The sequence below is a fragment of the Corynebacterium tapiri genome (assembly GCF_006334925.1).
Taxonomy (GTDB): domain Bacteria; phylum Actinomycetota; class Actinomycetes; order Mycobacteriales; family Mycobacteriaceae; genus Corynebacterium; species Corynebacterium tapiri.
Map to the genome: position 1 here is coordinate 1 of NZ_VDHJ01000014.1, position 43,537 is coordinate 43,537.

31 protein-coding genes are annotated in these 43,537 nt (G+C 63.0%); 10 read left to right on the forward strand and 21 right to left on the reverse strand.

Annotated features, from left to right (window positions below):
- Nucleotides 1-375 precede the first annotated feature (375 nt).
- The 14 genes from FHE74_RS09455 to glf all read right to left on the reverse strand — a co-directional run bounded on the left by FHE74_RS09455 (nt 376) and on the right by glf (nt 21,964).
- Nucleotides 376-1,929 carry an acyl-CoA carboxylase subunit beta gene (locus FHE74_RS09455; RefSeq protein ID WP_246049272.1) on the reverse strand — a complete coding sequence of 518 codons (1,554 nt, stop codon included), beginning with the start codon at nt 1,927-1,929 and terminating at the stop codon, nt 376-378.
- Between the two features lie 7 nt (nt 1,930-1,936).
- On the reverse strand, nt 1,937-6,718 hold the full coding sequence (gene pks13 / locus FHE74_RS09460; protein ID WP_139466271.1) for a polyketide synthase Pks13: 4,782 nt from the start codon (nt 6,716-6,718) through the stop codon (nt 1,937-1,939).
- A gap of 63 nt (nt 6,719-6,781) precedes the next feature.
- Nucleotides 6,782-8,626, reverse strand: coding sequence for a FadD32-like long-chain-fatty-acid--AMP ligase (locus FHE74_RS09465; protein ID WP_139466272.1), 1,845 nt, complete (start codon nt 8,624-8,626; stop codon nt 6,782-6,784).
- Nucleotides 8,627-8,741: 115 nt separating this feature from the next.
- The gene (locus FHE74_RS09470) at nt 8,742-9,674 is read right to left on the reverse strand and encodes a cutinase family protein (protein ID WP_139466273.1); all 933 of its coding nucleotides are present in this window, start codon (nt 9,672-9,674) and stop codon (nt 8,742-8,744) included.
- 104 nt (nt 9,675-9,778) lie between these two features.
- Nucleotides 9,779-10,279 carry a hypothetical protein gene (locus FHE74_RS09475; RefSeq protein ID WP_180339736.1) on the reverse strand — a complete coding sequence of 167 codons (501 nt, stop codon included), beginning with the start codon at nt 10,277-10,279 and terminating at the stop codon, nt 9,779-9,781.
- Nucleotides 10,280-12,226, reverse strand: coding sequence for an alpha/beta hydrolase-fold protein (locus tag FHE74_RS09480; protein ID WP_139466274.1), 1,947 nt, complete (start codon nt 12,224-12,226; stop codon nt 10,280-10,282). It abuts the gene before it with no gap.
- A gap of 392 nt (nt 12,227-12,618) precedes the next feature.
- A complete protein-coding gene (locus tag FHE74_RS09485; protein WP_139466275.1) occupies nt 12,619-13,644 on the reverse strand; it encodes an alpha/beta hydrolase in 1,026 nt (341 codons plus the stop codon).
- Between the two features lie 177 nt (nt 13,645-13,821).
- Entirely contained in the window at nt 13,822-15,609 is a 1,788-nt protein-coding gene (locus FHE74_RS09490) for an arabinofuranosyltransferase AftB family protein (protein WP_246049273.1), read from the reverse strand.
- 22 nt (nt 15,610-15,631) lie between these two features.
- The gene (locus FHE74_RS09495; protein ID WP_139466276.1) at nt 15,632-16,630 is read right to left on the reverse strand and encodes a decaprenyl-phosphate phosphoribosyltransferase; all 999 of its coding nucleotides are present in this window, start codon (nt 16,628-16,630) and stop codon (nt 15,632-15,634) included.
- Complete coding sequence (locus FHE74_RS09500) at nt 16,627-17,163, reverse strand: phosphatase PAP2 family protein (RefSeq protein ID WP_139466277.1); 537 nt, start codon at nt 17,161-17,163, stop codon at nt 16,627-16,629. The genes FHE74_RS09495 and FHE74_RS09500 overlap by 4 nt, the downstream gene beginning before the upstream one ends.
- Nucleotides 17,153-19,111, reverse strand: coding sequence for a glycosyltransferase (locus tag FHE74_RS09505; protein ID WP_281279425.1), 1,959 nt, complete (start codon nt 19,109-19,111; stop codon nt 17,153-17,155). Before FHE74_RS09505 ends, FHE74_RS09500 begins: the two co-directional genes overlap by 11 nt.
- Nucleotides 19,112-19,283: 172 nt before the next feature.
- Nucleotides 19,284-19,913 (reverse strand): three-helix bundle dimerization domain-containing protein, encoded by a 630-nt coding sequence (locus tag FHE74_RS10685; protein WP_180339737.1) that lies wholly within the window; start codon nt 19,911-19,913, stop codon nt 19,284-19,286.
- A gap of 340 nt (nt 19,914-20,253) precedes the next feature.
- Nucleotides 20,254-20,766, reverse strand: coding sequence for a phosphatase PAP2 family protein (locus tag FHE74_RS09515; RefSeq protein WP_139466279.1), 513 nt, complete (start codon nt 20,764-20,766; stop codon nt 20,254-20,256).
- Nucleotides 20,767-20,776: 10 nt separating this feature from the next.
- The gene (glf, locus tag FHE74_RS09520) at nt 20,777-21,964 is read right to left on the reverse strand and encodes a UDP-galactopyranose mutase (protein WP_139466280.1); all 1,188 of its coding nucleotides are present in this window, start codon (nt 21,962-21,964) and stop codon (nt 20,777-20,779) included.
- Between the two features lie 452 nt (nt 21,965-22,416).
- Here glf and FHE74_RS09525 point away from each other — a divergent pair, with 452 nt between their 5' ends.
- Nucleotides 22,417-24,537, forward strand: a complete 2,121-nt coding sequence (locus FHE74_RS09525) for an N-acetylmuramoyl-L-alanine amidase (protein WP_246049274.1) — start codon at nt 22,417-22,419, stop codon at nt 24,535-24,537.
- A gap of 34 nt (nt 24,538-24,571) precedes the next feature.
- Here the strand turns inward: FHE74_RS09525 and FHE74_RS09530 are convergent, their stop codons facing one another.
- The 5 genes from FHE74_RS09530 to FHE74_RS09550 form a co-directional block, all read right to left on the reverse strand.
- Nucleotides 24,572-25,396, reverse strand: a complete 825-nt coding sequence (locus FHE74_RS09530) for a Cof-type HAD-IIB family hydrolase (protein WP_246049275.1) — start codon at nt 25,394-25,396, stop codon at nt 24,572-24,574.
- Nucleotides 25,393-26,226, reverse strand: a complete 834-nt coding sequence (locus tag FHE74_RS09535; protein WP_139466282.1) for a lysophospholipid acyltransferase family protein — start codon at nt 26,224-26,226, stop codon at nt 25,393-25,395. The genes FHE74_RS09530 and FHE74_RS09535 overlap by 4 nt, the downstream gene beginning before the upstream one ends.
- A gap of 11 nt (nt 26,227-26,237) precedes the next feature.
- Entirely contained in the window at nt 26,238-27,497 is a 1,260-nt protein-coding gene (serS, locus tag FHE74_RS09540) for a serine--tRNA ligase (protein WP_139466283.1), read from the reverse strand.
- Nucleotides 27,498-27,564: 67 nt separating this feature from the next.
- Entirely contained in the window at nt 27,565-29,991 is a 2,427-nt protein-coding gene (locus FHE74_RS09545) for a DUF262 domain-containing protein (protein ID WP_139466284.1), read from the reverse strand.
- 183 nt (nt 29,992-30,174) lie between these two features.
- Nucleotides 30,175-31,296, reverse strand: coding sequence for an ROK family protein (locus FHE74_RS09550; protein ID WP_180339738.1), 1,122 nt, complete (start codon nt 31,294-31,296; stop codon nt 30,175-30,177).
- Nucleotides 31,297-31,446: 150 nt separating this feature from the next.
- Here FHE74_RS09550 and FHE74_RS09555 point away from each other — a divergent pair, with 150 nt between their 5' ends.
- Genes FHE74_RS09555 through FHE74_RS09570 form a run of 4 tightly spaced genes read left to right on the forward strand, consistent with a single transcriptional unit; the run spans nt 31,447 to nt 36,199 of the window.
- Nucleotides 31,447-32,718 carry an ABC transporter substrate-binding protein gene (locus FHE74_RS09555; protein ID WP_139466286.1) on the forward strand — a complete coding sequence of 424 codons (1,272 nt, stop codon included), beginning with the start codon at nt 31,447-31,449 and terminating at the stop codon, nt 32,716-32,718.
- A gap of 16 nt (nt 32,719-32,734) precedes the next feature.
- Nucleotides 32,735-33,631, forward strand: a complete 897-nt coding sequence (locus FHE74_RS09560) for a carbohydrate ABC transporter permease (RefSeq protein ID WP_139466287.1) — start codon at nt 32,735-32,737, stop codon at nt 33,629-33,631.
- Nucleotides 33,628-34,500: a carbohydrate ABC transporter permease gene (locus FHE74_RS09565; protein ID WP_139466288.1), complete on the forward strand. Its 873-nt coding sequence runs from the start codon at nt 33,628-33,630 to the stop codon at nt 34,498-34,500. Before FHE74_RS09560 ends, FHE74_RS09565 begins: the two co-directional genes overlap by 4 nt.
- Nucleotides 34,501-34,519: 19 nt before the next feature.
- Nucleotides 34,520-36,199, forward strand: coding sequence for a glycoside hydrolase family 13 protein (locus FHE74_RS09570; RefSeq protein WP_139466289.1), 1,680 nt, complete (start codon nt 34,520-34,522; stop codon nt 36,197-36,199).
- Nucleotides 36,200-36,265: 66 nt separating this feature from the next.
- On the opposite strand, the gene FHE74_RS09575 is transcribed toward FHE74_RS09570, so the two are convergent.
- On the reverse strand, nt 36,266-37,411 hold the full coding sequence (locus tag FHE74_RS09575) for an ABC transporter ATP-binding protein (RefSeq protein ID WP_139466290.1): 1,146 nt from the start codon (nt 37,409-37,411) through the stop codon (nt 36,266-36,268).
- A 277-nt stretch (nt 37,412-37,688) separates the two neighbouring features.
- Between FHE74_RS09575 and FHE74_RS09580 the strand changes: the two genes are divergently transcribed.
- Together FHE74_RS09580 and FHE74_RS09585 are read left to right on the forward strand one after the other, a co-directional pair.
- Nucleotides 37,689-38,729: a septum formation family protein gene (locus FHE74_RS09580; protein WP_139466291.1), complete on the forward strand. Its 1,041-nt coding sequence runs from the start codon at nt 37,689-37,691 to the stop codon at nt 38,727-38,729.
- Nucleotides 38,729-39,079, forward strand: coding sequence for a metallopeptidase family protein (locus tag FHE74_RS09585; protein ID WP_139466292.1), 351 nt, complete (start codon nt 38,729-38,731; stop codon nt 39,077-39,079). Before FHE74_RS09580 ends, FHE74_RS09585 begins: the two co-directional genes overlap by 1 nt.
- Here the strand turns inward: FHE74_RS09585 and pheA are convergent, their stop codons facing one another.
- Entirely contained in the window at nt 39,080-40,018 is a 939-nt protein-coding gene (gene pheA, locus FHE74_RS09590; protein ID WP_139466293.1) for a prephenate dehydratase, read from the reverse strand. It abuts the gene before it with no gap.
- Nucleotides 40,019-40,057: 39 nt separating this feature from the next.
- Here pheA and FHE74_RS09595 point away from each other — a divergent pair, with 39 nt between their 5' ends.
- The 3 genes from FHE74_RS09595 (at nt 40,058) to FHE74_RS09605 (ending at nt 43,353) form a co-directional block, all read left to right on the forward strand.
- Nucleotides 40,058-41,203 (forward strand): amidase, encoded by a 1,146-nt coding sequence (locus tag FHE74_RS09595; RefSeq protein ID WP_342773748.1) that lies wholly within the window; start codon nt 40,058-40,060, stop codon nt 41,201-41,203.
- Nucleotides 41,200-41,919 carry a CPBP family intramembrane glutamic endopeptidase gene (locus FHE74_RS09600; RefSeq protein WP_139466294.1) on the forward strand — a complete coding sequence of 240 codons (720 nt, stop codon included), beginning with the start codon at nt 41,200-41,202 and terminating at the stop codon, nt 41,917-41,919. Before FHE74_RS09595 ends, FHE74_RS09600 begins: the two co-directional genes overlap by 4 nt.
- Before the next feature lie 174 nt (nt 41,920-42,093).
- On the forward strand, nt 42,094-43,353 hold the full coding sequence (locus FHE74_RS09605; protein ID WP_246049276.1) for an LCP family protein: 1,260 nt from the start codon (nt 42,094-42,096) through the stop codon (nt 43,351-43,353).
- Nucleotides 43,354-43,537: the final 184 nt, after the last annotated feature.

The following is a 43,537-nucleotide window of genomic DNA, read 5'->3' on the forward strand; positions in this document are numbered from 1 at the left end:
CCGGTTGCTGCTGGGCCTGCTGAGCAGGTGGGTATCAATCTTGTGGGGGTGCAGTGACTCCAAACAGGTTGACATCCACCGTCACGTAGACATTTGCACAATCGCCCCCCCAGGACGTCGCCAGGCCCACCCTCCCCAGCACCGCACACAAAGACCGCCGCCCCACAGAACCACATGGTTCCCGGGGCGGCGGCCTTTCTTCGAGAGCGTCTACCTACTTGGTGAAGAGGCTGCTCACGGAGTTAAAAAGCATGTAGATGTAGTTGGCCAGCTCGAGGGAGAGGTCTACGGCAGAGCTCAGCATCAGATAAAGTGCCTTTCACTGTTTTCTGGTCAGGGATCCAGAGGGGATATCGTCAAGCGGCGGCTGGACTGTTACATCGGCATGATGTTGTGCTTTTTATCCAGGTCGTAGGCCTGCTTGGTGCGTAGCTGGCGCAGCGCATGGCGCAGCATGAGGCGCGATTGGCTGGGCTCGATCATGGCGTCGAGGTAACCGCGCTCGGCAGCCACGTACGGCGAGGTCATGTTCTCGTCGTAGAAGTCCATGAAGATCTTCTTCATGTACTCGCGCTGCATCGGGTCCTCGATGGCAGCGAGCTGCTTGCCCTGGATCATCACGGCGGCGGCCGCCGCGCCCATCACGGCGATCTGGGCCGTAGGCCAGGCGAAGTTGAGGTCGCCGGCCAGGTTCTTCGAGCCCATGACGGCATAAGCACCGCCATAAGCCTTACGCACGATCAGCGTCACCTTGGGAACGGTGGCCTCCACGCCGGCGTAGGCGAGCTTGGCGCCGCGGTGGATCAGGCCGACCTTCTCCTGCTCCACACCCGGCATGTAACCGGGCGTATCCACGACGTAGACGAGCGGGATGTTGTAGGCGTCGCAGATGCGAATAAATCGCGCGGCCTTATCAGCTGCGTCGGCATCGATGCAGCCTGCCAAGTGCAGCGGGTTGTTGGCGACGAACCCGACTGCGCGACCGTCGATACGCCCGAAGGCGGTGACAATGTTCGGGGCGAAGTTGGGCTGCAGCTCCAACAGATCCTCGTCGTCGCCTAGCAGCGGCAGCAGGTCGAGCATGTCGTAACCTGCGTTGGTGTCGTCCGGCATGAACGAGTCCAGCTCGAGGTCCTGAGCGACCTCGGTGTCGTCGGGGGCGTCCATCACGGTCGGGTCGTCGTAGCAGCTCAGCGGGAGGTAGCTCAGCAGGTCGCGCACGAAGTCGAAGGCGTCCTCCTCCGAATCCACCACGGCCTGCACGTTGCCGTTGAGTTCCTGCTGGCGGGCACCACCGAGCTCGGCAGAGGAGACGTCCTCACCCGTGACCTCGCGGATGACCGCAGGGCCGGTGACGTACATCTCGGCTTCCTTGTCCACGGCGATAAGAAAGTCCGTGGTCACCGGGGCGTAGACGGCGCCGCCGGCGGACTTGCCCATCATGATGGAGATCTGCGGGCTGCGGCCAGACAGCGGCATCTGGCGGCGAGAAATCTCCGAGTACATGGCCAACGAGGTCACGGCATCCTGGATGCGGGCACCGCCGGAGTCCTGGATTCCGATAACGGGACAGCCGATGCGGATAGCCATCTCCATGATCTCCACGACCTTCTTGCCAAAGGTCACACCCACCGAACCGCCGTAGACGGTCTTGTCGTGGGCGTAGATGCACACCGGGCGCCCGTCGATGCGGGCGTATCCGGTGACCACGCCATCGGAGTAGACAGCGTCCTTTTCGCCCGGGGTCTTGCCGAGCGCTCCGACCTCGGTGAACGAGTCTTCGTCGACAAGCGCGGCGATGCGCTGACGCGGCGTGCTGCGGCCAGCCTCATCACGCTTGGCGCGGGCACGCTCAGAGCCGGGGTCCTGGGCCTTTTCCAGGCGCGAACGCAGATCGGCTAGTTTGTCGGCCGTTGACGTCGTAGTCACGGATGACCTACTTCCCTTCGATGCGCTGCACGATGTGCTTTGCCACGATGCCAATGGCAGGCTCATCAGGCACGGCGAGGTGATCGCCAGGCAGCTGAACAATTTCCAGGTCATTCACGATAGCGCCCCACCCACCGTCTGGGTCAATGTGAGCGTAGGCCGGCTCGAGCTCGATGGCTCCGTCGTGCATGCGCTCCGAGCGGAACAACACAACGGGGACGTCAACATCAGCCCAGCGGGCGAAGTCCACCTTGGCCAGGATCTGGTTGTCCACAAAGCTGGCTCGCTGGTGCTCAAGGATGCCAGCACTCAGGCCGTGCTCGGACGCGTCGGTGGTGGCCAGGAACTGCTCAAGCATCGCCAGCACCGCCTCTTCACCGGCAGTCTCCAGCAACTCGTAGGGCACCGGGAAGTCCAGGCCGTAGGTGCGCTGCGCGAAGTTGGCGTAGCGCTCCCAGCGTTTCTTGGTCTCCTCCAGGGTGTCCGGCACGGGCTCGGAAGGCTGGGTGGTGTCCAGCAGAGCGATGAACTCCACCTTCACGTCCGTGTCCTTCAGCTGCTTAGCCACCTCGTAGGCCAGCGCGCCGCCGAAGGACCAGCCGGCCAGTACGACGGGGAAGCCCTTGGCGTAGGTGCGGATGTCCTCCAGGTAGCCCGCAACGCGCTCCTCCAGCGGGCCCTCGACGCGCTCCATGCCGTAGACCGGCACGCTCTCTGGCAGACGACGAGTCAGCGGCTGGTACACCACGTTGGTACCGCCAGCGGGGTGGAAGACGAACACGGCCGGCTGCGTCGATCCCTCCGGGCGCTCGCGCAGGATGCGCACGTTGCCGTCGACGGGGGTCTCCAGGCCCTCGCGCACCAGGTCAGCCAGCGGCTCCAGGGTCTGTGCCTCGCGAACCTGCGCGGCGGTGACCTCCACGCCCGAGCGCTCCTGGAGGCGCTGCGCGATTGCCTCGGCCTGTTCCTGATTGATCTCCGGCAGCTCGCTGGTCACACCCGCCGCCGCAGATCCCAGCACCTTCGCCCAGGTGCCAAAGACCATGCGCTCGGAGGCATCACGCGGGGCAACGCCCACGCCCTGGCCTGGAGTTTGCTGCTTCTCGACGCTCTTTTCTTCCACCTCGACCGCAGCCGCGGTGTCGTCTCCAGAGCGCTGGGCGACAGCCTGCTCGACCATGCGCACCACGTCGGCAACGGAGGCGTCGCGAAGCGCCTGCACCTGCAACGGCGGGATCTGGAAGTCGTTTTCCACGCGGTTCTTGATGCGCATACCCATCAGGGAGTCCAGGCCCAAGTCGATCAGCGGGAGCTCTCCGGGCAGGTCGTCCACGTCATAGCCCATCGACTCGGAGACGATGGAGCGCAGACGGTCCTCCACGCTTTCGCCGGAGTTGGGATCCCAGCGAATGGCGTCGACCTCCTCGACTGCTTCCTCAGTGATGATCTCGGCCGGTGGCTCCACCGAACCCGCCGGGGGCTGCGGGGTTCCCAGTTCCAGGGCGGTGGCGAAACCTTCGGCTACCAGCTCGGTGGAATCGCCGTCGACGCGGTACACGGACACGTTCAGCCCGGCCAGGCCGCGCTCCACGATCGTGGTCACCTCGCCGGTGGGGGCGAGTGTGGCGTGATCGCGGGTGGCCACTAGCTGTGCACCTGCCTCGACTGCCTCGACTGCGGTCTCCATGATGGCGATGGCACTCGGCGCCTGGTCAGCCTGGGCACTGAACGCAATGCGGCCACCGGGCAGCGTAGTGCGCACACCCGGAAGCGTGCCGCCACCGCTGGCAGCAGGGCGGGCGTTGGTCCAATGACGCACCTGCTTGAACGACGTGCGAGGAGCAGCCACCTTGGCGCCATCTCCGTACAGCGCGGCGAAGTCGATGGGCTGGCCAGCCACATACAGCTTGGCCAGCAGGTCGCGCAGGCTCGCTGCCTCGTCCACCTTGCGCTTGAGAGCGTAGAGCAGCTGAGTGTTGGGCTTGCCCGCGGCAAACGCGGTGTTCATCATGCCCATGATGCCCACCGGGTTCGGGGCGATCTCCACCAACGTGCTGTGGCCGGCGGCCAGGACCTGGGAGATCGCATCCTCGAACCAGACCGGCTGGCGGGTCATGCGCAGGAAGTATTCGTCGTTGTGCACAAGCGAGCCGGCCGGGTAGACCTCGTTGCGGTCCACAGAGCTAAACAGCGGAATACGCAGCGGCATGGCGGTGATGCCGGCCATCTCAGCGGCCAGGTCACCCAGGATGGGATCGAGCGCACTGGTGTGGCCCGAGCCGCGCACGGCCAGCTTGCGGGCAAACTTGTCCTGGGATTCCAGCTCGGCGACCAGCGCGTCCACGCTGCCCACCGGCCCGCCGACCGTGGTCATGCCAGGTCCGGCGTACACGGCAGGCTCGACGTCCTTAAGCTCCGGGTGCGCGGCGTTGAACTCGGCCAGCGCCTCGCGGGTCAGCTCGACGACAGCCATCGCGCCTTCATCCGGAGTGCCCGCGATCATCTCCTCACCCTCGCCCATGAGTCGGGCGCGGTGGCAGGCGATCGTCATAGCGTCACGGTCACTGATGCCACCGGCGGCGTAGGCAGCCGCGATCTCACCCATGGACATGCCAACCACACCTGCGGGGGTGGCGCCCAGGGACTCCAGCAGATCGGTCAGTGCGATCTGGATGGCCGTGATGGCAACCTGGGCGGTCTCGGTGTTGTAGGTCTGTTCGTCGTCACGCACGATGTCCAGGACCGACCAGCCACCCTCGAACTGGACGTACTCGTCCAGTTCCGTCATGCGCAACCCGAAGAATGGCGACATCTCCATGAGTGCCTTGGCCATCTTGCGGTGCTGCGAGCCGAAGCCGGAGTAGACGAAGACGGGGCCGAGCTCACTCGGGGAATCGGCGGAATCGATGCCTACGGAGACAACGCCCTCGGCGACCTTGAGCAGGCGCTTGGTCGCCTCCTCCATCGTGGTGGCCTGGACGACCGCGCGGGAGCGCCCGTGATTGCGCCGAGCCAGCGAACGGGCCAACGCGGGAAGGTCCTTATCCTGCAGCGTCGCCGTGAATTCGGCCAGGTCAGCGGCCGCCTTCTTACGCCGGGAAGGCAGCATGCCCGAGACAGGCAGGATCACACCGGAGTCGTCGTCCAGCGCGGCGGCAACGCGCCCGTAGTCGTCGTAATCGGCAGGGTCGAAGCTGGAGACCACCACGTGTGCGTTCGTTCCACCGAAGCCGAAACCGGAGACGCCAGCGACCTTGCGACCGGAGTACTCCGGCCACTCGCGGGGATCCTCAATGACCTCGAGGCGGGCCGCATCGAAGTCGATGTAACGGTTTGGCCCGGAGTAGTTGGGGCTGGGCGGAAGCGTGTCGTGGTTGATCGCCTCGACCACCTTGATCAGCGCGGCAGCACCCGCAGCCGATTCCGAATGGCCAATGGCGGACTTGGCCGAGCCCAGCAGCGTCGGCGAGGCGGCCTCACGCCCGGTTCCCAGGACTGCTCCCAGGGCGTTGGCCTCGATGGGATCACCCAGGATGGTGCCCGTGCCATGGGCTTCCACGTAGTCCACCTCGGTGGGATCGACCCCGGCGTCGGCATATGCCCGGCGCAGCACGTCCACCTGTGCCTCCGGGTTCGGAGCAGTCAGGCCGTTGGAGTGTCCGTCAGAGTTCACGGCCGAGCCCTTGATTACGGCGAGGATGGTGTCCCCGTCCGCCAGGGCGTCGTCGACACGCTTGAGCACCACCGCACCGGCGGCATCGGCGCGCACGAATCCGTCCGCGTCATCAGAGAACGCGTGGATGGCCCCGGACGGGCTGATCACGCCGAGCTCGGCAAACGCCGTGGAAACCCACGGTGCCGCGATGATGTTCACGCCGCCGGCCACTGCCACGTCGCAGTCCCCCTCGCGCAGCGCACGTACGGCCTGGTGAACGGCCACCAGCGAGGACGAGCACGCGGTATCCACGTTGACGGACGGTCCGCGGAAGTCGAAGGCATAGGAGATGCGGTTGGGGATGACGGCGCTGGACGTACCGGTCAGCGCGTACGGGTGAGCCTCGTTCGCATCGGAGGTCACCAGCATGCCGTAGTCGTTATTCGAGGAACCGATGAACACACCCACCGGCTGGCCTCGCAGGGAGCTGGCCGGGATGTGCGCGTCCTCCAGCGCATGCCAGGTCTCTTCGAGCATGATGCGCTGCTGCGGATCCATGTTCTCGGCCTCTAGCGGGGAGAGGCCAAAGAATTCGTTGTCAAAGGAGGAGATGTCCTCCAAGTAGCCGCCCTGCATGTTGAGGGTGGCGATCTTCTCACTCATCGTCGGGTCCGCGGCGTACTCGCTCCAGCGCCCCAGCGGCAGTTCACCGGTAACGCTACGGCCCTCGAGCAGGAGCTGCCAATACTCATCCACGGTCCTCGCGGAGGGGAAGCGACCGGAACGTCCGACGATGGCGATGTCGCGCTGCCCCGGGGCGTCGCTACGCGCAGAAGACATGCGCGGCGCCTGCTGTGGAGCGGCCACTGGTGCGGCGAGGAGATGGCGGGCGAGGGCGCTAATCGACGGATGTTCGTAGGCCACCGTCGGATCAACACGTCGCCCCAGCAGCTGCTCGAGCTCACCGGACAGGACCACCGCGTCGCGCGAGGAAAGTCCCAGTCGCTCCAGAGGAGCGGTCTCAGAGACCTCGGCCACCGGCTGCTCTGTTGTCTTCGCTACCCAGTTGGTGATCCAGGCGCGTAGCTCAGGCTCGCTGAGCGGGGCAGGCGCGGCGTTGTGCCGATCGGTCATTACGGTAGAGCTCCTTGAAGTAGTGAGAATCGTTAGTATTTATCGCTCCAGGCCAGCCAGGCGTTAGCTCTCGGAGAGATACGCCTTCTGGTTAACCCGGCGCGCAATTTTGCCTGACGAGGATCGGGCGATGCTCATCGGGGCCTGGACTCGGATGTCGTGGGTGTTCACGCCGTGTACGCGGTTGACCGCGGCGCGAATGTCCTCGATCGCCTCTTGGTCGCCCGACGGATCTGCGCTGTCGGCGCGCTCCAGGAGGATGACCAGCTTTTCCACGTCCTCCCCCGGCACCGCGAAGGCGGCAACGGAGTCGGCGCGTACGTGCTCGCTGGCCTCCTGGACGGTGGCCTCGATGTCCTGCGGGTAGTGGTTGCGGCCGGCGATCACAATCAGGTCCTTCAAACGACCAGTGATGTAGAGCTCGCCATCGATGATGGAGCCCAAATCGCCGGTGGCCAGCCAGCCCTCATCCGGAGCGCCGGCAGCGCGGGTTCCGTCTGCCAGGCGCTCGCCCAGGGTCTGGTTGAAGGTCTTCGCCGTATCCTCCGGGCGATCCAGGTATCCAGCCGCGATGTTCTGACCATGCGCCCAGATCTCACCGACCACACCGTCGACGACCTCGGCCTTGGTTTCCGGGTCGACGATGGTCAGCGCCTGCGGGCGAACGACCTGGCCATTGGCGATGTACGGCACGGCGTTGTCCGCGCCGGCAGCGACCTCGGTAGCCCGGCCCGCCTCCAGCTCTGCCCGGTCGAAGTGCTTGATCAGCGGACGGTTGGGGGTCTGCGGGGTGGTCACCATCAGCGAGGCCTCTGCCAACCCGTAGGAGGGGCGCAGCACCGAGGTGTCCAAGCCGGCGGCTCCGAAGACCTCCGAGAAGTTCTTCACCGCGGATTCCGAGACGGGCTCGGAGCCGATGATGATGCCCGCGACGTTAGAGAAGTCCTGGTCCTCGGTCGGGGCGCCGTAGCGCACAGCCAGCTCCAGGGCGAAGTTGGGAACCACACCGTAAGTGTCCACATCGCCGCCCTTGCGGGCAGCGAGCTGGTTGGTCCAGCGGCTGGGGTGTTGGATGAAGTCGCGCGGTGTCATCATCTCCATGGGCAGGCCGAGGATGGTGACAAACGAGGCCAGAATGATGCCCATGTCATGATGCAGGGGCAGCCAGGTGACCAAGCGCAGCGGGGTCTTCAGCTGGTTGGCAACAAAGATTTGCAGCACGTTGGTCACGATCGACCGGTTGGTTAGGCGCACACCAGCCGGGGTGCGGGTGGAACCGGAGGTGTACTGCAGGAACGCGGTGGTATCCACCGGCATGGTGGAGCTTTGCGCTAGCTCCTGCTGAACCTGCGGATCGGTGGCGGGGTTGACGTAGCTTGCCGCCAGCGTGTCCGGCAGTGCGTCCACGGACACGATGCGCGGGCGCTCGGTGGCGGGCTTCTCGGCGAAGTGACGACGCACGGCAGCGGCCGAGGAGCGGTTGGTGAGCACGATCTGCGCCTGGGAGTCTCCGAGCACTGCCTTCAGGTGCTCGCCGTGTCCGGGCTCGTTGGGGTCGTAGAGCGGGACGGGGACCATACCTGCGTAGAGGGCTCCCAGGAAGGAGAAGATGTACTCCGGGCTGTTACCCGCCAGGATGGCCACGCGACCACCTCGGGATCCCACTTGCTGCAGCCGAGCAGCCACGGCCTTGATCCGGGTATTGACCTGGGTGCGATTGAAGGTCCGGGCCTCGCCCGCGCTGTCGGCGGAGTAATCCCAGAACGTCATGCAGGGGCGCTCGCCGCCGCCTGCAGCCACGTCGGCCTGATACATCAGCTCGGACAGGCCCGCCAGGGTCAGCTGCGGCGGGAGCTGGATGTCACCGGTCTCGGTGAAGAATTGGCGCAGTGCGCTATTGAGATCCATCTATCAACCTTTCGTCGTGGTGTCCGAACACTTTTTGTCGGAAAAATTATTTTCCAGGGGATAATAACTTAGTCACTCGGACCCTCGTGAGCGTTACACCCCAGGCACCACATGGTTATCCGTGGTTATTGATCAAGTTGTGCGCCCAGTCAACAACCCACTGGTTGGTTGTTGTGCCAGGAATGACGTTCTGGTTGCTGGCGTACTGCGCATGAATGCCGTTAGCCGCGATGAGCTCCTGCGCGCGCTCGATTCCGTTGCCCGCGTCCAGTGGGGCGTCACACACCGCGTCCCCGGGCGAGCAAATCTCTTGAACGCGATCATTCAGCGAGCCGAACCCGCCGTCTCGCGGGCCACGCATCGTGGCGCCCGGGGTCACAAACTGCACCAGGGCGTTGACCGGCTGCAATGCGATCTCGGCACCAATGCCGGCGACGTCGACGCCGGGGTTCATGCCCACACCGTTTTGGCGGCGCCCGTCGGCAATCAAAGCCACTCCGCGCACTTTGTCCTCCGGGATCGCACCGTGACCGTTACCGATCTCGTTGGCAATATCACCCAGCAGGACCGCGCCCTGCGAGAAGCCTGCCAGAATAAAGTCGGTCGACGGGCACGTCTCATGAATGAACTTCAGCTCCGCGTTCACCTTGGCCGTTCCCTCGTCGCGCGATTCGTCGTAGCTCAACTCGTGGTTGGCGTTGATGTTCTTGAACTGCGCGGTGTACGGGAGGGTCCACACTCGGACGTCATTGATGTCGTACGAGTTCTGCAGCGGCTGGCTAATGGAGAGCATGAAGGAGAGCGGGTTCGCCTGAGGATTGAACGGGTCATCGTTCGCGCTCGACTCCCAGGTACCCGGCGCGGAGATGAACTCCACCGCAGGGCACCAATCAGGCTCGGCGGGCGCGGGAGGCTCCCCCGGCGCACGCTGGCCATCCATGGCTCCCTGCAGGGGGTTGTCCTGGGATGTCCGCATCCACTGGGCTACTCCGGTGCCGATGACCGCGAGCACGACGATGGCGACGATTGCCACCAGGGCCTTTTTCATGAACTCTCCTTGATAATTGAAAGCGCATATGACGATACCCGGTGGCATCCTCTCCGCCATCTACGCGAAGTACCACCGGGCTGTCTAGAACCTGTGAAGTTCCCCTATGCGCAATAAGCCTTTCGAGCCGAATCCTCGATGATCCGAGTCAGCTCCTCCGGGCTCTTGTCCGAGCGGCCCTGCTGAATGAGCTGACCGGCCACAGCGCCCGAGGTCGCCGAGGCAACCGGGTCGTTCGAGCACACCGTGGCGGCGGTACCCAGGAGCTGGCTTTCCACGCCGTCAACCTTGACGCCGGAGTCCTTGATCGCCTTCAGGTAGTCCTTCTCCTTCGGGCTCAGCTCGGGTTCCGCCGCGGGGATCTCGGAGACCTCCTGTGCGGACTGATCACGGCCTACCCCGCCCGACTTCTTCGACTCGGACTTCGGCGCCGACTCCGTGGACGAGGCCGCAGACTCAGAGGAACGCTCGAGAGGGGCAACGCTTGACGACGTCGCGCTGGCAACCTCGTCGCTCGTTACCGTCGATCCCCCGCAGGCCGAAAGCCCGAGAGCGGCGGTGAGCACGAGTGCTCCGGTGATGCGTCGTACAGCTCGGGCAGCCATCTAGCGCTTCTCCTCCCGAACCTGTCCGTTAATCTGCTCGATCACACCGTGCTGGAACTCGATGCGCTTTCCACCGGCCGGGATGTCCTTCATGTCCGAGGTCGGCCAGCCGAACTCGCCCTGCTCGTACTTCTTCTTGCCCCATGCCTCGAAGAGGTCGCCGTAGTAGATCACATGCGCACCGGTGGCCTCGGAGAAGTAGATGTTGCCGTGGTCGAACTGCTGGAATACACCACCGGGGATCTCAATGGCGTTGGCCGTCGGGAAGCCCAGGCCGGATTCGACGCCGCCGATCTCGGCGTACTTGTCGGCGATCGCGCCATTGACGAATGCGGTCTTGTTGTCCGGACGCTTGATCACCTGACCGCCCTGGAACTGCTGAACCTGGCCCCTAGCGACGTCCTTAACCTCGCCCGTCGGGTAGCCGAGCCAGCCCTTCTCGAAGCCTTGCTTGCCCCACTCCTCGAACAGGGGCCCCGGGATGGCGTGCGCCTTCGTCTCCGGGGTCCAGTAGATGGAGCCGTGCTCGAAGTGCACGTAACGGCCGTTGCCGTCCGGAGTCTTCTGCTCACCGCTCTTGGGGAAGCCGAGCCAGCTCGACGGGCCACCAATTCCGGCATAGCGAGCGTTGATGTCGCCGAACAGGGCGTGTGCGTTGGTCTCCGGGGACCAGTAAGCGGTGCCGCCAGTGAAGTCCTGCGCCTTGCCGCGCTGGTCAGCCACGTCGTACTCGTTGGTGATGCAGTTGCCGATGACTCCGCTCTGGGTTGCCTCGGCGATCATGCCGATGGTCGAGCACTCTAGGCCGCGGTCCTCCTTGGACAGGCCCAGGCTGTCAGCCATCATCGGCCAGGCCTCAGACAACTCGAACTGCCAGTACTCCCAGGAGTGAACACCAGACGGACGGAACTTCACAGTCGGGTTCAGGCCGGCTGCGCGCGCCTCGTCGACGAACGTCTGGGTGGTCAGGCGGGAGATGACCTCCAGCCCAATACCAGCGGCATTGGCGGGCTGCTTGGCCACGGACTCGGCCACACCAAAGTCATCGCGTCCGGATCCGGCAGAGACGTAGATGCCCATGTTCTTCAGGCCTTCCAGTCCCAGCTTCGGGTCGTGGTCGATCCAGTCCTGGGAGCCGAAGGGACCCCACATCTTGGTGGCGTCGTAGTTGCCGGCATCGCGCATAGCTGCAGCGATGGCGGCCGGCATGCCGGTCGAGGTGGTGTCCAGGTAACCGGAGAACGAACCCACAAAGTTGAACAGGTGCGGGTTGCGCTCCGCCAGGTTCATAGCCGAGGTGCCGCCCATGGACAGGCCAACCACGGCACGCTTGCCGTTGGACTTGAACTCCTTGTCCAGGATCGGGACGAGCTCCTTGGTCAGGAAGGACTCCCACTTGTAGTGCTTACCGTTGTCCGGCTGCTGCCAGTCGGAGTAGAACGAGGACTCTCCACCTACCGGCAGGATGACGTTAACGTTGCGGGTAGCAAACTGCTGCTCGATGTTGGTCTCAATGGTCCAGCCATTTTCGTCGTCACGCGCGCGCAGTCCGTCCAGAGCCCACACCTCAGGGAACTTCTTGTTGGGCTGGGAGCGCCAGTCGCGGGCCAGCAACATCTGCACCTCGATGGGCTCGCCCGGCATAGCTGCGGAATTAATGAAGATCGCGATGTGGCGATCGGACAGCCACTCCACGCGGTCGATGCTCACGCCAGCCGGCAGGCCCTCAACCTTCGGGTGGGTAGTCTCCAGCGGGGTGCGAACCGGCGGATCGCTCGGAGCCACGCCATCCGACAGGCTCGATCCGGAACTCAGACCGCCTAGCCCCTGTGCAGTAGCCACCTGCGGAACAATCGACGCACCCAGCGCCATCGCGGTGGGAACGGCCAGCAGGCCGAGGCGGAAACGGCGGCTCATAAACCGCGGGGAACGAGTGTTCTCGCGCATGGTGTTCAGCAATCCTTCGTGGTGAGTGTCCAACGTTGCGTCGGTGGTTTCTACGGTTTTCTAGTCGTTAGCGGCCAGCCCCGCCCCCTGCACACAGCAGCGTCGAGGTTGGGGTGCCTAGGGTTGCGGATCGGTGTGCCGGCAGTTCCCCGCTGCCGGCATTCCTCTCCGAGGGCCCACTGTTCTGGTATTCAAAAATGATCAGCCAGAGTGACAGTGCGCGCCGCTCCGCCTGGTTGGATCAAGTTTAAGTAGAGCTTGATAGTTTTCTGGGACGCGACTCGCCGAAAGTTCGTCCAGCGTGACATCGCCCAGGATACAAAAAGCGCCGCAACCTGGAAACACTGTGACGTGTTCGGTGCGGCGCTCAGACCTCCCAAGAGAGCCGGGTTTTACCAGGCGCCCATGGTGTCCAGGATCAGCGGCTTGGTCTTGACCAGCTGGTGGTTCCACTGGTTCCAGTTGTGGATACCGGCCATCGGGTAGTCGGTGCTCACGTTGATGCCCTGAGCGCGGGCCTTTGCCTCCCACGCGCGAGTGGACAGGTTGGACAGGATCTCCAGCGCAGAACCGATGAACTGATCGTTCACTGCGACGCCGGCGTCCTCCGGTGCCGGCAGACCGGACGCAGCGGAGATGTAAACCGGGTTGCCACCCAGGCCACCCATGTTCAGGAACGGGTCGTTCTCGAAACGACGCGGGCTAAGCATGGAGCCATACATGGCATTGATGTTGAACCCACCGGCATCCAGGAGCGCGACGCGCAGAATGGTCTGCGCACCCGGCAGGGTGGTGGTCAGGTAACCGGAGTAAGACAGCGACTGGCGGAACTGACCCGGGTGCTGGGCAGCCAGGTTCAGAGCGGCCGTGCCACCCATGGACAGACCAGCAATGGCGTTGTTGTTTCGTGCCACCCCGAAGTTCTGCTCCAGGTAAACCGGGAGCTCCTGAGTCAGGAAGGTCTCCCACTGGTAAGTGACCGGGTCGTGCAGGTTGTAGGTTGCCGGGCCATCCCAGTCAGCATAGAAAGAAGCGGCGCCGCCCACCGGCATCACCAGCGTGATGTTGGAATCAGCGAACACACTCGCAGCATTGACGTCGCGGATCCAGGCGTTGCCCTCGTTGGTGGCACGCAGGCCATCGAGGAGGTAAAGGCCAGCGTTGCCGTCGCGTGCGGCGGGCTGAATCTGGACAGTGATGTTGTGCCCGGTGGCCTCAGACCACACGTCGCAACGCTGAACCCAGAAGTTAGCTGGGTCCCAATCACAGGTACCTGTGGCGTCAGGGCGCAGCCAGTCGCGGTTGGCAGCGTGCGCGGCGCTCGGCGTGGCGACCATCAGGCCAGCGACCATGAGCAGGGAAGCCAGGAAGGCGAGGGCTACACGCGGGGCGTTAGCCAACTTCGGCAGTGAAGTCATGCGGCTCCTTGGAGTGAGGGGTGGGCTCTTGATACATGCCGTGTATCGGGGCTGGAAGCCACGGCGTTAACAGCGATCGTTACCTAGGCGTGACTTTTCTAGGCCGCAGTCTAGCCCAAACCTGCCCAGAGGGATAGTTGAAACTGAACTCGAACTGATTTTAACCTGAGCTTTCCCTTAAGGAGTGGCAGGAATCTCCAGCGTACGCCCGTCCCCCAGGGCGAAGCGGATGTTCTCTACAAAGCGATCCCACGTCAGTGGCGCCCGGTAACTATCCACTAGTGCCTGGACTTCCGGCGTCTTCAACGCCAGCCGATCTCGCTCCACCTGTTCCGCATCGACCCACGGGGGAAGCTCGTCCAGCGCGGCGTCCGTATCGGCCGCCTGCCAGTGCATGGGTAGTTCCTTGTCGTGCCCGATGCGGCCGTGTTCAAGCCGGGGTTGGCGCGCGGCTAATGGCGTGGACAAGCCGACCGTGTCCAGTACCCGCACATCCAAAGGCGCATTCATGCCGGTCAAACCAAGGTTGATGAAGTAGGCGGTCGGGGCATGGTCGTTCTCCCCAGGCATCCGATCTACCGGAGCCCACGCCAGCTCCTTTTTGGGGTCAATGTATTGGAACATCCAGGCGGCGTCGTTACGCATCATCAAGTCCACGCCCTCGGTCCAATGTCCGGCCAAGTCATACGGCGTAAAGTCGCTGGCTACAAGCGGGGCATCCCCGGGCGCGCGTTCGGTGGCCCAGGTCCAAAATTCGCGCTCATCCACCACGCCGAGCTCCGCGACCTCAAAGCCATCGGCGGACGTGTGCTCAGTACCCCCGTGCATAGTCACCCCAGCCCACACGGCCAGAGCTGCCACCGCACCGCTGGTGAGAAGGCCCGCCGGGTTCTTGTCTTTGTGCTTCTCGACGCCCGGGACAACCCACAGCGGCAGCAACACCGCAAAGAGCGGAAGGAGCGCCATGCGTCCGTGCATAAAGTCGCCGCCTACCCGCACGACGTAAAGCAGATGAAGAAGTCCCGCCACAATCACCAGCCCGGCTGCCACCGGAGCCGAGCGCAGCCCGGTCCACCGGATGTCCTCGCGCAGCACAATGCCCGTGGCGATCACCAGCGCGAAGGCCAGCGCGATCCACAACTGGTAAGGCTGCGTGAGGTCCAGGACGTATTCCCAGCCGGTACCCCAGCGTGCCCCGCTGGCAGACTTAGCCACCGCCGTGTGCGGGGTGAGCAGGCCGTAGTAGCCCATGCGGAAGATCTGGTAGGCACCGGGGACGAGCGCCCCCACCCCGATGAGCGCTGCTCGCTTGCCCCAGGACCGCGCGGTGATTACCACCAAGAGTCCGCTCAGCGCGCCATAGAGCACCAGCTCGGGGCGCACCAGCCAGCTCAATCCTGCCCAGAAGGCCAGCAGGTACGTCCATTTCTCGCTGCCGCCGCGCGCCCAGAGCACGAGCAGCCCAAAAAGTACTGCGAGCCAGAACAGGCATAGGCCCCACTCCAGCCCGGAGGTGGCAAAGTCGCGGGCGGGCGGGAGCGCGAAGTAGATGAGCGCGCCTGCGGGCAGAAACATCGTGGAGCGCGCCCGTGGGTACAAGCCATATGCCGCGAAGCACGCAATGAGGGCTCCAAGAATGGTGAGAGCGAGCGCCAGGTAGAGCGCGATGATCTCGAGCCGGGCGTCCGTAAACCAGGATCCAACAAGTATGAGGTACTGCCACAGAGTGGAGGTGTTGGTCTCCACACGCTCGCCGGCGTTAAACACCGGTCCGTTTCCGGCGGCGAGATTGCGGACGGTGCGCAAAACGATCAGCCCGTCGTCGCTCATCCAGCGGCGCATCCAACCGCCGATGGCGGCGATGAGCACGACGGCACACGTACTCACCGCAAGGCTAACCCGCCCCAGATTCGGGGCGGGTTCGTGTGACTCTGGCTCGGTGAGCCGGCCAGTGGCTGTGGTCAAGAGAGTGTTCCGCCTCTGCGTTTTAAGTCAGGGCCGGAACAATGTAGACAGCCATGACGATGCAGGCCAGCCACAGCACAGCGAGTGCTTGCAGGATGCGGTCGCTCAGGGCGATCTCGTCGGGTGCTCCACCCTCACCGCGGTCGACGTCGGCGGCAAAGCGCAGGATGGCGATGATGAACGGCACCATCGAGATCTGGTACCACAGGGCAGCCATGCCATGGACGGACTCGGACAGCTCGAAGCCCCAGAGCGTGTAGCTCATCACCACGGCGGTGGCGGCGAGTGTCCACACAAAACGCAGGTAGGTTGGGGTGTAGCCCTGCAGGGACTTGCGGATCTTGGCACCCGTGCGCTCGGCGAGCAGCAGCTCGGCGTAACGCTTACCGGCCGCCATGAACAGGGAGCCGAATGCGGCCACCAGCAGGAACCACTGCGACAGGATGATGCCCGCGGCCACGCCACCGGCCATGGCTCGCAGCATGAATCCGGAGGAGACCAGCGCGATGTCGATCACCGGGATGTGCTTCCAGCCGAAGCAGTAGCCCAGCTGCAGGACGATGTACACGGCCACCACGACCGCCAGCCCAGCACCCTCACTAGCCAGCAGTGCCAGCCCGATGGCCAGCACGATCAGTGCCACCGCCATGGCGTAGGCCAGCTTGATCGGCAGCATGCCCGAGGCGATCGGGCGGAAACGCTTGGTGGGGTGCTCGCGGTCAGAGTCCACATCCTTGGCATCGTTGACCAGGTAGATCGACGATGCGGCCAGGCAGAAGCAGATGAAGGCTAGAAGGACGTCGAGAAGCGTGCGTGCAGTGAAGGCCTGAAATCCTGCGGCAAGCGGTGCCGCCACGACCAGGACGTTCTTCACCCACTGCTTCGGGCGCAGAGCCTTGATCATGGCGTCCGGCAAGTTCTTCGGGGGCTGGCGCTTGCGCGTGTTATCCAGGCCCTCGGTATGCGGTTCCGAATGGAAGATTCCAGGAGTGGACTCCGCGGGATAGGACTGCTGGCTCACCGAGTCTTCCTTTCGATGTCGAATGCGGCGCGGGTAGTCAGGGCACCAATTGCGGCGCCGACCAACGTATCGGTCGGGTAATGCACTCCGAGAACCATACGCGAGATCATCATTACTGGGATACCGAGCAAGGGCGCACTCGACCCGGTCACGTGGCTCAGACCCACCATGGTGGCGGTCGTGGACGTGGCGTGAGAGGACGGGAAAGACAAGGTCGACGGGGTGGACACGCCCACCTTGATGCGCGGATCCGTGGGCCGCTGGCGACGGACTATGCGCTTGATCACCACGCTGGCGGCGTGCGAGCAAAACGCCGCCGAACCCACGGCCGCCCACTGGCGCCGACGCTTGCGGTCGAAGGCGAAACCGGCCGCCGACAGCGCTAGCCAACCGGCAGCGTGCTCACCCACATGGGACAGCGTGCGCGCCCCGGAGGTGATTCCGGGGACGTTGAGGGCCACGTCCTGAATCTTGACCAGGAGGTCAGACTCCACGGCCTCGAGCTTCTCGACGGAGGCAGGCTTATTGGGCATCGAAAATCTTCTTCCATTCCTGGCGGGACGTCAGCTCGGGCATTGCGGCGCGGTAGCTGGCCTTGAGGTCTTCGAAGCGCTCGATGACCTCGCTCTGCAGCTGGTGAGTTTCCTTAATGAGCTCACGCGCGAGCTCGCGATCGCGCTTGCGGAAGGCCACGCCCGTGCCACCGGCAGTGGACACCGTTGCCGAATCCAGGCGGGACAGCGTAAACCAACGGGCCTCTTCCGCAGTGAGGTTGAGCTGCGGGGCGTTGTGGTGCGCCGGGTCCTCCTTGGACACCAGGTGCTTGACGCCCTTTAGCAGCCACGGGACCTTCTTGATCTTGGCCAATCGCCCGCCGAAGTTCTTGGTGGGCACGCCCGGCGCGCCGGTCGCGGCGGGCAGCTCACTGGCGGAAGGCAGCACGACGGCATCCGAGTAGTTACGGCGAATGGCCTGGATGCGCGGCAGTGCGGTGTCCAGGTCGGCGAAGAGCTTGTCGGGGCCGGCCAGGAAGTCCTTGAGTGCCTCGATCTGGATCGCCAGCGTGGAGTACTCCATGCACGCAATGTGCTTGAACAGGGACTTGCGCATTGAGCCGATGATGCCCTTGGCATCGCCCTCGTGGTGCAGAGCGGCCACGATTAGGCGGTTGCGGGTGTGGAAGTACGCCTGCCAATCAATGGCGTCGTCCTTATCCGCCCATGCCATGTGCCAGATGGCGGCACCGGGCCAGGTGACCGTCGGGAAGCCCGCGGCCTTGGCACGCAGCGAGTACTCGGTGTCATCCCACTTGATAAACAGCGGCAACGGCTGCCCCATGGTCTCTGCCACCACGCGCGGGAAGAGGCACATCCACCAGCCATTGAAGTCCACGTCGATGCGACGATGCAGCTTGCTGGAATCGTAGAAGTTCGGGTCCCGGCGGTCATTGTCGTTGCCCAGGAATCCCAGGGGGTACTTGGCAAAGTCGTGGTCGTAGACGGCGTTATTGGCCTTGGTCCACATGAAGTCGTGGCCGCCGACGCGCTCTCCGGTGGTACGCAGCTGGGAGCGCTCCTGCAGGTTCAGCATCTGCCCGCCCACCAGAATCGGGGAGGCCGCGTAACGCGCAGCCTGGACCGCACGCAGGATCGAGTCGGGCTCGATTGCGATGTCGTCATCCATGTAGAGGATGAAGGGTGAGTTGGTCTCGGTATCTGCCAACGCCTCGTACATGATGCGGGAGTACCCGCCGGATCCGCCGAGGTTGCCCTGGCGGTACTCATGGAAGCGCTCGCCGAGCGCGGCAACGGCCTCCTCGTAGCCGGGCTCATCTGCCGGGTGTTGATTGCCCTGATCCGGCATGATCACCGAGTCAATGATCGCGTCGATCTGCGGATCCTCCGTCAGCGCCTGTAGGGCGGTGACAGCATCGGCCGGGCGGTTGAAGGTGGGAATCCCCACCGTCACGCGCTTCTCGCTCGCCGGAATCTGCGTTCCGTTGGGCAGCGTTTGCGGACCCGGGGCGTGCGGGGCGCACCAGGCGGCCTCGGTGATGGTGGCTTCGCTCTCTGCGGTGAGGTCGAACCAGTACCAGCCGCCATCCTCGAAGTTGTTGAGCGGCAGGGTGAAGGTGACGGTGTCATCCACGACCAGCTCTGTGGCCACCGCTACGCGGGTGCCGTCGGCCTTCGAGCGGTAGATGGATACCGCCGCGGTACCGGCGACATGCATGCGCAGGATGACCTCGGTCAGCTGCGACCAGCGACGCCAGTAGGAAGCCGGGAACGCATTGAAGTACGTCTCAAACGAGGCCTCAGCGCCTCCGGGGATGGTGAACGCGAAGCGGTCGTTCCAGGCCAGGCGCTCCTTGTTCTGCCCGCTCTCCACGAGGTAAAGCATGCGCACATCGTGCGGTTCGCCCTGGCGGGGCATGAGAATGCGTTGAAGCACCTCGTGAGTGCTGGGGGTGGCGTTGGTCAACGTTGTCCTTTCGCCGTTTCGTTTCGTATCAGGTCAACACAGTAGCGGTCAGGGTGGGCATTGGTGCGTTACGACGTGCATAAAGCCCGCCAATCCACATGCTCCTGCCAGCTAAAAGCTGGCTGAGAGTAATGGTTTGGCGGGCTTAAAAAGCAAGCTCGTGGGCGTGCCCTTAGGCTGCGGCGATCTGCGGCGCGACGATGCCCAGCTCGGCCAGCAGCTCCTCCACGCGGGCCTGCAGGTCGTCTGCCAGAGCGTCGATCTCGGCGCCGGACTTGTTCTCGGTGGACGCGATGTTCCACACCACTTCACGGCGTCCGCCCATGTCGTGTGCCTCGGCCTCATCCAGGTAGACGGTAACGTCGGCGGAGTTGAGGGCACGGCGCTCGCGGTTCTCTTCAAAGGTCAGCGGCAGGCTGCGACGGCGAGCAACGGACTCCAGCTTGATGTCCGAGGCCACGTTCTCATCGGTGGCCGCAACGGTCACCAGCGCGGAGGTGCCGGCAACTGCGCGGGTCATGGCGGCTGCGAGCTCGGCCATGATGCGGTTGCTGCGGTTAACAAAGACGATGCGGCGGGCGCGGTGCAGGGTGTGCACGGAGCCGTCGAGAAGCATCTCCTCCAGACGCTCGGAAGCATCGCGCTCCACCAGGACGGGCACGAGGTCAAGCATCTCGGCCTTGCCCAGGTGCTCCTCGATCACGGTGTCGAGCACGGCGTCTACCTGCTCGGCGTGCAGGGCGTAGTCGTAGCGGTTGTGAATGTCCTCGCGGACGGTGGCCAGAATCTGGTTGATGGTCATGGAATTCTCCTTCTGCTCGCCTCGAGCGTTGTAGTCGCGAGGCGTTCAAAGTTTGTGGGGATCTAACAGGTGGAAATGTTTGTGGCGGAATGCCCGTCTGTGTTTGTGCGATTGGTCATCGGCGGTCACTCCCCTTTCTTGTGTCAGATCTGCTAGCGGCCTCAAGCAATTAACGGACGTTAATGTTGCGGCTCGCTGTAGTTCATATTCCGTTAACCTAATGGGGCAGACGCAACCCTGTCAACTACCCCACCTGGGAAAACCTCGAAAATTACCTAGGCTCCAGCCAAAACCCCCGGTCACAGTACTGGAGCTTGCACGAAAATTAATTCGCCTCTAGTTAACCTTGCGTTAACTTTCGCCCGCGATGCGTTGTCCTTAGGACCAACGCAATGCTTGCTCCGATGCCGACACCCACCAGAATGTCGCTCAGCCAGTGCACCCCGAGATACAACCGGGATGCCCCCACCGCCACAGCCCACAGCAGGACGAGGACGCGCAGTCCATGCGCCGGCACATGAGAAGCCACCACCACCGCCAGCGCCATTGCCGCCGCCGCATGACCGGATGGCATGGCCCCGCTGGTGTGCACCACGAGCTGTTCTGCCACATCGGGCCGCGCACGGTCGATGATCGGTTTGAGCAGATGGACCACGGCGTTGGTCACAATCACCGCAATGGCCGCCTCATCTACCCACGCCACCCGCGCACCCCGAATTCGGCAAACCACCGCAAGAGCGACAGTTGCCAGTGCCAGATAAAGCGGCCGGAATACCTCGCTAAAAAGAATCACCGCCTGGTTCATCGATGGCAGGCGGTGAGCCACCATCCATTCCCAGACGGCGTAATCCATGAAAGCGAGCTTAGTGCCCGCGCTCCTGCTCGAGGGCCGCCCCCTCGTTCCAGAACGGCGCCAGAGAGTTGTCAAACAGCGTCAACGCCGCAGCGATCGCCATGTGCATATCCAGGTACTGGTACGTGCCCAGGCGACCACCAAAGAGAACGCGGTTGTTCTTCGCCTCCTCGGCGGCGCGGCGTCGATAAGCCTCCAGCATCGTGCGATCCTCGGGCGTATTGATCGGGTAGTACGGCTCGTCGCCTTCCTCGGCGAAGCGGGAGTACTCCTTCATGATGACGGTCTTGTCCGTCGGGTACTCACGCTCTGGGTGGAAGTGGCGGAACTCGTGGATGCGCGTGTAGTCCACGTCGGCGTCGTTGTAGTTCATCACCGGGGTGCCCTGGAAGTCACCGGTGTTGAGGACCTCGGTGTCAAAGTCAAGGGTGCGCCAACCGAGCTTGCCCTCGGCGTAGTCGAAGTAGCGATCCAGCGGACCCGTGTACACCACCGGCGCCTCGGGCGACTCGGCGCGCAGCTCGTCGCGTACCTCGAACCAGTCGGTATCCAGGCGCACCTCGATGTTCTCGTGGGAGGCCATGTTCTCCAGCCAGGCTGCATACCCGTCGACCGGCAGACCCTCGTAGGTGTCGTTGAAGTAGCGGTTATTAAAGGTGTAGCGCACCGGCAAGCGCGTGATGTTGCCCGCCGGCAGGTTCTTCGGGTCCGTCTGCCATTGCTTGGCGGTGTAGTGCTTGATGAAGGCCTCGTACAGCGGCTCGCCGATCAGCGCGATCGCCTTCTCCTCGAGGTTCTTCGCCTCCTTCGGGTCTCGGCCACCCTTCTGCGACTCGATGAGCTCGCGCGCCTCATCCGGCGAGTAGTAGCGCCCAAAGAACTGGTTGATCAGGCCCAAGCCCATCGGGAACTGGTAAGCGGTGCCGTCGTGCATGGCAAACACGCGGTGCTGGTAGTCGGTGAACGAGGTGAATCGGTTCACGTAGTCCCACACGCGCTTGTTCGACGTGTGGAACAGGTGCGCGCCGTACTTATGGATCTCAATTCCCGTCTCCGGCTCCGCTTCCGAGTATGCGTTTCCGCCGAGGTGGTTTCGCTTCTCGACGATCACCACCCGCTTGCCCAGCTCATTCGCCGCGCGCTCCGCAATGGTCAATCCGAACAGGCCCGAGCCGACAACAAAGAGGTCATAAGTCATGCTGCGAAGCGTATCGCTTCCTTGCGCCGCCAGTGTTGGCGCCTCGCCGGTAAGTGCTCGGGCGCTTGGCACCGGCGCACGGGTGTGCTGCGCGGGTACCGCCCGGCCGCACGAGCCACTGGCGCTCGCCCGCCGCAAAGCTCTATCCCCCGCTGCAATGCTCTATCCCCCCGCCGCAAAGCTCTAAAGGAATCGGACCAAAGGACGCGGATTTTCACCCTAAAGCTCTAAAGGGCGCGTGGTTTGAGCCTATTCCTTTAGAGGTTTGGCAGAACGCATCGTCGAAAAGCGTTGCGACGCCCCACCCGCCACGTCGTTATGTCAAAACCAAAACATGTGAAACTTTGGTGAACAGGGTTACCTTTTGTCACGAAAATGCACTACGATCGCTGCAGTACCAATATCACCACCAGGCTCACCCCCGTGAAACCTGATTGACGAGGAGTTTTATCGTGCAGCAACGACGCCGCATCGCCCCCCGCGCTGCGCTGAGCCCATGGGCGGCCCACCCCATCGTGGCAACGCTGACCGTGGCAGCCGTCGGCACGGCAGCTGTCTTCGGCGGCAATAGCATCTATCAGACCCAGGCGGCGGGTGGCGGCCCTATCCCGGTCGACCAGCAGACGCTGGCTTTCGACGGTGGCGAAAACGTCGTGGTGGATGATGCAGCTATCGCTTCTCAGGGCGGTACTCCGGGCCCGAAGACCGTGAAGGAATTCACCAGCGCGAGCGAGTTCAGTATGTTCGCGCTGACCTGGCCCGAAGGCAAGGAATTCGCTTCCTATGTACGCGCTCAGAACGATGACGGATCGTGGGGCCCTTGGTATGCCGCGGCTCCCATGGAGGAGACTCCGCAGAACGGAACCATGGGCACGGACCTGATCTACGTCGAGCCCACCAAGGCCGTCCAGGTTTCAGTGGCAGGCGTCGACCTTGGCCTGCCTGAGGCAGATGCCACCCCGGCCGATACGGCATCGCTGACCAACGTCCCGGAGGACGCCCCGCGTGCCGGTGCCGGTATTGATCCGGCGTCCCAGCCCCAGCCCAAGTCCGAAGAGCCCAAGCAGGAGGAGCCGAAGGCCGAGGCACCAAAGTCCGACGAGCTCGCCCCGATCCCCAGCAACTACGGAGAGATCAAGCCCGTTGCCGACAGCGAGCCGATCAGCGCTGACCAGATCGATGTCGTACTCATTGACGGCAACACCCAGGAAAACGGTGTTGACCATGTCGCGGATACCTCGTCCACCACGGGCATGCCCGACGTCATTTCGCGCGCGCAGTGGGGCGCTGACGAGAGCCTGCGCTTCTCTAACCCGACCATCAACGACGTCACTGCCGTGACCGTGCACCACACGGCCGGGTCCAACAACTACACCGAGGCTCAGGCACCGGGCATTGTGCGTGGCATCCAGACCTATCACGGGCGCAACCTGGGTTGGACGGATATCGGCTACAACGCGCTGGTGGATAAGTACGGCAACATCTACGAGGGCCGTGCCGGCGGACTTGACCGCGGTGTCGAGGGCGCCCACGTCGGTGGCTTCAACATGAACACCTGGGGTGTATCCGTCTTGGGCAATTACGAGAAGGCCCAGCCTACCCAGGCTTCCATTGATGCCCTTGGCGAGCTGGCCGGATGGAAGGCCGCCATCTCTGGGTTCGATCCCACCGGTTACGGCCAGCACTATGCGGAGTTCGGCTTCGGTGGCTCGAAGTTCGCCCAGGGCCAGGGCGCAACCTTCCCGAACATCAATGCCCACCGCGACTTCCACTACAACACCTGCCCGGGTGAGTACCTCTACGCCCAGATGGACACCATTCGTTCCAAGGCCAAGCAGAAGTACAACGCGGTCAGCGGCAAGACGCAGCCTCAGACGTCGACAAGCACTCAGAGCAGCCCGAGCGCAACGAAAACCACGACTCCCAGTGCCTCGACAAGCACTACGCCGACCACCCAGCCGGCGAGCACGACGCAGTCGACGAAGGAGCCGGTGAAGCAGCAGACGTCCTCGACGTCTGAGCTGCTCAAGCAGCTGCAGAGTGGCAACGCTTCGGCAATTATGGCGGCCGTGGGCACGCTGGCTGCGGTCATCCTGTCTGCGCTGAGCAAGTCTGGCGTGCTTAACAGCGCTGTCCGCAACGCTGGCGACGTGGAGATCGTAGAGGGTCTGGCCGTGTCGAAGCTGCCGCCGATCATCGACGGGATTGTGAAGCTCTCGGGCGATTCCAACATCGAGCGTAAGTGGCAGGCTGTCTCGAACACGTATGGCGACGTCCTGGGCCAGCCCACCGGCGGCACTGCCCACACCGGCGTGGGCGGACCGGATCTGGCCACCGCATTCGCTCTGTTCGATAACGGCATCATCGTCGATGACTCCGAGGCCGGCACCCACGCCCTGTGGGGTGAGATCGCGGATGCTTGGGCCGGCCAGGGCTACGACCTCGGCCCGCTGGGACTGCCCACGAGCGAGGAAGTGTCCATCGGTAATGGTCAGGTCCGCGCGACCTTCGAGGGTGGCTCGATTACCTACGATTCGACCACCAACAAGGTCAACATCTCGCTGGACCAGTAAAAAGACCAGGTAGAGCTAAGACCGGAGCGCGGCCCTAGAACCAGCGCTCCAGAACGTCGGCTACTCCGCCCTCATCGTTAGTGGCGGTCACGTAGTCGGCGTTTTCTGTCACTCGGGGATCCGCATTGCCCATGGCAACCCCCAGGCGGGCAGCTCGCAGCATCTCGATGTCATTGGGCATATCGCCAAAGGCCACGACCTGCGAAATGTCCACACCATGAAGGCGACACAGTGCCTGGACACCGAGCGCTTTGGTCACCCCGGGAGCTGCCAGTTCAAGCAGGCCCGCGTTGATGGAATAGGTGAGGTGGAGGGAATCGGCGTCGATAAGCGGAGCCAGAGCCTCGTACATCTCCGGAGCCGTCATGTCGACGTTGCGCAGAATCATCTTCACCGCGGGCTCCGCCACGACCTCAGCAGCGCCGAGCACCTCAAAGCCCTGTTCTTCCCAGGTATGGAAGTAGTCGGGAGCAACGTAGAAGCCATCGAGGCGTTCGCAGGCCAGGGACACTCCCCCACGATCCGTGAACAGATCGTTGGCCACTTCAAACGCATGCGCCATCGCTGCTGGCTGGAGCTGGTGGGCCTCCAGCACGGTGTCATCGGCGGAGTCGTACAAGACCGCGCCATTAGAGGTCACGCACACCGGTTGAACGGGCAGCTGATCCAGCACCATCTGGATCCACCGAAACGGTCGACCGGTAGCAAGGGCCACTTCGCAACCCTCGTCCACCGCGCGCTCGATGCTCTGCGCCAGCCGGGGAATAACGCGCTCGGCCGAGTTAATCAGGGTGCCGTCCACATCAGAGGCAATCAGCCGCGGACGCCATCCGCTCGTGAGCTCGTCCAACGTGGTCACTTCTGCGCCTCTCGCTTGGCAGCCTTGCGCTCGCGATCCTGGCGGTCCATCTCGTTGGCCTCCTCCAAGGTTGGAGCTCCTCCCCCCAGTGCGGCGGGGCGCCATGGCTCTTGGCCGGGGAAGGGACCGTGCTCATCCTCGTATGCGGAACGTGCTTTGACCAGGAGTTCTTGCATCGCATCCTTGAGGCGCTGCGTGGCTTCCTCCGGGGTTCCCGAGGTATCCACCGGCTCGCCCACCTGGATGTGCACCGGCACGCGCGGGCGAAGCGCGAGCTTGCCACCCTTGGTCCACACGCGCTGGCCACCCCATGTGACCAGCGGAATCAGCGGCACGCCCGCTTCCGTGGCTATCCGCACGGCACCGGTCTTGAAGTCTTTCAATTCAAAGCTGCGCGAGATCGTGGCCTCGGGAAAGATACCCACGAGTTCCCCGGCGTTCAGGTGGGAGATGGCATCGCTTATCGACGACTTTCCGGCCGACCGGTCCACACTCACGTGCTTCATTGCCCGCATCAACGCGCCAACAACCGGGACCTCAAAGACTTCCTTTTTGGCCATGAAGCGCACGAGGCGCTTGCCCCGCAGGTAGGCAGGCACACCAGCGAAGATGAAGTCGTAGTAGTTGGTGTGATTCGACGCGATCAGGGCCGGTCCCTCTGCTGGGATGTGCTCCGCCCCGACGACCGTCATGTCGATACCCTGCAGCCGAAGTATGCGCCGCAACACGGGAATGATGAGGCTGCCGTAGGGACGCTCCCCTGCCTCCACCGGGTGTTCAGGAATCGCAGTGAAGTCCTGCGGGACGCGGAATTGCCCTTCTCGACGCATATGTTCAGCCTTTAGTTCTCGGGGGTCAGAATGTCCTTGCCCACGAATGGACGCAGGGCCTCAGGGACCACTACGCTGCCGTCGGCCTGCTGGTTGTTTTCCAGGAGAGCGACCAGCCAGCGGGTGGTCGCCAGCGTGCCGTTCAGCGTCGCTACCGACTGGGGCTTACCGTCCTGGCCGCGGAAACGCGTGTTCAGGCGGCGCCCCTGGTAGGTCGTGCAATTCGAGGTCGAGGTGAGCTCGCGGTATGCCTGCTGGGAGGGAACCCACGCCTCGGTGTCGAACTTGCGCGCGGCGGACGAACCGAGGTCGCCACCAGCAACGTCGATGATGCGGTAGGGCACCTCGATGGCGGAGAGCATGTCGCGCTCCATCTCCAGCAGTGCACGGTGCTGCTCCTCGGCCTCGGCCGGGTCGCAGTAAACGAACATCTCCACCTTGTCGAACTGGTGGACACGAATAATGCCACGCGTGTCCTTGCCGTAGGAGCCCGCTTCTCGACGGAAGCAGCTCGACCAGCCGGCATACTTCACCGGACCGTTGCTCAGGTCGATAATTTCGTCCTTGTGGTAACCAGCGAGGGCCACCTCAGAGGTGCCCACCAGGTACAGATCATCGCGCTCGAGGTAGTAAATCTCCTCCGCGTGATCTCCCAAGAAGCCGGTGCCAGCCATGATCTCCGGGCGCACCAGCACCGGCGGGATCATGAGCTTGAAGCCGTGCTCGCGCGCCTTCTGCGCGGCCAGCGTGAGCAGGCCGAGCTGTAGGAAGGCACCGTCACCGGTGAGGTAGTAGAACCGGGCGCCGCCGACCTTCGCGCCGCGAGCCATGTCGATCAGACCCAGCGACTCGCCCAGGTCGAGGTGGTCCTTGACCTCGAAGTCGAACTCCGGAACGGTGCCAATTTCCTCGAGAACGATGAAGTCGTCCTCTCCGCCAGCGGGAGCGCCCTCAACAATGTTGTCGATGCGCAGCTGGAGGGCATTGACCTGCTCTTCAGCTTGCTTCTGAGCCTCTTCGGCCGCCTTGACGCGCGCCTTGAGCTCGTTCGATCCCTCCAGAAGGGCCGGTCGCTCCTCGGGAGAAGCCTGGCCGATCTTCTTGCCAAAGGCCTTCTGCTCAGCGCGCAGGGTATCGGCAGCTTGGATAGCGTCGCGTCGAGAAGCATCGGCTTCCAGGAGCTTGTCGACGAGCGCCGGGTCCGCACCTCGCGTGACCTGCGATGCGCGAACGACGTCGGGGTTGTCGCGGAGGAATTTAAGATCAATCACGAGGCCAATCCTAACCCGGAGGGTGCGCGGGCGGGGCAATACCGTATGGGCGCTGGGTCGGTAACGCCTACGCCCGCTCGAGGGCAGCCAGAAGTTTTCCAATAGTTCCGTCGAGGAGCTTCTGGTGCCACAGCATCGGCCCAAACATGGTTTCGCTCTGCCGGAGCAGGGCAAGGCATCCAAGTGCTTGATCGTTCGAGATCTCGGAAGCCTGGCGGGAAGCCAAGAACGACGCTAGGTCTTGGCCGTCGAGCACTGCCAGAGGGTTGTCAACGGGGAACGTGGATACCGCTTCTACTAGTTCTGCGCGGATCTCTGTTGTTTCATCCAGCTGCAGATCCGACCCCTCAACTTCTTCCACCAGCGGAATAAGCGCAAGCAAGGAGGCGAAAGGGGATTCCGGCTCTGAGTCATTCTGCTCAGGAGCATCCGCGGTTTTTTCAGACCGCAAGTAGAAGAGAACGTCATCGGGGTCATAACCCGCAGCACTGCAGACTTTGCGCAGGGTGGTGAGCTTTTGATCCGTGCTGTTATGCAAGAACACGGCCAGCGCAGGATCGATCGTTTTCCATCCCTTTCCAGCAGTTCCTGACTTTTCCACGTCATTAGTAGATAGGTTGCCGGTAGAGGAGGCAGCCGTCAGAACTCCCTCGCGGTTGAACTCCAGCAGTGCTCTGAGCACCACAACCGTCACGTCCTGCCAAGTACGTACCGGGGTCTTAGTGCCTTCAACTTCGACGGCAGCAACCTTTCGGTTGGTAAAGACGTTGTCCTCCCCCATCGGCTCGAACTTAAGAGCTTCCTTCACCGGTTCGAACGACGTCTCGGGGTAGGCCCAGACTTCCAAAGCGCGTGTGGCCAGCGCGTCCGTCCTCTCCTCCAACTGCTTCAAACCCCAGGAATTCTGGGTCTTGACGTAGGAGTTCAAGGTGTAAGGCGAGTCCTTAAAGCCAGCCTTTATGGTGAGCTTGTGTTCAAAGGACTGGTTGGAGTACTCAGAGTTGTAGCCGGTCACCGTGAGGTTTCCAACACGGTTGCGCCATACCTTGTGGATGTCCTCTGCGCCCTCTCCCAGATCTGAACGCCACTGCTTGGTTAGCGTCTGCGGCATGATGTGCTCCACCGAAAGATTGCCGTTTGCCAAGTTTTGAGCAATCCCCGCAATATCCTTGGAGTCCGCTGATTCCAGGGACTCGAACATGTAAGCACGGTAGTTTGTGCGCATCCTGTAGGTGTCACGGGTCTTGAAGGCTTCCGCAAACTCATCATCGGAGGGCAAGCGGCCACTGTGCCCCCGGTCATGCAGCATGTAGGCCAAGATGTTCGAGTAGTCCTCATTATGTTTCCGTAGCTTGCGCAGCTCGCCATACGCGTTGGCAAAAATCTTATTCAAGGCGTTGGAGGGCACACTGACAACCGCTCGACGGAAGATGTAGGTTTCCACGATCCGAATCACTCGAGTGAAGTCCTCTGGGGAGATCACTCCACTCTTCAGGTCGCGATAGACCAACCAGAGGAAGGGCCGAGTGACATCACCAAGCAACAAGTTTGCCCGACGAAGCTGCTGATCAACCTGTTTGTAACCGGTGGAAGCGGAATCAAGCTCCTTCATCAGGATGGAGAACCTGTGCAAGTCCTTCGCCACTTCCACGGAGCTCAGATTGGTCCGCTTGAGAAAGGCCTTGAACTCCTCAAAAACGTTGGACTCCTTGGGCGTTTTCGCGGTTTGGGCTACGAGATACCAGCGGATGAAGCCATCCGTCCAGAACGCGACGTTCTTTTCCATCTCGTTCCAGTATTTCTCGTAGACCTCAGTCTGGGTGTGCTGTGGAAGCCCCATGAGGATGAGGTTGCGGATCTTGTCGGACTCTTTGAGGGCCAAGCCAGTAGAATTGAGGGATTCGAAGATCCGCTGCGGATCGTCATTGCGCTCCAATTCGAGTTGCATAACTTCGAGATTGCACATTCCTTTGTTCCACAGGGTTTCCGCATCGTACTGAGTCTCACGGAGACGCTTTCGAAAATAACGGTAGTTCGCTGTCACACTGGACTTTTCATTGAAAAATTCCTCAGGGCCGAAGAGCTTCTGATAGGAATCCTGGTCGTCCTTGACAGGCTTGAGCTTGAACTTGAAGTCCTCACCATCACGCACCTGCAAAAAGCTTTGCATTAACCTCTGGCCAAATTTCGGGTCCTTAACCTCGATGTCACCAGCCTCGCTAGCGTGAATAAGAGCAAGTAGAAAAAGGCTGAAAGTGGTAAGGCGCTGCTGCCCATCAATCACTACCCAAGTGAAGGAGTCCTCAGCGTTTCCGACGATAGAACCGAAGAAATGCTTATCTTCTCCGCCTTTGCGTACGCATTCTTCGACATCTTCGAACAGCCGCTCACACTGCTTCGCCGTCCAGTCGTAGTTGCGCTGATACACCGGGATCACCAGATACCTTTGCGCAGCATCAAACGGAGTCAGGATGCTAACAACGTGGCCTTTCATGGTTTACTTTTGGTTCCTTCCGCCAATCATGATGACATGATATTCCCAGTCTTTTCCGAGCCTTCTTAAAGCATATTATCTAGCTGGGCAAGAGTCAGAAGTACGGGTTCGAAGACTTTCGCCGCTAGTTAGAGCTTCGGTTAGAAGTTCCCAACCCCCGATCATTGCCCCGCCAGCTGCCGCCTAACCCAGGAAATACAACGGGTTCTCTCTGACATGGCGCATTCCAGCTGCCACCGCACCTTTTGCCACGATGTCTCGGCCTAAGTGGCTTACCCTCAATGTCGGAACAGGGCCGTTGGCGCGTGAATCGAGCTCAACTCGAGCACGCTCCACCACTACTTCGGCGATCTCGACAGCAGATCCCACAACTGCGACGTCCATAGCCCCCAGCAGGCTGCCAAAAACATTCCCTATGCGGGCAAGGCGCACGGCTACTCGCTGCACTATCTCGTCTGCAACCTCATCACCCCTCTGACATGCAGCAATCACTTCTTCAGCGGTACATCCTGCGGCAAGCTCAGTTGCTCTTCCAGCTTCGATCTCGGTCTGGGCCCATTTACGTATGAGACGACGCATGCCATCATGCGCTTCCTCATCCCCGAAGTAGTCCGTGAGAAAACGCATCTCGCCTGCGCCGCCACGCGGTCCCAGCAGCAGTCGTCCATCCACAATGACACCGGCGCCCAGGCGCTCACCGGCGATGAGCGCGACCACATCGGTGCTATCCCCAGCGGCTGCCGCCTCTGCCTCGGCGGCAAGGTTGGCGTCGTTGAACACCAGTACATCGCCGTCGAGTTCTTCCCCCAGGCGCGGGTTCATCACCTGCCAGAAGCTATCCGGTTCTCCGGGCGAGAGTCCGTCCTCCCCAACCGGTGCCGGCACGCCCAAAACACACAACACCCGGGCATGAGCGGGGCATTCACCCATAAGCTCCGCCCGGAACTGCCGGATCCGCTCCAACCTGTCGTCGTCCTCGGAAAGCTCCTGCCACCGGCGCACCCGTACTTCCCCCGTCAGGTCGCACACGAGTCCGGTCAGGTGGTGTTGTCCGGCCTCGATACCGATCACCGCAACAGCGAAGGAGGCCAGCTGATACTCCTGCGCGGGCCGTCCACGCCGGCGCGGCTTTGCCGCTACCGTTTCTCCCCCCACGCGATTACCCCCAAGAGGTACGACCTCTCTGATCCAACCCGCGTTCAACAAATCACCGCACACCGCCAGTGCCGTAGCGCGGGTAAGCCCCACGGACTTCATAACGTCGCTGGCAGTGAACCGTTTTCCGTGCAACGCGAAGCGAGCCACTGCCTCCTTATTCAGTGCCCTTATGGCGCTCGTGGAGTGTGCAGCTGCCGTTTCCGGGTTAGTGAGATTTCTCAAGTCTGTCCATTCACTCGAAAGGGGAATTAATTTAGAACCCATACGAATAATCTCACCGTACCCGGAGGATTGGCTATGCACCGTCGAGAAGCTCTGCCCCCGCTGAGCAGACGCACCTTCCTCGCCGCCTCGGCCGCCTTACTGGCAACGCCACTAGCCTCATGCGCACGCGGCAACACCACCACCACGGATATCCGCTTCTACCAGTCGAAGCCCGAGGCTATCCCCTACTTCACTGACCTGGCGAGCGAGTTCAACAAGAGCCAGAACACGTTCCACGTCACCCATGACACCGCGACCAACCTCTCCGCGAGCTTCGTGCGCGACAATCCACCAGATCTGGGGTGCTTGAACTACAACCTGGAGATGGGCCGCTTCATGGAGCGCGGCGCCCTCACCGACCTCGCCGATCTGCCCGAGGCGGATCGCATACGCGACGACGTCAAAGAGCTGGCCACGGCCTACGCCACATACGAGGGGCGCACCAGCGTGCTCCCTTACTCCGTGACGGCGTCCAGCGTGATCTACAACCGTGACATCTTTGACCAGCACGGCTTGGAGGTTCCGGAAACCTGGGACGAATTCATCAACCTCTGCGAGACGCTGAAGTCCAAGGACGTCCTGCCGATCTACTCCACATTCCTCGACCCGTGGACGATTACCCAGGGTCTTTTCGACTACACCGTAGGCGGGCTCGTGGACGTCAAGGACTTCTACGACAAGATGAAGGTGATCGGCAAGGATGTCGGCCCGGACTCTGAGGTCAGCTTCCAAAACACCCTGCGCGAACCCGTGCAGCGCATGATGCAGTTGATCGAATACACCAACCGCGACGCCACGAGCCGTGCCTACGGCGACGGCAATAGCGCGTTTGCCGACGGCGCTTCGGCCATGTACTTCCAGGGCCCCTGGGCGCTGGCACAGCTGGACGTCATCGATCCGAACCTGAACCTGGGTACGTTCCCGCTGCCGATGACGGACAACCCTGCGGATCGTAAGGTGCGCGTGAACATCGACCTCTCGCTCTGGATCCCGGAAAAGGCCGACGCGATCCCCGGCGCGCGGGAATTCTTGAAGTTCCTCATGCGTCCGGAAAACCAGAACGCCTACAACGAGGCCTTCCTCGCCTTTGGCACCACCAAGGATGCCCCGAAGGCAGCCGACCCACGCATCGCAGACATGCAGCGCTACTACGACGAGGCCCGCTACTACATGGGCGCCTCTCAGTTCATCCCCAAGTCCATCCCTGCCGAGAACTACATCCAAGCAATCGCTACCGGAGCAGACCAGGAATCCGTCCTGGCACGGCTCGACGCCGACTGGGCGCGGTTCGCTTTCCGCGCATAAACAGGAAGGCTGACCTATGAGTACTACACGTGCACAACGCCGCGTTAGGCGGCGCAAGGTAGATACCCTCTTCTACCTCTTCCTTGTCCCCTCACTGGTTATCTTCACCATCGCGATCACCCTTCCCGCGGTGATGGGGTTTGCCTACAGCTTCACCAACTCCATCGGATTCGGAGACTTCGAGTTCATCGGGCTGCGCAACTACCGCGCCATGATGACCGACCCCGGCATCTTGGACGCCTACGCATTCACCTTGATGTTCGCGCTGGTGACCGTGATTCTGGTGAACATCGTCGCGTTCGCCCTAGCGCTGGGACTGACGTCCAAGATCCGGGCCATGACCGCTCTGCGCACGATGTTTGTCCTGCCGATGGTGGTCTCGGGCATCGTGATCGCTTACGTTTTCCAGTTCCTCTTTGCCAAGACGCTTCCTGAGCTCGGCGCGGCCCTCGGGTCCGAAACGCTGAGCACCTCCATCCTGGCCTCGGAGCGTTACGCCTGGCTGGCAATCGTATTCGTCACTGCTTGGCAGGCCATCCCTTCGGCGATGCTGATCTACATCGCCGGTCTGGTCACCATCCCGGACGAGATCTACGAGGCAGCTGCCATCGACGGCGCCTCCTGGTGGCAGCGCCTGCGCATGATCACCATCCCGATGGCGGCTGGCTTCATCGTCATCAACACCATCTTGGGATTCAAAAACTTCCTCAACGCCTACGACATCATCGTCGGCTTGACCAACGGTGGACCCGGCACTGCCACCCGACCGGTGGCTATGTCCATCCTGCGTGGCTTCGAGGGCGGCGACTACGCCTACCAGATGGCCAACGCCATGGTGTTCTTCCTCATCTCTATCGTCATCGCGCTGGTTCAGCTGCGCGTCACTAAGGCAAGGACGGTGTTTGGATCATGAGTACGCCGCTGCACAACGACAACAAGGCACGGACTCCTAAGGCCCGCACCTCGTCGTCCACGAATTGGACTGCCACGATCCTGCTAGCGATCTGTTCACTTTCGGTCATTATTCCGCTGGTGGCCACCGTCTTCATGGCATTCAAGACGAGCGAGCAGGCACTGGATGGCAACGCGTTCAGCTTCCCGAGCCCCATCAACTTCAGCTCCTTCGCCGAAGCATGGCAGCTCACCAATTTCCCCCGAGCCGCCATGATCAGTGCCTTTATCACGCTCATCGCTGTGGTCGGTGAAATCATTGTGAGCTCACTGGCGGCATACGCCATCGTGCGTAACTGGGAGCACCGGTTCTTCCGCTACAGCTTCTTCTACCTGCTCGCCGCCATGTTCATCCCGTTCCCGGTGGTGGCGTTGCCGCAGGTACGCCTGACGGGTCTGCTGGGGCTAGACAACCCGCTGGGCGTGGCTATCCTGCACATCAGCTTCGCCCTGGCGTTCAACACCATGCTGTTCACTGCCTTCCTGAGCACCATTCCGAAGGATCTTGAAGACAGCATGCGTATCGACGGCGCCGGCACCTGGACGGTTTACTGCCGGCTCATCCTGCCGCTGCTGGCTCCGATGTGCGCGACGGTGGGCATCTTCGCCTTCATCCAGTCCTGGAACGACTTCATGATGCCCTCGCTCATCATTTCCGACCCGACCCTGCAGACGATCCCCGTGATCCAGCAGATGTTCCAGACGCAGTTCTCGAACAACTACAACATCGCCTTCGCCTCGTACCTCATGGCCATGGCCCCGACCATCATTGCTTACATAGTGATGCAACGTTGGGTCATCTCCGGCCTTACCCAGGGTGCAGTTAAGTAGAAAGGAATTCTTCGCAATCATGCTTATCGACGACAAGAACTGGTGGCGCCAGGCCGCGGTCTATCAGATCTATCCCCGTTCCTTCGCCGATGCCAATGGCGATGGTCTCGGAGACCTGCAGGGTGTGATCTCGCGGGCTGACTACCTCAAGTCCCTGCATATCGATGCAGTCTGGCTCAGCCCCTTCTACCCCTCCGCGCTTGCCGACGGCGGCTACGACGTCGACGACTACCGCAACGTGGATCCGCGCATCGGCACCCTGGAGGACTTCGACGAGATGGTCCAGGTCCTGCACGAGCGCGGCATCCGGGTGATCGTCGACCTGGTTCCTAACCACACCTCCAATCTGCACGAGTGGTTCCAGGCAGCCCTCAAGGCGGGGCCGGGCTCCCCGGAGCGGGCGCGCTACATCTTCCGGGAGGGTCGCGGTGAGAACGGCGAGCTGCCGCCGACGGACTGGACCTCCATCTTCGGCGGCCCCTCCTGGACCCGCGTGGAGGACGGCCAGTGGTACCTGCACAACTTCGCCCCTGAGCAGCCGGATCTGAACTGGAAGAACCCGGAGGTACACGAGGACTTCATCAAGACCCTGCGCTTCTGGCTCGACCGCGGTGCCGACGGTTTCCGCGTCGACGTGGCACACGGCCTGGCCAAGGACCTACCGGAGGACGCCGCCTCTCTGCCGTCCAAGGCCGAACTGGATGCGATGCCTGTCGACGGTACGCACCCGCTGTGGGACCGCGACGAGGTCCACGAGATCTACCGCGAATGGCGCGAGGTGCTCAACGAGTACACCCCGGCGCGTACCGCCGTCGCCGAGGCATGGGTGGAGACGTCCCGTCGCCCGCACTACTCCAGCCCGGATGGGCTTGGGCAGGCCTTCAACTTCGACCTTCTCGACGCCGATTTTTCCGCCCCAGAGTTCCGCCACCTCATCGCCCACAACCTGGAGCTGTCCGACCAGACCGGTTCCTCGTCTACGTGGGTATTCTCCAACCACGATGTGGTCCGCCACGCCACCCGCTTCGGTCTGCCATTGCTGGGCAGCGCCGAGGACATCGAACACCCGGACACGTGGATCAAGGCTGATCAGGCTAAGCACTTTGTGCTTACCGACGGCGCCGAGCCCGCCCTGGATCGCGAACTCGGCCTGCGCCGCGCCCGCGCGGCAACCTTGCTCGAGCTAGCGCTTCCGGGCTCTGCTTACATGTACCAAGGCGAGGAACTTGGCCTGCACGAAGTCGTCGAAATTTCCGACGATCAGCGCCAGGACCCCACCTTCTTCCGCTCCCCTGGAGTGGAGAAGGGCCGTGATGGTTGCCGCGTTCCGCTGCCGTGGACAGCCGAGGGTGAGTCCTTCGGATTCGGCCAGGCGGCACCCCATCTTCCGCAACCTGCCTGGTTTGCAGAGGTCAGCGTCGAAAAGCAGGACGGTAAGGACGGCTCCACTCTGAGCATGTACCGGGAGGCTCTGGCTCTGCGCCGCGAGCTCTTGACCGAGGATGAGTCGCTGACCTGGATAGACGAGCTGTGTGGCGAGTACTCCCTGGCGTTTGAGCGCGCCGGCGGCTGGGTTACCGTCATGAACTTCGGTGACGATCCGATCGCTCTGCCCGCGGGCAAAGTGCTGCTGTCTAGCGGGCCGCTTGCCCAGGAGGGTGAGCTGCCCGGAGCGACGACTGTGTGGCTGCAGCGCTAGGAGCCCTAAATAAGAGTTAAGGCCCCGGACACATGAGGTGTTCGGGGCCTTATTGCATGCTCTTGGCTAGTTGGGCAGGCGCTTGCCGGTGGCAGCGGAGAAGTTGTGCTGCTGTCCCTCGCGGATGCGCACGTGCAAAACGGTTCCTACCGGCGGGGCGGTGCGCGGGAAGGTGCGGATGATGACCTGCCCGATGTCCACGTTGTCCGGGTTGCTATCTGTGCCGGAGGCAAGATCGCCTCCGCCGACCAAGCTGCCGTACATGTAGGCGTCGCTGCCTAGCTCTTCGACCATCTCGATGCGCACCGGGATCGTGTCCTCGCCAGGCTCCTGCGCGCTGAAAATGTCCAGGCCCTCGGGACGGAAGCCCACCACGATCTGCCCGTTGTCCTCCGGGGTAACCGCGGCCTGGGCCTCGCGGCTGACGCGCACGCGGGCCTCACCCAGGGTGGCAAACCCGTCGCCGGTCAGCGTGAAGGTACCCAGGTTCATAGCCGGGGAGCCAATGAATCCGGCAACGAAAGTGTTCACCGGCCGATCAAACATCTCCTGCGGAGTGGCCACCTGCTGCAGGACACCGTCTTTGAGCACCGCGATGCGATCGCCCATGGTCAGGGCCTCGGTCTGGTCGTGGGTGACGTACAACGTGGTCACCCCGAGCTCGCGCTGCAGCTGAGACACCTGCGTACGCGTCTGCACACGCAGCTTCGCGTCGAGGTTACTGAGCGGCTCATCCATGAGGAACACCTGCGGGCGGCGCACGATGGCACGGCCCATCGCCACGCGCTGGCGCTGACCACCAGACAGGGCCTTGGGCTTGCGGTCCAGATAATCCGTCAGTCCCAGGCTCAGCGCGGCGGCCTCCACGTGCTGGTTGATCTCGGCCTTATCCATGCCGGCGATCTTCAGGGCAAAGCCCATGTTGTCGCGCACACTCATGTGCGGGTACAGCGCGTAGTTCTGAAACACCATCGCAATGTCGCGCTCTTTCGGCGGCAGATTGGTGATGTCGCGGTCGCCGATATGGATGGAGCCGTCTGATACTTCTTCCAGGCCTGCCAGCATGCGCAGAGTGGTGGACTTGCCGCAGCCGGAGGGGCCGACCAGAACGAGGAATTCTCCATCCGCGATGTCCAGGTTGAGCGCGTCCACGGACGGGCGGTCTGCTCCTGGGTACAGACGGGTGGCGTTGTTAAAAGAGACCGAAGCCATCGGTGTTGTCCTTTCATCGGCAGGTACGTGCCGAACGATCCGTAGTGAAAGAGATGAAGTTGTCGAGGTCACACTTAGCAGCGAAACCTCCTTTGTTCAGCCTAGGCCTGGTGGCCGGTTAATGTCAGCACTTTCGCGCTGTGAATTTGGCCTAAAACGCCAGCTCTTTGGACAGATAGCGCCGCCCTCTCTACAACGCTGAGCCCTGCGCTGGCAACGCCGACGATCCTGCTCGGTGTGACTTTCCGCCCCGGCGCCAGGCAGAATGGTTGCCACTATGACTTCTTCAGGTTCTGCTGGCGCCCGCTCAGCCACCGCGGTGCGCACTGCCCTCGTCGCCGCCCTGGTGGGCGCGACTGGCGTGGGAAGCTACGGGTTCTTCTCCGAGCACACCGACATGGTTCCGGGTGCAACAACCGCCAGTGGGCCGTCCATGCAGTCCACGTCAGGCCAATCCTCCCAGGCCCCGGCTGAGGCCACTCCGTTTACTACGGCAGACGCCGGATCGTGCGTGACCTGGCAGGTGGGCAACGGGGGAGAACTGACCTACTTTGAGCGCACAGACTGCAACAATGCCCACCGCTTCGAGGTCTCCGTGCGCGAGAACTTGGCCACATACCCCACCAGCGAGTTCGGTCCCCAGGCGCAGCGTCCGGACGTCGAGAGGCAAGCGCAGCTGCGTGAGGAGCTCTGCCAAAACGCCACCCTGCAGTACCTGGATGGCGCTTTCGACCCCTCCGGGCGTTACTCCATCGCCTCCATCCTGCCCCCGGCCGACAAGTGGGCCGCGGGAGATCGCACCCTGCTGTGTGGCGTCCAATCCACCGACTCCCACGGGCAGGTCGTGGAAACGCAAGGTTTTGCTGCCGAGCAGGACCAAGCACGCACGTTCGTGGCCGGCACCTGTGTTGCGGTGAGCGATCAGCAGCAGCTCAGCGCCGTCGACTGCGCCGCCCCGCACCAGCTCGAAGCCACGCAGGTCGTGGACCTGAAGCCCGTTTTCCCCGACCACACACCGAGCGTGGAGGAGCAAGACAAGCACCTGCGCGAAACCTGCGAAAAGGCCGCCATGGATTTCCTGGGCGGCGAGGAAAACCTCTATCAGTCCACGCTGCAGCCCTACTGGATTCCTCTCCAGCCGGCGTCGTGGGCAGGTGGGTCGCACTCGACCAACTGCTACCTGGTCCACGCCAATGAGGGCGGCGGCTTCTCTGAGCTCGCCGGCTCGGCCACCGCAGGCACCAGCGGGTTCACCATCAACGGCACGCCGCCGCCTCCCCAGCCGGAGCGCGAGCCGCTGCGTAAACCGCCCGCCTAATGGCGTATTCCGTCTCCGAGGAGCGTTTTGACTCGCTTGTCGACGACGCCCTTGCCTCCATCCCCGATGCCCTGGCCGATCACCTGGGCAACGTGGTCATCCTCGTGCGCGAGCGCAATGAGGAGCATCACGACCTTCTCGGGTTCTACGTGGGAGTGCCGCTAACCGAGCGCACCCACGATCACACCGGTTACCTGCCGGACACGATCTTCATCTACAAGGCCGCGCTGGAGGACATGTGCTTCAGCGAGGAGCAGCTGGCCCACGAGGTCAAGGTGACCGTGATGCACGAGGTCGCCCACTACTTCGGCATCGAGGAGGACCGCCTCCACGAGCTCGGCTGGGGCTAGCTAGTCTGCCCCACCACGGCGGGCCTGCTCCACCCAGGCATTGGCCTGGTCCAGGCGCTGCAGGGTGGCAGCGAATTCGCTATCGGTATCGCGCGGTCGCGCCGAGGGCCACGAGCCCAAGAAGGCAATGTCCTGCGATCGCAGCCAGAGCGCGCGCAGCGCCTCGGCCAGGGGCTGATCGTCGATGTGCCCCACGAAGTCCACGTAGAACAGGTAGGAACCGGGTTCGCTGACCGTGGGACGGGAAGCAATGCGGGACAAGTTGATGCCCCGCAGCGAGAAGTCCTGCAACGCCGCGCCTAGGGTGCCTGGTTCGTTGTTGAGGGTGAACACCACCAGGGTGGTGTCGTTACCCGTGCGCGGGGTCGGCTGAGCTCGCTTGCCCACCACCACAAAGCGCGTGCGCGCCCCGCGCTCATCCGCCACCCCGCGCGCGATTTCTGTCAGGCCGTAAATGTCCGCTGCGCGGGCCGGGGCTGCCGCAGCATCCGCCTTGCCTTCGGCCACCATGCGCGCTGCCGCCGCGTTGGAGGAGGCCGCGACGAACTCCACACCTGGGAGGTTGTCCTTCAACCAGTGTCGGATCTGCTGGTAGGCGATGGGATGCGTGGTCAGGGTGCGGATCTTTTCCGGCGCGGTATCTGGGCGCGTCATCACAGAAAAAGCGATGTCCACTTCGTGCTCGTAGAAGATCTGCACGTCGTGACCCCCGTCGACAAGCGCGTCGTACGTGCCCGTCACCGCGCCATCTACGGAATTCTCAATCGCGACCACCGCGTATTCCGCCTCCCCGGCGCGCACAGCGTCCAGAGCCTCGGCCGGGCTATTTACCGGCAGTGGTCGCACCTCATGCGAGAAGGCACCGGCCTCTGTAAATGCCAGCAGGGCGGTCTCGGTAAAGGTTCCTTCTGGGCCCAGGTACGCCACGGTCGTCTGCATGCTCTCCAGCCTACGGGGCTTCGGGTTAGGCTGGCCGACATGGCTGAGATGGAATCGATGGATGTACTGGCGCAACGCGTAGCTTCCATGCGCCCCGAGGAACACGGCTTTGCCTATTTTGATCCCCACGCTTCCACCACAGCGCGCGGGGACTTGAGCGGGTGGATCATTCCCGCCAAGGACCTCTACCCCTATGCCGGCATGCCGGTGACCTATGGTTCCCAGGAACGCACCGAGATGGGGCATAAGACCGAGGACTTTGTCGCCGCTTATGAGCGCCGTGGTGCACTCGTCCCCGGCAAGTCGGTGACCTCTGAACTGGGGTTGAGCGTGGATGCAGAGCCGCGCGGATTGCCGGCGGTGGATAATCCGCTGTGGCCAGGGCACACCCCCGGCGGTTCCTCAGGAGGCGCGGCTGCCATGGTGGCCCGCGGGCTGGTGCGGGCTGCCCACGCCTCCGACGGCGGTGGATCCATTCGCGTCCCCGCAGCCGCCTGCGGCCTGGTGGGCTTCAAGCCCGCGAGCGAACCGGTTGCGGTTCAGGGGTTCATCACCACCAGCGTGGCGGATCAGTTTCTCCTCCACCAGCTAGAACCCAATCCGGCCCCGCGCTCGATCGGCCTGCTTACCGAACCATTGTTCGCTGAAACGTCGGTGCAGACCGAGTGGCTGCGAGCCGCCCACGAGGCCGCCGAGTCGCTCCGCGCCGCAGGCCACCGGGTTGTCGAGGTCTCCGCTTTCCCGGAGGCTTCCCAGACCTTCGAGTACTTCACGGACATCTTCAGCTCCAAGATCGCCCGCCTGGAGCACGCCGACTACCTGGCAGAATTCCTGCGCGAACGCGGACGCCAGGTCACACCCGAGCGTCTGGCCGAGGCTCGCGCCTTTTCGGCCGCCTTGCCCCAGTTGTTGCGCGACTTCTACGGGGTAGACGTCCTGCTCAACCCGACCATCGCAGGCGACCCGCCCCGCACCGGCGCGTTCAGCTCGCTGCCTCCGGAGGAGAACTTCGCGGCCCAAACCCGCTGGACTCCGTGGAGCTCGCTGTTCAACATCGCTGGAGCAGCTGCCATTTCGATTCCCTGGCCTGTTCCCGGGCGCCCCCAACCGGCGGCCGTCCAGCTGGGTTCGCTCACCCTCGACGACTCTCAGCTGCTCTCGCTCGCCGCCGAGTTGCATCGATGAGGCGGCTCAAGGCCGAGATCCTGGTGGTCCTGGCGGTCACCTTCGGCATGTCGGGAGTGCGCTCGGTCCTGCGGCTTATCGACGCCCTCACCCAACCCACAGCCCTCAACGAGCAGGAAGTCACCCTCAACAGCAGCCAGTCCTCGTTGGCCTGGCTCGACCTCTCGCTGCAGATCGTCGGGGCGGCCTCGCTGTTCGCCTGGGGAGCCCTCTCGCTATTCCTGCTGGCCGGCGACCACATTCACCTGCCCCGCCCGCGTGGCCGCGACCTACTAAGTGGGGCAGGTTTGGCAGCCCTCATTGGCATTCCCGGGCTGGCGTTCTACCTGGGCGCGGTGCACTTTGGGCTATCCAAGGTCGTCGTGCCCAGCGACATGAGCCACCCGCTCATCGAGGCCCCCGTCCTCATCCTGTGGTCTCTCGCCAACGCCTTCGCCGAGGAGATCGTGGTGGTCTTCTACCTCTTCTCGCGGTTGCGCTCCCTCGGTTGGGGCCTGCCCGCCGTGCTGATCTCCTCCGCTGTTTTGCGCGGCTCCTATCACCTCTACCAGGGGATTTCCGCTGGATTTGGCAACATCATCATGGGGTTGGTCTTTGGTTACGTGTTCTATCGCACCGGCAAGATCTGGCCGTTGATCGTGGGGCATGCGCTTATCGACGTCGTTGCCTTCCTGGGATATGCCCTCCTCGGGGATGCCCTCGCCCTGCCTGGCTAAACCCTCCCAACCAGCACCGTCGTTCACCAACACCGCGCCCAGGCCGCTACTCTGTTGGGCATGAATAATGAGGGACGCCACCGCAGCCCAGACGACGAGCACCAGCGTCTGGGGCATTCGGGGGATCCTCGCGATGCGCGGGAGGAATTCCTCATTGGTCGCGACGGCAAGCCTATGGTGGACCGTTACGGTCGGCCGATCCGGCGTCGTAACGCACCGCGTGCGGCGAGCCCTCAGCGACCCGCACCGGAGCGCAAATCCACCTATACCCCGCGGCGTCGCCCGCCGCGTCGCGAGCAGCCGCCGCAAAACCAGGCAAGCGAGCCAGCACCGCCGCGCCCGCGCCAGTACATCCCTCCGCGCCAGCCTGCCCGCCAGCAGCCGCCTCGACAGCAGCAGCCGCAGCAGGGCCAGCAGCGCTACTCGGCGCAGCCCCCGCGCGAGGCCTACTACCCGCCAGCCAGCGTGCACGATGAACCCCTGCAGGTAGCTCCACGTGCCCAGAAGCCACCCCGGCGGCGCCGCAATCCGCTCGGGTGCATGGGATGCTTCGGCTGCTTCGGGTGGATGATGGCCATCGTCCTTGTCCTCGCCGTAGTCACCGGTCTGTGGGCCGACGCGCGCCTCAACCGTGTGGATGCCATGCCGGCGCAGCAGATCTCCAACACCGCCGGCACCAACTGGTTGCTGGTGGGTTCGGACTCGCGCCTGGGTCTTAGCGATGAGCAGATCCAGAAGCTCGGCACGGGTGGCGACGTCGGCGTAGGCCGCACCGACACCATCATGCTGTTGCACATGACGCCCTTCGGCAAGGCAAAGCTGATCTCTATCCCGCGCGATAGCTACGTCTCCATCCCTGGCTACGGGGAGAACAAGATCAACGCCGCCTTCACCTATGGCGGGCCTAAGCTGCTGACCGAGACGGTCGAGCAGGAAACCGGCCTGCACATCGACCACTACGCCGAGATCGGCATGGGTGGATTGGCAAACCTGGTGGACTCGGTCGGCGGAGTAGAGATCTGCGTCAAGGAGCCCATCCAGGACCCGCTGGCCAACATCGACGTGCAGCCCGGCTGCCAGCGCATGGAGGGTCCGACGGCCCTGGGCTACGTGCGCACGCGAGCCACCGCGCTTGGCGACCTCGACCGCGTCCAACGCCAACGCGAATTCTTCTCCGCGCTGGTCACGCAGATCACTAAGCCGCAGACGATCCTGAACCCGTTCCGCATGATCCCGCTGATTGCCCACACGACCGGCACCTTCACCGTGGACGAGTCCGACCACGTCTGGCACCTCGCCCGCGTGGCCCTGGCCATGGCCCGCGGCGTGGAGACCGAGACCATTCCGGTCGGCGGCTTCACCGACACCAGCGTGGGCAACGTGGTCCTGTGGGACGAAGCCGCCGCGGAGGCACTGTTCGCCTCGATGCGCTAGGGGTTAGAGCGCGCTTCTCGACGCTCCCCGGCCCGCGCCAAGGCTGACGCCGGGCTCGCCCGCGAACTCGAGAGTGCAAATGTCTGCACGTTGCAGTCGTTTACAGTGCAAAATCCTGCATCGCCCGTAGTGCCAGCCTTGTTGTGAGTCACCCTGCAACAAGGAGGCAATCATGTTCACACCC

Excerpts from the sequence above, each read along its gene's own strand:
- pks13 (WP_139466271.1), bottom strand. The coding sequence starts at position 6,718 with ATGACCGATCGGCACAACGCCGCGCCTGCCCCGCTCAGCGAGCCTGAG.
- FHE74_RS09465 (WP_139466272.1), bottom strand. The coding sequence starts at position 8,626 with ATGGATCTCAATAGCGCACTGCGCCAATTCTTCACCGAGACCGGTGAC.
- FHE74_RS09470 (WP_139466273.1), bottom strand. The coding sequence starts at position 9,674 with ATGAAAAAGGCCCTGGTGGCAATCGTCGCCATCGTCGTGCTCGCGGTC.
- FHE74_RS09475 (WP_180339736.1), bottom strand. The coding sequence starts at position 10,279 with ATGGCTGCCCGAGCTGTACGACGCATCACCGGAGCACTCGTGCTCACC.
- FHE74_RS09480 (WP_139466274.1), bottom strand. The coding sequence starts at position 12,226 with ATGCGCGAGAACACTCGTTCCCCGCGGTTTATGAGCCGCCGTTTCCGC.
- FHE74_RS09485 (WP_139466275.1), bottom strand. The coding sequence starts at position 13,644 with ATGACTTCACTGCCGAAGTTGGCTAACGCCCCGCGTGTAGCCCTCGCC.
- FHE74_RS09500 (WP_139466277.1), bottom strand. The coding sequence starts at position 17,163 with ATGCCCAATAAGCCTGCCTCCGTCGAGAAGCTCGAGGCCGTGGAGTCT.
- FHE74_RS10685 (WP_180339737.1), bottom strand. The coding sequence starts at position 19,913 with ATGACCATCAACCAGATTCTGGCCACCGTCCGCGAGGACATTCACAAC.
- FHE74_RS09515 (WP_139466279.1), bottom strand. The coding sequence starts at position 20,766 with ATGGATTACGCCGTCTGGGAATGGATGGTGGCTCACCGCCTGCCATCG.
- glf (WP_139466280.1), bottom strand. The coding sequence starts at position 21,964 with ATGACTTATGACCTCTTTGTTGTCGGCTCGGGCCTGTTCGGATTGACC.
- FHE74_RS09535 (WP_139466282.1), bottom strand. The coding sequence starts at position 26,226 with ATGCGTCGAGAAGGGCAATTCCGCGTCCCGCAGGACTTCACTGCGATT.
- FHE74_RS09545 (WP_139466284.1), bottom strand. The coding sequence starts at position 29,991 with ATGAAAGGCCACGTTGTTAGCATCCTGACTCCGTTTGATGCTGCGCAA.
- FHE74_RS09555 (WP_139466286.1), top strand. The coding sequence starts at position 31,447 with ATGCACCGTCGAGAAGCTCTGCCCCCGCTGAGCAGACGCACCTTCCTC.
- FHE74_RS09560 (WP_139466287.1), top strand. The coding sequence starts at position 32,735 with ATGAGTACTACACGTGCACAACGCCGCGTTAGGCGGCGCAAGGTAGAT.
- FHE74_RS09565 (WP_139466288.1), top strand. The coding sequence starts at position 33,628 with ATGAGTACGCCGCTGCACAACGACAACAAGGCACGGACTCCTAAGGCC.
- FHE74_RS09570 (WP_139466289.1), top strand. The coding sequence starts at position 34,520 with ATGCTTATCGACGACAAGAACTGGTGGCGCCAGGCCGCGGTCTATCAG.
- FHE74_RS09575 (WP_139466290.1), bottom strand. The coding sequence starts at position 37,411 with ATGGCTTCGGTCTCTTTTAACAACGCCACCCGTCTGTACCCAGGAGCA.
- FHE74_RS09580 (WP_139466291.1), top strand. The coding sequence starts at position 37,689 with ATGACTTCTTCAGGTTCTGCTGGCGCCCGCTCAGCCACCGCGGTGCGC.
- FHE74_RS09585 (WP_139466292.1), top strand. The coding sequence starts at position 38,729 with ATGGCGTATTCCGTCTCCGAGGAGCGTTTTGACTCGCTTGTCGACGAC.
- pheA (WP_139466293.1), bottom strand. The coding sequence starts at position 40,018 with ATGCAGACGACCGTGGCGTACCTGGGCCCAGAAGGAACCTTTACCGAG.
- FHE74_RS09595 (WP_342773748.1), top strand. The coding sequence starts at position 40,058 with ATGGCTGAGATGGAATCGATGGATGTACTGGCGCAACGCGTAGCTTCC.
- FHE74_RS09600 (WP_139466294.1), top strand. The coding sequence starts at position 41,200 with ATGAGGCGGCTCAAGGCCGAGATCCTGGTGGTCCTGGCGGTCACCTTC.
- FHE74_RS09605 (WP_246049276.1), top strand. The coding sequence starts at position 42,094 with ATGGTGGACCGTTACGGTCGGCCGATCCGGCGTCGTAACGCACCGCGT.